This window comes from Enterococcus faecalis, assembly GCF_029024925.1.
Classification (GTDB): Bacteria; Bacillota; Bacilli; order Lactobacillales; family Enterococcaceae; genus Enterococcus; species Enterococcus faecalis.
Window position 1 is genome coordinate 115,343 of record NZ_CP118962.1, and the last position, 57,671, is coordinate 173,013.

The 57,671-nt window shown below is 39.7% G+C and carries 60 protein-coding genes and 2 pseudogenes (2 of these 62 running past the window's edge); 49 read left to right on the plus strand and 13 right to left on the minus strand.

Annotated elements, in window-relative coordinates:
* The 4 genes from argF to PYW42_RS00490 form a co-directional block, all read left to right on the plus strand.
* Positions 1–806, plus strand: partial view of an ornithine carbamoyltransferase gene (argF, locus tag PYW42_RS00475; RefSeq protein ID WP_160816531.1) — the 3' portion only. It extends 217 nt beyond the left edge of the window; only the last 806 of its 1,023 coding nucleotides appear in the window; its start codon lies off the left edge, out of view; it ends in the stop codon at positions 804–806.
* A 105-nt stretch (positions 807–911) separates the two neighbouring features.
* On the plus strand, positions 912–1,844 hold the full coding sequence (arcC, locus tag PYW42_RS00480) for a carbamate kinase (protein WP_002389539.1): 933 nt from the start codon (positions 912–914) through the stop codon (positions 1,842–1,844).
* 24 nt (positions 1,845–1,868) lie between these two features.
* Positions 1,869–2,561, plus strand: a complete 693-nt coding sequence (locus PYW42_RS00485; protein WP_002356133.1) for a Crp/Fnr family transcriptional regulator — start codon at positions 1,869–1,871, stop codon at positions 2,559–2,561.
* A gap of 47 nt (positions 2,562–2,608) precedes the next feature.
* Positions 2,609–4,060, plus strand: coding sequence for a YfcC family protein (locus PYW42_RS00490; RefSeq protein ID WP_002356134.1), 1,452 nt, complete (start codon positions 2,609–2,611; stop codon positions 4,058–4,060).
* A 90-nt stretch (positions 4,061–4,150) separates the two neighbouring features.
* On the opposite strand, the gene PYW42_RS00495 is transcribed toward PYW42_RS00490, so the two are convergent.
* Both PYW42_RS00495 and PYW42_RS00500 read right to left on the minus strand, forming a co-directional pair.
* Positions 4,151–4,831, minus strand: a complete 681-nt coding sequence (locus tag PYW42_RS00495; protein WP_002359260.1) for a type 1 glutamine amidotransferase domain-containing protein — start codon at positions 4,829–4,831, stop codon at positions 4,151–4,153.
* Positions 4,828–5,163 carry an ArsR/SmtB family transcription factor gene (locus tag PYW42_RS00500; protein ID WP_002356136.1) on the minus strand — a complete coding sequence of 112 codons (336 nt, stop codon included), beginning with the start codon at positions 5,161–5,163 and terminating at the stop codon, positions 4,828–4,830. The genes PYW42_RS00495 and PYW42_RS00500 overlap by 4 nt, the downstream gene beginning before the upstream one ends.
* Positions 5,164–5,342: 179 nt before the next feature.
* Here PYW42_RS00500 and PYW42_RS00505 point away from each other — a divergent pair, with 179 nt between their 5' ends.
* The 3 genes from PYW42_RS00505 to PYW42_RS00515 all read left to right on the plus strand — a co-directional run bounded on the left by PYW42_RS00505 (position 5,343) and on the right by PYW42_RS00515 (position 10,630).
* Positions 5,343–6,359 (plus strand): NADP-dependent oxidoreductase, encoded by a 1,017-nt coding sequence (locus tag PYW42_RS00505; RefSeq protein WP_002389536.1) that lies wholly within the window; start codon positions 5,343–5,345, stop codon positions 6,357–6,359.
* A gap of 210 nt (positions 6,360–6,569) precedes the next feature.
* Positions 6,570–9,077, plus strand: a complete 2,508-nt coding sequence (locus tag PYW42_RS00510) for an EndoS/ChiA family endoglycosidase (protein WP_002387476.1) — start codon at positions 6,570–6,572, stop codon at positions 9,075–9,077.
* A 284-nt stretch (positions 9,078–9,361) separates the two neighbouring features.
* Positions 9,362–10,630, plus strand: a complete 1,269-nt coding sequence (locus PYW42_RS00515) for a RidA family protein (protein ID WP_002389578.1) — start codon at positions 9,362–9,364, stop codon at positions 10,628–10,630.
* Positions 10,631–10,679: 49 nt separating this feature from the next.
* Here the strand turns inward: PYW42_RS00515 and PYW42_RS00520 are convergent, their stop codons facing one another.
* Together PYW42_RS00520 and PYW42_RS00525 are read right to left on the minus strand one after the other, a co-directional pair.
* Positions 10,680–11,123: a MepB family protein gene (locus PYW42_RS00520; RefSeq protein ID WP_002356140.1), complete on the minus strand. Its 444-nt coding sequence runs from the start codon at positions 11,121–11,123 to the stop codon at positions 10,680–10,682.
* Positions 11,120–12,532 (minus strand): aminotransferase-like domain-containing protein, encoded by a 1,413-nt coding sequence (locus tag PYW42_RS00525; RefSeq protein WP_002373794.1) that lies wholly within the window; start codon positions 12,530–12,532, stop codon positions 11,120–11,122. Before PYW42_RS00525 ends, PYW42_RS00520 begins: the two co-directional genes overlap by 4 nt.
* 97 nt (positions 12,533–12,629) lie before the next feature.
* On the opposite strand from PYW42_RS00525, the gene PYW42_RS00530 reads away from it, so the two are divergent.
* On the plus strand, positions 12,630–13,595 hold the full coding sequence (locus PYW42_RS00530; protein WP_002389554.1) for an ornithine cyclodeaminase family protein: 966 nt from the start codon (positions 12,630–12,632) through the stop codon (positions 13,593–13,595).
* A gap of 1 nt (position 13,596) precedes the next feature.
* Positions 13,597–14,385 carry a PhzF family phenazine biosynthesis protein gene (locus PYW42_RS00535; RefSeq protein ID WP_002389645.1) on the plus strand — a complete coding sequence of 263 codons (789 nt, stop codon included), beginning with the start codon at positions 13,597–13,599 and terminating at the stop codon, positions 14,383–14,385.
* A 47-nt stretch (positions 14,386–14,432) separates the two neighbouring features.
* Here the strand turns inward: PYW42_RS00535 and PYW42_RS00540 are convergent, their stop codons facing one another.
* From PYW42_RS00540 to coaA, 4 genes are all read right to left on the minus strand, one after another.
* Positions 14,433–14,978 carry an ATP:cob(I)alamin adenosyltransferase gene (locus PYW42_RS00540; RefSeq protein ID WP_002389596.1) on the minus strand — a complete coding sequence of 182 codons (546 nt, stop codon included), beginning with the start codon at positions 14,976–14,978 and terminating at the stop codon, positions 14,433–14,435.
* Positions 14,979–15,128: 150 nt separating this feature from the next.
* Positions 15,129–15,470: a hypothetical protein gene (locus PYW42_RS00545; RefSeq protein ID WP_002411442.1), complete on the minus strand. Its 342-nt coding sequence runs from the start codon at positions 15,468–15,470 to the stop codon at positions 15,129–15,131.
* 137 nt (positions 15,471–15,607) lie between these two features.
* Positions 15,608–17,170 carry a glutamine-hydrolyzing GMP synthase gene (guaA, locus tag PYW42_RS00550; RefSeq protein ID WP_002356158.1) on the minus strand — a complete coding sequence of 521 codons (1,563 nt, stop codon included), beginning with the start codon at positions 17,168–17,170 and terminating at the stop codon, positions 15,608–15,610.
* A gap of 311 nt (positions 17,171–17,481) precedes the next feature.
* Positions 17,482–18,405: a type I pantothenate kinase gene (gene coaA, locus PYW42_RS00555; protein WP_002356160.1), complete on the minus strand. Its 924-nt coding sequence runs from the start codon at positions 18,403–18,405 to the stop codon at positions 17,482–17,484.
* 154 nt (positions 18,406–18,559) lie between these two features.
* Between coaA and PYW42_RS00560 the strand changes: the two genes are divergently transcribed.
* Both PYW42_RS00560 and PYW42_RS00565 read left to right on the plus strand, forming a co-directional pair.
* Complete coding sequence (locus tag PYW42_RS00560; RefSeq protein WP_002356161.1) at positions 18,560–19,147, plus strand: SGNH/GDSL hydrolase family protein; 588 nt, start codon at positions 18,560–18,562, stop codon at positions 19,145–19,147.
* Positions 19,148–19,161: 14 nt separating this feature from the next.
* Entirely contained in the window at positions 19,162–19,770 is a 609-nt protein-coding gene (locus tag PYW42_RS00565) for a class I SAM-dependent methyltransferase (RefSeq protein WP_002356162.1), read from the plus strand.
* Positions 19,771–19,802: 32 nt separating this feature from the next.
* On the opposite strand, the gene add is transcribed toward PYW42_RS00565, so the two are convergent.
* Positions 19,803–20,834, minus strand: coding sequence for an adenosine deaminase (add, locus tag PYW42_RS00570; protein ID WP_002356163.1), 1,032 nt, complete (start codon positions 20,832–20,834; stop codon positions 19,803–19,805).
* A 141-nt stretch (positions 20,835–20,975) separates the two neighbouring features.
* Here add and PYW42_RS00575 point away from each other — a divergent pair, with 141 nt between their 5' ends.
* The 13 genes from PYW42_RS00575 to deoD all read left to right on the plus strand — a co-directional run bounded on the left by PYW42_RS00575 (position 20,976) and on the right by deoD (position 34,605).
* Positions 20,976–21,983 (plus strand): substrate-binding domain-containing protein, encoded by a 1,008-nt coding sequence (locus PYW42_RS00575; protein WP_002356164.1) that lies wholly within the window; start codon positions 20,976–20,978, stop codon positions 21,981–21,983.
* A gap of 140 nt (positions 21,984–22,123) precedes the next feature.
* Entirely contained in the window at positions 22,124–23,425 is a 1,302-nt protein-coding gene (locus PYW42_RS00580) for a pyrimidine-nucleoside phosphorylase (RefSeq protein WP_002356165.1), read from the plus strand.
* A gap of 27 nt (positions 23,426–23,452) precedes the next feature.
* Positions 23,453–24,115 (plus strand): deoxyribose-phosphate aldolase, encoded by a 663-nt coding sequence (gene deoC / locus PYW42_RS00585; RefSeq protein WP_002389618.1) that lies wholly within the window; start codon positions 23,453–23,455, stop codon positions 24,113–24,115.
* Positions 24,084–24,548: a cytidine deaminase gene (locus PYW42_RS00590; RefSeq protein WP_002387503.1), complete on the plus strand. Its 465-nt coding sequence runs from the start codon at positions 24,084–24,086 to the stop codon at positions 24,546–24,548. The genes deoC and PYW42_RS00590 overlap by 32 nt, the downstream gene beginning before the upstream one ends.
* Positions 24,549–24,643: 95 nt before the next feature.
* Positions 24,644–25,717, plus strand: coding sequence for a BMP family lipoprotein (locus PYW42_RS00595; RefSeq protein WP_002356168.1), 1,074 nt, complete (start codon positions 24,644–24,646; stop codon positions 25,715–25,717).
* A gap of 53 nt (positions 25,718–25,770) precedes the next feature.
* A complete protein-coding gene (locus PYW42_RS00600) occupies positions 25,771–26,856 on the plus strand; it encodes a BMP family lipoprotein (protein WP_002356169.1) in 1,086 nt (361 codons plus the stop codon).
* A 205-nt stretch (positions 26,857–27,061) separates the two neighbouring features.
* Complete coding sequence (locus PYW42_RS00605) at positions 27,062–28,630, plus strand: ABC transporter ATP-binding protein (RefSeq protein WP_002381361.1); 1,569 nt, start codon at positions 27,062–27,064, stop codon at positions 28,628–28,630.
* On the plus strand, positions 28,623–29,756 hold the full coding sequence (locus PYW42_RS00610; RefSeq protein ID WP_002356171.1) for an ABC transporter permease: 1,134 nt from the start codon (positions 28,623–28,625) through the stop codon (positions 29,754–29,756). Before PYW42_RS00605 ends, PYW42_RS00610 begins: the two co-directional genes overlap by 8 nt.
* Entirely contained in the window at positions 29,756–30,709 is a 954-nt protein-coding gene (locus PYW42_RS00615; RefSeq protein WP_002356172.1) for an ABC transporter permease, read from the plus strand. Before PYW42_RS00610 ends, PYW42_RS00615 begins: the two co-directional genes overlap by 1 nt.
* 274 nt (positions 30,710–30,983) lie before the next feature.
* Complete coding sequence (locus PYW42_RS00620; RefSeq protein ID WP_002359336.1) at positions 30,984–31,577, plus strand: TMEM175 family protein; 594 nt, start codon at positions 30,984–30,986, stop codon at positions 31,575–31,577.
* Between the two features lie 301 nt (positions 31,578–31,878).
* Positions 31,879–33,045: a phosphopentomutase gene (gene deoB, locus PYW42_RS00625; protein ID WP_002356179.1), complete on the plus strand. Its 1,167-nt coding sequence runs from the start codon at positions 31,879–31,881 to the stop codon at positions 33,043–33,045.
* Positions 33,046–33,061: 16 nt separating this feature from the next.
* A complete protein-coding gene (locus tag PYW42_RS00630) occupies positions 33,062–33,880 on the plus strand; it encodes a purine-nucleoside phosphorylase (protein WP_002356180.1) in 819 nt (272 codons plus the stop codon).
* 17 nt (positions 33,881–33,897) lie between these two features.
* Positions 33,898–34,605, plus strand: a complete 708-nt coding sequence (gene deoD, locus PYW42_RS00635) for a purine-nucleoside phosphorylase (protein ID WP_002359338.1) — start codon at positions 33,898–33,900, stop codon at positions 34,603–34,605.
* Positions 34,606–34,644: 39 nt separating this feature from the next.
* Here deoD and PYW42_RS00640 read toward each other — a convergent pair whose 3' ends face one another.
* Positions 34,645–35,583, minus strand: a complete 939-nt coding sequence (locus tag PYW42_RS00640) for an iron-hydroxamate ABC transporter substrate-binding protein (protein WP_002361532.1) — start codon at positions 35,581–35,583, stop codon at positions 34,645–34,647.
* Positions 35,584–35,813: 230 nt separating this feature from the next.
* Between PYW42_RS00640 and PYW42_RS00645 the strand changes: the two genes are divergently transcribed.
* The 4 genes from PYW42_RS00645 (at position 35,814) to PYW42_RS00660 (ending at position 39,944) form a co-directional block, all read left to right on the plus strand.
* The gene (locus tag PYW42_RS00645) at positions 35,814–36,620 is read left to right on the plus strand and encodes an ABC transporter ATP-binding protein (protein ID WP_002411438.1); all 807 of its coding nucleotides are present in this window, start codon (positions 35,814–35,816) and stop codon (positions 36,618–36,620) included.
* On the plus strand, positions 36,617–37,627 hold the full coding sequence (locus PYW42_RS00650; RefSeq protein ID WP_002363472.1) for a FecCD family ABC transporter permease: 1,011 nt from the start codon (positions 36,617–36,619) through the stop codon (positions 37,625–37,627). Before PYW42_RS00645 ends, PYW42_RS00650 begins: the two co-directional genes overlap by 4 nt.
* Positions 37,624–38,628: a FecCD family ABC transporter permease gene (locus PYW42_RS00655; protein WP_010816080.1), complete on the plus strand. Its 1,005-nt coding sequence runs from the start codon at positions 37,624–37,626 to the stop codon at positions 38,626–38,628. Before PYW42_RS00650 ends, PYW42_RS00655 begins: the two co-directional genes overlap by 4 nt.
* A gap of 113 nt (positions 38,629–38,741) precedes the next feature.
* Positions 38,742–39,944 carry an iron-containing alcohol dehydrogenase gene (locus PYW42_RS00660; RefSeq protein WP_002386357.1) on the plus strand — a complete coding sequence of 401 codons (1,203 nt, stop codon included), beginning with the start codon at positions 38,742–38,744 and terminating at the stop codon, positions 39,942–39,944.
* A 56-nt stretch (positions 39,945–40,000) separates the two neighbouring features.
* Here the strand turns inward: PYW42_RS00660 and gpmA are convergent, their stop codons facing one another.
* A complete protein-coding gene (gene gpmA / locus PYW42_RS00665) occupies positions 40,001–40,687 on the minus strand; it encodes a 2,3-diphosphoglycerate-dependent phosphoglycerate mutase (RefSeq protein WP_002359343.1) in 687 nt (228 codons plus the stop codon).
* Between the two features lie 210 nt (positions 40,688–40,897).
* Here gpmA and PYW42_RS00670 point away from each other — a divergent pair.
* Positions 40,898–42,300, plus strand: a pseudogene (locus tag PYW42_RS00670) (IS3 family transposase).
* A 79-nt stretch (positions 42,301–42,379) separates the two neighbouring features.
* Here PYW42_RS00670 and PYW42_RS00675 read toward each other — a convergent pair.
* Both PYW42_RS00675 and rpiA read right to left on the minus strand, forming a co-directional pair.
* On the minus strand, positions 42,380–42,955 hold the full coding sequence (locus tag PYW42_RS00675) for a recombinase family protein (RefSeq protein ID WP_002356188.1): 576 nt from the start codon (positions 42,953–42,955) through the stop codon (positions 42,380–42,382).
* A 41-nt stretch (positions 42,956–42,996) separates the two neighbouring features.
* Positions 42,997–43,677, minus strand: coding sequence for a ribose-5-phosphate isomerase RpiA (gene rpiA, locus PYW42_RS00680; protein ID WP_002364531.1), 681 nt, complete (start codon positions 43,675–43,677; stop codon positions 42,997–42,999).
* A gap of 344 nt (positions 43,678–44,021) precedes the next feature.
* On the opposite strand from rpiA, the gene rpsL reads away from it, so the two are divergent.
* The 20 genes and pseudogenes from rpsL to rplE all read left to right on the plus strand — a co-directional run.
* Complete coding sequence (gene rpsL / locus PYW42_RS00685) at positions 44,022–44,435, plus strand: 30S ribosomal protein S12 (protein WP_002356190.1); 414 nt, start codon at positions 44,022–44,024, stop codon at positions 44,433–44,435.
* A gap of 55 nt (positions 44,436–44,490) precedes the next feature.
* A complete protein-coding gene (gene rpsG, locus PYW42_RS00690) occupies positions 44,491–44,961 on the plus strand; it encodes a 30S ribosomal protein S7 (RefSeq protein ID WP_002356191.1) in 471 nt (156 codons plus the stop codon).
* 83 nt (positions 44,962–45,044) lie between these two features.
* On the plus strand, positions 45,045–47,126 hold the full coding sequence (fusA, locus tag PYW42_RS00695; RefSeq protein WP_002356192.1) for an elongation factor G: 2,082 nt from the start codon (positions 45,045–45,047) through the stop codon (positions 47,124–47,126).
* Between the two features lie 150 nt (positions 47,127–47,276).
* Positions 47,277–48,464, plus strand: a complete 1,188-nt coding sequence (gene tuf / locus PYW42_RS00700; RefSeq protein WP_002356194.1) for an elongation factor Tu — start codon at positions 47,277–47,279, stop codon at positions 48,462–48,464.
* A 181-nt stretch (positions 48,465–48,645) separates the two neighbouring features.
* Positions 48,646–49,469: pseudogene (gene thiD / locus PYW42_RS00705) on the plus strand (bifunctional hydroxymethylpyrimidine kinase/phosphomethylpyrimidine kinase).
* A gap of 270 nt (positions 49,470–49,739) precedes the next feature.
* Positions 49,740–50,906 (plus strand): SAM-dependent methyltransferase, encoded by a 1,167-nt coding sequence (locus tag PYW42_RS00710; RefSeq protein WP_002389616.1) that lies wholly within the window; start codon positions 49,740–49,742, stop codon positions 50,904–50,906.
* A 348-nt stretch (positions 50,907–51,254) separates the two neighbouring features.
* The gene (gene rpsJ, locus PYW42_RS00715; RefSeq protein WP_002389727.1) at positions 51,255–51,563 is read left to right on the plus strand and encodes a 30S ribosomal protein S10; all 309 of its coding nucleotides are present in this window, start codon (positions 51,255–51,257) and stop codon (positions 51,561–51,563) included.
* A gap of 21 nt (positions 51,564–51,584) precedes the next feature.
* The gene (gene rplC, locus PYW42_RS00720) at positions 51,585–52,214 is read left to right on the plus strand and encodes a 50S ribosomal protein L3 (RefSeq protein ID WP_002356199.1); all 630 of its coding nucleotides are present in this window, start codon (positions 51,585–51,587) and stop codon (positions 52,212–52,214) included.
* A gap of 25 nt (positions 52,215–52,239) precedes the next feature.
* Positions 52,240–52,863 (plus strand): 50S ribosomal protein L4, encoded by a 624-nt coding sequence (gene rplD / locus PYW42_RS00725; protein ID WP_002356200.1) that lies wholly within the window; start codon positions 52,240–52,242, stop codon positions 52,861–52,863.
* Entirely contained in the window at positions 52,863–53,153 is a 291-nt protein-coding gene (locus tag PYW42_RS00730) for a 50S ribosomal protein L23 (protein ID WP_002389538.1), read from the plus strand. The genes rplD and PYW42_RS00730 overlap by 1 nt, the downstream gene beginning before the upstream one ends.
* A gap of 39 nt (positions 53,154–53,192) precedes the next feature.
* Positions 53,193–54,023, plus strand: a complete 831-nt coding sequence (gene rplB / locus PYW42_RS00735; RefSeq protein ID WP_002356204.1) for a 50S ribosomal protein L2 — start codon at positions 53,193–53,195, stop codon at positions 54,021–54,023.
* A 42-nt stretch (positions 54,024–54,065) separates the two neighbouring features.
* A complete protein-coding gene (gene rpsS / locus PYW42_RS00740; RefSeq protein WP_002356205.1) occupies positions 54,066–54,344 on the plus strand; it encodes a 30S ribosomal protein S19 in 279 nt (92 codons plus the stop codon).
* Between the two features lie 21 nt (positions 54,345–54,365).
* On the plus strand, positions 54,366–54,713 hold the full coding sequence (gene rplV / locus PYW42_RS00745; RefSeq protein WP_002356206.1) for a 50S ribosomal protein L22: 348 nt from the start codon (positions 54,366–54,368) through the stop codon (positions 54,711–54,713).
* 66 nt (positions 54,714–54,779) lie between these two features.
* Positions 54,780–55,436, plus strand: a complete 657-nt coding sequence (gene rpsC / locus PYW42_RS00750) for a 30S ribosomal protein S3 (protein WP_002356207.1) — start codon at positions 54,780–54,782, stop codon at positions 55,434–55,436.
* A 2-nt stretch (positions 55,437–55,438) separates the two neighbouring features.
* Entirely contained in the window at positions 55,439–55,873 is a 435-nt protein-coding gene (gene rplP, locus PYW42_RS00755) for a 50S ribosomal protein L16 (RefSeq protein WP_002356208.1), read from the plus strand.
* Complete coding sequence (rpmC, locus tag PYW42_RS00760; protein WP_002383858.1) at positions 55,863–56,051, plus strand: 50S ribosomal protein L29; 189 nt, start codon at positions 55,863–55,865, stop codon at positions 56,049–56,051. The genes rplP and rpmC overlap by 11 nt, the downstream gene beginning before the upstream one ends.
* A 23-nt stretch (positions 56,052–56,074) precedes the next feature.
* Positions 56,075–56,341 (plus strand): 30S ribosomal protein S17, encoded by a 267-nt coding sequence (gene rpsQ / locus PYW42_RS00765; protein ID WP_002359348.1) that lies wholly within the window; start codon positions 56,075–56,077, stop codon positions 56,339–56,341.
* Between the two features lie 57 nt (positions 56,342–56,398).
* A complete protein-coding gene (gene rplN / locus PYW42_RS00770) occupies positions 56,399–56,767 on the plus strand; it encodes a 50S ribosomal protein L14 (protein ID WP_002356211.1) in 369 nt (122 codons plus the stop codon).
* Between the two features lie 35 nt (positions 56,768–56,802).
* Positions 56,803–57,114, plus strand: a complete 312-nt coding sequence (gene rplX, locus PYW42_RS00775) for a 50S ribosomal protein L24 (protein WP_002356212.1) — start codon at positions 56,803–56,805, stop codon at positions 57,112–57,114.
* Positions 57,115–57,139: 25 nt separating this feature from the next.
* Positions 57,140–57,671, plus strand: the 5' portion of a protein-coding gene (rplE, locus tag PYW42_RS00780) for a 50S ribosomal protein L5 (RefSeq protein ID WP_002356213.1). The gene runs 8 nt beyond the window's last position; 532 of the gene's 540 nt are visible here — the first part of the coding sequence; the start codon lies at positions 57,140–57,142; its stop codon lies off the right edge, out of view.

The window sequence follows — 57,671 nt, forward strand, 5'->3', positions numbered from 1 at the left end:
GGGCACATCCTGAGTATTTAGGCGCCAACGATATTCAATTAGGTAAAAAAGAATCTGTTGAAGATACAGCGATTGTTTTAGGTAGTATGTTTGACGGGATTGAGTTCCGTGGGTTTAGTCAAGAAGTAGTGGAAGATTTAGCGAAATATTCTGGTGTTCCTGTTTGGAATGGTTTAACGGATCAATGGCATCCAACACAAATGATTGCGGACTTTATGACAGTGAAAGAAAACTTTGGTCGTTTAGAAGGAATCACTTTAGTATATGTCGGCGATGGCCGTAACAACATGGCAAACAGCTTGTTAGTGACAGGTGCTATTTTAGGCGTAAATGTTCGCATTTGTGCACCAAAAGAATTGTTCCCTTCTGATGAAGTCGTTAATTACGCAAAAGAATTTGCGAAAGAATCTGGTGCAGAATTAATGATTACAGACGACGTTGCTAAAGGTGTTAAAGGAGCCAACGTGTTATATACAGACGTTTGGGTGTCCATGGGTGAAGAAGATAAATTTGAAGAACGTGTCAATCTGTTGAAACCTTATCAAATTAATATGGCTATGTTAGAAAAAACCGAAAACATGGATGGCGATTTAATCGTATTACACTGTTTGCCAGCCTTTCATGATACGAAAACACAATACGGAGAAATGGTTGCTGAAAAATTCGGCATTACTGAAATGGAAATCACGGATGAAGTCTTCCGCAGTAAATATGGTCGTCAATTTGAAGAAGCAGAAAACAGAATGCATTCTATTAAAGCGATCATGGCAGCTACTTTAGGCAACTTATTCATTCCTCGTGTGTAGGAAGCAACTGAAAAAACATTGAAAAAAGAATAGTCGTTTCGCCCTTTAAGAGATTCTTTTGAAGGGCGGCCTATTCTTTATTATGATAGGAAAGAAGGATTTGTAATGGGGAAAAAAATGGTCGTTGCACTAGGCGGAAATGCCATCCTTTCAAATGATGCTAGCGCACAAGCACAACAGCAAGCATTAGTTCAAACATCTGCCTATTTAGTTCATTTAATTAAACAAGGGCATCGGTTGATTGTTTCACATGGCAATGGTCCACAAGTCGGAAATCTATTATTGCAACAACAAGCAGCTGATTCTGAAAAAAATCCAGCGATGCCGCTAGATACGTGTGTTGCTATGACACAAGGAAGTATCGGCTACTGGTTGTCCAATGCGCTTAATCAAGAATTAAACAAAGCAGGAATCAAGAAACAAGTGGCTACTGTTTTAACACAGGTGGTCGTAGATCCAGCAGATGAGGCATTCAAAAATCCAACAAAACCGATCGGTCCATTTTTAAAAGAAGCTGAAGCCAAAGAAGCAATGCAAGCAGGTGCTATTTTTAAAGAAGATGCAGGACGTGGCTGGCGCAAAGTCGTTCCAAGTCCTAAGCCAATTGACATCCACGAGGCTGAGACTATTAATACCTTAATAAAAAATGATATAATTACCATTTCATGTGGTGGTGGTGGCATCCCTGTCGTAGGACAAGAATTAAAAGGTGTCGAAGCAGTAATCGATAAAGATTTTGCTTCTGAAAAACTAGCAGAATTAGTGGATGCGGATGCACTAGTTATTTTAACTGGCGTGGATTATGTGTGCATTAATTATGGCAAACCAGATGAAAAACAATTAACCAATGTCACTGTAGCAGAGTTGGAAGAATACAAACAAGCGGGTCATTTTGCACCAGGTAGTATGTTACCGAAAATTGAAGCCGCCATTCAGTTTGTAGAAAGCCAACCCAATAAACAAGCAATTATCACTTCTTTGGAAAACTTAGGAAGTATGAGCGGCGATGAAATCGTAGGAACGGTTGTGACAAAATAAAGTATAGTATTTAGGAGAATTAAGATGATGATAGAGAAAATAATCACTAAAAATAATCAAGATTTTCAATACTTTTCTGAATCAGAACTAACAGAATTGCGTAACGAGAGTTTCGTTCGCTCCTATAAAAAAGGCCAAGTCCTTTTTTATCCAGGTGATCCGAGAAATCATTTAATTTTATTGGTTTCAGGTGTCATTAAAATTGAAAAAAATGATCGCAGTGGTAATTTTTCCTATCTGCATTTTATGAAAAAGCAGGCTCTTTTTCCGAGAATCGGACTGTTTCAAGATGAGGTTCATTACGACTCCGCGATTGCCTATACGGATATTGAGGTTGTGTTTGTGCCAGTTAAACTGTTTGAGCGTTTTCTCCAAAATAATCCCCAGCAATTGATTCATTGGATTCAAGAACAATCGGTCCTTTTAAAAGAAAGTATGATCAAAATCCAAAAAGGAACAACCAATGATGCATGTGAACGGATTGTGACATCACTGGCGATGTTATTAAATGATTTAGGAGAACGAATTGACAACAGAGAACGCGTTGCAATTACTTGTCCAATTACCATTAATGACATTGCACGAATGAGTGGAACTACGCGGGAAACAGCAAGCAGTGTTATGAAAAAATTAGTCCAAATGAACCGTATTAGCTACAGTCATAAATTCTTAACTTTTCTAGATACGCCATTCTTTATTGATCGATTGAGTAATTAATCATAGAGAAGGGAGATACAGGAAAGTAGGTTCCTGTATAAAAGGATATGGCAGAAAAAAAGAAGAAAAACAAAAAACAGCTTTCGTCTTTTAGTATTTTATTTATTATTTTAATTGTTTTAGGTATCGTAACGGTCTTGCTAAATGGCCAGCCATTTACCCCAAGAGAAATTGATGGCAAAATGGTTGACCACGTGGTAGGGGCCAAATTATCGGATATTATCATGGCTCCATTCAATGGGTTTAAAGATGCCATTGAAATTAATATTTTTATTTTAGTACTCGGTGGCTTTTTAAATATTGTGACACAAACTGGGGCTCTTGAAGCAGGGATTCAATCAGTCGTTAAAAAGTTAAAAGGGAACGAATTGAAAATCATTCCGATTTTAATGATTTTATTTTCTATTGGTGGTTCGACTTATGGAATGGCAGAAGAAACAATTCCTTTTTATGGTTTATTGAGTGCCACCATGGTCGCCGCTGGTTTTGATACGTTTGTCGCAGTGGGTACTGTGCTATTGGGTGCAGGATCAGGTGTTATCGGTTCAACGGTTAACCCTTTCTCCACAGGGGTAGCGATGGATGCGTTGCGAGGTATTGGCATTCAGCCGAATACAGGAATTATTTTAATTGTCGGTGCTATTTTGTGGGCGGCCTCTACTAGCTATTCTATTTTCATTGTGATGCGTTATGCGAAAAAAGTGAAGGCTGACAAAGGTTCAACAATTTTATCTTTACAAGAACAAGAGGATATGGAAAAAACGTATGGACAAGCAGCGTCGAAAGAAATGCCATTTACGAATCGTCATAAAAAAATCTTAATGGTATTCGCTTTCTGTTTTGTCATTATGATTGTTTCCTTAATTCCATGGAACGACTTTGGAGTGACGATTTTCAAAGGCTGGACGTCTGTTTTAACAGGCAACAGTTTCGGTGACTGGTACTTTGGCGATTTAGCGATGTGGTTCTTCCTTTTAGGTATCATTGCTGCCTTGATTGGTCGCTTTACTGAAAAAGAAACCATTGAAGCATTTATCGACGGTGCCAAAGATATGTTATCCGTTGTTTTAATTATCGTAGTTGCTCGCGGGGCATCTGTTTTGATGTCTAAAACGTATTTAGATTCATTTATCCTTGATAAAGCGGCAGGCTTATTACAAGGACTCTCCCCAGTCTTATTTGTCATCGGTGCCTTTGTTTTATACTTAGGTTTATCTTTCCTAATTCCTTCAACTTCTGGTTTAGCGTACGTTTCTATTCCTGTAATGGGTGCGTTAGCTAAAAACATTGGTTTAAGTCCAGAAGTGATGGTTATGATTTTTGCTTCAGGTTGTGGCTTGATTAATTTGATCACGCCAACATCTGGTGTCGTAATGGGTGGTTTGGAAATTTCCAAAGTTCAATATGCCACTTGGACAAAATTCATGGCCAAACCAATGATTGTCTTAGGCTTAATTAACCTAATTATCTTAATTGGCGCGATGTTACTCTTTAGCTAATCAAAAATTTTTTATGTTAGGGCTTCGGCTTTCGGAAAAAAGAAGAAGCAATGAAACAACAGCGACTACCTAAAAGTAGTCGCTGTTGTTTCATTTTGATAGTTGTTGAATTAACAATCTTGCGACAGCGCGGACAGAAAAAGGATTTTGCCCAGTGATTATACGGCCATCTTGATACGCAAATTCTTTATAGGGACGCTTTTTCGCAAAAGTAGCACCATGTTCTTTGGCAATTGTTTCGTTTAAGAAAGGAACAACTGCTTTTTTCATGGCTAAAATTTCTTCTGCAGTAGTGAAGCCAGTAATGGTTTTATCTGCAATCAAATAATTTCCTGACGCATCTTTGACATTTAAAAGACCAGCAATTCCGTGACAAACAGAAGTTAGGTATTTGCCCTGTTCGTAAAGGCTACGAGTGATTGCTTGCAACTGAGGATTATCAGGAAAGTCCCACATAACGCCATGGCCTCCTGTAAAGTAAATTGCTGCGTATTCATCTGGCTCAATTTCTTCAAGAGAGAGGGAATGCGCTAACGCTCGTTCTTGAAAATCAGCACTTTCATAAACTGCCATAATGGATGAATCTACATATTTCATACTCCGGGGATCCAAAGGGACATAGCCTCCTTGGGGACTAACATAGTCAACTGAAAATCCTGCTTTGGTTACTTCTTCCACGAACTCCGTGGCTTCACCTAGCCAGAGGCCCGTTGGTTCTTCGGTGCCGTGATAACGGGAAACGTTTGTGAGGACCACGAGAATTTTTTTCATGCTTGCTTCCTCCCTGGCATAATCGACGTAATGTGGGTCAATAGTTGTTGGAGTTGCTCAATTTTGGTGGTATCGTGAGAAAGTGAGTAATAATTTTTAGTTCCTTCACTGCGACAATCAATTAATTTGGCTTGTTTCAAAATTTTTAAGTGGTGAGAAACAGCGGGACGTGAGAGTTGTGTCGCCTCTGTTAACTCAGTGACACGACGGCCAACACAGGCCTGGTCTTCTAACAGTGCAATAATAATTGCTTGGCGTTTTTCATCACCCAATGCGATTAAAAAATCACTAAGCGCAGTAAATTCTGTTTGAATTTCTTCTAATTCTTTCATATTTTTTCGCCTCTTTGGTTCGTATTTTTAAACGATTAAACCATTTTTCGTGTTTTTTGTCAATAAAATACGCTGAGGGCTGAAACTTGACGTGGATCCCATTTTTCGTTAAGATACTAATTGATTAAAGGTTTAAACTTTTAAACCAATAAAAGGGATAGAAAGAGAGGAAAGATTCAATGATGAAAGCCGCTTTAATTCATAAATACGGACAAAAAGAATTATCAATCGAGGAGGTGCCCTTACCCACCATTCATGACAATGATGTTTTGGTCAAAATTATCGCTGCCAGTATCAACCCGATTGATTTAAAAACAAAAGATGGCAAAGTAAAGATGCTTTTAAATTATCAAATGCCACTGATTTTAGGCAGTGATTTTGCTGGGATTGTTGTTTCTGTTGGAAAAAATGTTCAAAATTTTAGGATGGGCGATGCAGTTTACGGACGAGTACCCAAAAATCGCGTGGGAACTTTTGCTGAATATATTGCAGTGGATCAAGCGGCTGTAGCTATGAAGCCGAAAAATTTAACGTTTGAAGAAGCTGCGGCCATTCCGTTAGTCGGTTTGACAAGTTATCAAGCGCTACATGATATTATGAATGTACAGCCAGGCCAGAAAGTCCTGATTCAAGCAGGTTCAGGAGGGATTGGAACCATTGCGATTCAATTAGCAAAACTAGCGGGCGCTTACGTTGCCACCACAACGAGTAGTAAAAATAAAGAATGGGTTCAAGCGTTGGGAGCAGATGAAGTGATTGACTATCGGACACAAAATTTTGAAGAAGTTTTATCCGACTACGATTATGTGTTTGATACAATGGGGGGGACAATCTTAGAAAAAGCTTTTTCAGTGGTTAAACCTCAGGGAAAAGTTGTTACATTGTCAGGCATTCCCAACGAACGTTTTGCTAAAGAGTATGGCTTGCCGCTTTGGAAACAATGGGCCTTTAAAATAGCTACTCGCAAGATTCATCGATTGGAGCAAGCCACAGATGTTAGTTATCATTTTTTGTTTATGCGTCCAGATGGCGAGCAATTAGCTTTACTCACTGAGTTTATTGAACAGGGAAAATTACAGCCGATAATTGACCGAGTCGTTCCTTTTAGCCAAATTCAAGAAGCGGTGGACTATTCACTGACAGGACGAGCGCAAGGGAAAATTGTTGTGAAAATCGCCGATGTTGATCACGACTAAGTAAAGGAGACTTGCAAGAAAAACAGGCCTATTTTTCTTGCAAGTCTCAAAGTTTACCATTTAAACGCCGTCTAACAAAAGTGATTTTAGGCGGGAAAAGATTTTTATAGAAAATCCTCATTTTTCCAGTTTCTATTTTGCAAATTCGTTATTTTTTGTTATTCTATTGATGGTTGTGTATGCGCTTTCTTTTTAGGTGGATACACAAAAATGAACGGAGTGCAGAAAGGAATGGTGTTCAAAGTGGGGAACAATTTATCGACAAGAAAAGGAGAAAACAGAGAAACAATTGTCAGTTGGCTGGGTCTTTCGTTATTGGTTGGCTTGGCGTTTATCTTATTTAGTCTGTTTCATCAACCAATGATCAGCCAAGCCAATGAGCCGACCCAAGAGAAACATTTTATGGTTTATTATCGGGCTTGGCGTGACAAAACGATGCAAGGAGTTAATACAACATTGCCAGATGAAAATTGGCTAACGATGCACGATATTCCTTATGGTATTGACATTGTGAATGTCTTTAGTTATGTGCCAAAAGGACAAGAAGCACTTGCACAGCCATTTTATGATACGTTAAAAAATGAGTATGCGCCAGCACTGCATGCACGAGGTGTTCGTTTAGTTCGTGGGATTGATTACAGCGAGCTATTAAAAGTTCCTTACGCAGGAACAACGCCTACAGAAGCAGAATTTGATGCTTATGCGAAAGAGTTGTTAACCAAATTTGTCGATGATTTAGGAATTGATGGGTTAGATATTGACATGGAAACTCGTCCAAGTGAAAAAGATATTGTTCTATCTAATGGTGTCATTCGTGCATTATCAAAATACATTGGACCGAAGTCGGGAACGGATCGTCCATTTTTGTATGATACCAATGCAGAATATTTACCACCTTTACAAGATGTCAGTGACTGTTTCGATTTTCTCGCGTATCAACAGTATGGCAGCGATGACCAACGCACGCAACGAGCATTAAATAATTTAAGTCCGGTTCTCAATGGGGAACGATTTGTTCCAGGATTAACTTTCCCAGAAGAGCAAGATCGCAACCGCTGGTATGACACAAAAGAGCCGTATATGGAAAGTAACATGTATAAAGTAGCTCGTTATTCTTATGAAAATAATTTAGGGGGCATGTTCCTCTATGCCTTAGATCGCGATGGTCGCACCTATAATGAAGACGATTTAAATCAGATAAAACCTTCTAATTTACTTTGGACAAAAACGGCCATTGCAGAGAGTAAAGGCGTTTCTCTTGCAGAGATGAAAGCGGCTGCGCAACACTATTTAAAACGAATTAGCTACGCCAACACAGACCTTGAAGCACAAAATAAAGCCGCAGAAGCAGTGACACAAGCAACAACGCTTTATGATGTGAATAAAGCTATTTTAGGTGGCGATTATGGCCAAGGGATTTCAAATACCTATGATGCTGAATTAGAAAAAGGCCTGTTAGCCATTGACTTAACCACTTTATATCGTGCGTTGGATCAAGCAGTTACAGCCATTGAAAAGGCAGAAAGCTATACACCAGAAACGATTCAAGCACTACAAACAACAAAAGAGACAGTCGCAACAGAACTTGCGGGAAAAACGTATACAGCCGCGCAAGTGACTACTTGGCAAACGGAGGTCCAAACAGCTTTGGATAATTTAAAAGAGAAACAAACACAACCTTTAAAAAGTGTCTTCTCCATTGATGCGGGAAGAAAATATTTTTCCGTGGAGCAACTGGAAGAATTAGTGGCCAAAGCCAGTCAAAATGGGTACACAGATGTCCAATTAATTTTAGGAAATGATGGCTTACGGTTTATCTTGGATGATATGTCGGTCAATGTGAATGGTAAAAAATACAACCACAACCGGGTTTCAAAAGCAATCCAACGAGGCAACAACGCGTATTACAATGATCCTAATGGCAACGCGTTAACACAAAAAGAAATGGATCGGTTGTTGGCTTTTGCGAAAGCGCGCAACATCAACATCATTCCCGTGATTAACAGTCCAGGACATATGGATGCCTTGTTAGTGGCCATGGAAAAACTAGCGATTAAAAATCCCGCTTTTGATGGCTCAAAACGAACAGTAGATTTAGGGAACCAAAAGGCAGTGAATTTCACAAAGGCGATTATCAGTAAGTACGTGGCTTATTTTTCCGCGCATAGTGAAATTTTCAATTTTGGTGGCGATGAGTATGCAAATGATGTCGACACAGGCGGTTGGGCGAAACTGCAATCTTCTGGGCGCTACAAGGATTTTGTCGCTTATGCGAATGATTTAGCTAAAATAATTAAAGATGCGGGCATGCAGCCAATGAGCTTCAATGATGGCATTTATTACAACAGCGACGATTCTTTCGGTACATTTGACCCAGAGATTATTATTTCTTATTGGACAGCCGGTTGGAGTGGGTATGACGTAGCCAAACCTGAGTACTTTGTTCAAAAAGGACACAAAATTTTTAATACCAATGATGCGTGGTATTGGGTAGCTGGCAATGTTGATTCTGGCATTTATCAATATGATGATGCTTTAGCAAATATGTCGAAAAAAGCATTTACAGATGTGCCAGCAGGTAGCCCAAATCTTCCAATTATTGGAAGTATTCAATGTGTTTGGTATGATGACCCTCGTCGTGACTATGATTTTGAACGAATTTATACGCTAATGGATACGTTCTCGGAAAATTATCGTGAGTATATGGTGGTTAAATAAAACTAGTTAAAGCTAACGAGTTATCTATAAAGACTGGCACGAATCAAGCTTGATTCGTGCCAGTCTTCTTTAACTGAAGAAGATTTGTTTGCGGGCCAACAATCAATTTAGGAATGCCTTATTGAAATGTTCCTGTTCTTATTGTAGACTGAAAGAAGTGGTGGTGGAAAGCTATCACCATTAATAGAAAAGCAGGAAAATAAAAAGGATCTTGTTGGAAGTTTAATGCTTAAAAATGTAAGCGGAATCATTTTTGTTGGAATGCTAAAAAAGGGAGTAGAGTTATGAGTAATGAAAATATCGTCTTAGCAAGAAATACAGAGCGTGCACCAAAGCATCCTCTCGCAGCCCAAACAGTCGCATTTTCCCACTATAATCATTTGTCAGCACAGTTACCTATTGAGCCAACCTCTGGACAATTGGTAGAAGGTGGCATTCGGTCCCAAGCGACACAATGCTTGAAAAATATCCAAGCGGTTGTTGAAAGTATCAACCATGTGATGAGTGACATTGTCAGAATGACCATTTTTGTCAAAGATATGCGGGATGCTGCCGCAGTTGAGGAGGTCTATGTGGCCTTTTTTACCCATTATTATCCAGCTAAAACAGTGGTCGCCGTCACAGATTTGCCGTTAGGCGCTTCCGTTCAAATGGAGGCACTTGTTTCAAATGGGGAAGGAACTATCCCTAATGCGCCTCAAGCTGGGGATTTAATTAAATTAACAAATCAGACTATTCAGGCACCAATTGATGCTCTAGCCAGTCAAACGGTCGCGTTTTCTCACTATAACAATCTGTCTGCACAATTGCCTATAGATCCTCAAACGGGCAGAGTTGTGGCTGGCTGTGTTAAAACGCAAACAAAGCAATGTTTGAAAAACATAAAAGCCATTTTAACCAGTATTGATGTGCCTTTTGATGATATTGTGAAGATCAACATTTATTTAAAAGATTTATCTAAGCTGGAAGCTGTCAATCAAGTATATGCCGCTTTTTTCCCAGATTCAGGAATTGCGCGCACGGTCAATTATATGCCAGCACGAACAGTGATTGCTGTTGCTGATTTACCAATGGGCGCGGCGGTGCAAGTAGAAGCGGTGGTTTCTCATGGGGATGGTACGCCACCACAAGCGATTGAAGATCGACATGGATTAATTATTGAAGCAAATAATACAGAGCACGCACCGAAGTGTCCATTTTCGACACAAACTGTTGCTTTTTCTCATTACAACCATCTATCAGCTCAGCTACCATTGGACCCTAAAACAAATGCGTTAGTCGCTGGCGGAATCAAGGAACAAACGACGCAATGTTTAGAAAATATTAAAGCGATTATTGAAAGTGTGGATCACAGCTTAGCTGATCTGGTGAAAGTGAACATTTTTGTGAAAGAGATTGAAGAGCTGGCGGCAGTAGATGACGTCTACCAAACGTACTTCCCTGAAGGCACGCCTGCAAGAAGAGTGATTGGTGTGACGGATTTACCAAAAGGTGCTCAGATTCAAATCGAAGCGATTGCTGGGAACGCAGAAGGTACGCCACCAATTGGTTAAACAGTAGAAGAAACAAACGTCAGCTGGCTTCTGAAGCCAGCTGACGTTTTTAGTATTTAGATAAATCAGTAAAGTAAGCTAGTTGCCATTTTTGTGTTTTTTTGGCGGTTTGATTAAGGTTTTGGCACCAAGAAGGATAAAAACGGGCCGCCATTTTGCCTTTTTGTTGATTCGTTTTGAGAATTTTTTGTTGGATTAAACATTCTTTCGGCAGAAGAAAGAGACCTTGCTTTTCTTGATCAGCAATGACAATTGCTAACATTTCAGGGGCTTCCGTTGCATCAAAGGCTTCGTTCTGATTTTGTTGATTTTTTTCCCAGAAGGCTGCAAAATAGCCTTCTTTTTTCGGCGTTTTTTTGGCTAAACGACTGCGGATAAGTTGTTGCGATTCATTAACTTGACATAAAAAGCCTTCATATTCGGCATTTTGTTTTTCTTCGGAAAGCAGGGTGATCGCGCCCACTGCTTTTTCAAGTATTGGCAATGAATTCATAGGGAATGTCCTTTCTTTTCGTTTAATGTCGGTAAGAGTTCTTGGATAATGGTTAATCCTTTCGCCAATACCTCAAGCTGATTGGAGGCCAAGGAAATTCGTAAAAAAGCATCTGGCTGATTTTGCACAGTAAAGCGGCTCGAGTGAAAAAGACGTACCCCATTTTGGAGAAATTCTTGTTCAATTTGCGGCGCCGTTTTTTCGGTAGAAAGGGGAATAGTTCGGTAGTACGGCAAAGGATTGCTAGGTCTAGCTAACCCAAAAATGGTATCAAATAAGTCATTGGCTTGTTTTGTTAAAGCCAATTTTTCTATCACTAATTCTTCTGCAACTGGTGAGCGTAAGACTTGGGTGACAATTTCAGCATCAAAGCCAGAAGTTTTAACGTTAATGTTAAAAATCGCACGCTCTATTTCTTGGCGAAGAAGCGGAGGGAAAACAAGGTACGCAATGCGTAAGCCTGTACAGACAAACTTTGTCATCCCCGCTAAGTAAATCGTTTGTTGAGGTAAGAGTTCTTGAAACGTTGGTAAAACTGCTTGCTGTGCATAAGTTGTTAAAAAAGAATGAATGTCATCTTCAATTACCCATAAGTGTTCTTGCTGAATGATTTCAGCTAAAGTCATTCGGCGGGCGCTAGACATTTGGAAACCAATCGGGTTATTACATGCGGGCATTAAGAAAATACCGTGTATTTTTTTCTTTTTGCATTCTTGCAGTAAATGCTCTGGGTCCATCCCCTCGGAATCATAGCCAATCGGGACGATTTCTAAATGATAAAGCTGGGCGAGTTCAATAAAATTTGAATACGTGTATCGATCTACGGCAATCCGCTGACCTGGAGAAAAAGCGGCGGCTAACGTCACGGCCAGCCCATTCTGGACACCAGATACAATGGCAACTTCTTCGGCATTGGTCCGAACGCCTTGTGTCTGAAGCCATTCGGCAGCGGTTGCTCGTTGAAAGTGCGTACCTAAAGGATCGCGATAATTTAGCAAACTGTTAAGGGCCGCATTTTTACTAACGGATTCAATAAAAGGTAAAATCCGCTGATTACACATATCAAAGGAACTAACCAGCCCTAAATCAATTAGATGGTCCGCTACTTGGTTGGTAGAGATTGTAATTGAGTGAAACGCGTTGGGAGAAACGAAAGTGCCGCTACCGATGTTGGTATAAAGTAAGCCTTTTTCCATAGCGTGTTTATAGGCTTGACCAATCGTCGTGAAATTCAGATCCAAGTAATCAGCTAATTCTCTTTGCGAAGGCAATTTCACATTTTTTTGAAGTGCACCAGATAAGATATCCGCTTCTAATTGTTGAACCAATGATTGGTAATAAGGTCTTGTTAAACGTTCTTTAACAGGGCGCCATGACAACGCATAGTTCTCATAGGAATTAATCGGCATGAGGGGAACTTCCTTTCTATAAAATTGTATTCCATACAATTATAGCATTGAGTGTATTGTTTGTCTGGTTTATGATAGCGCAAAGGGAGGAATTCAGATGGACATTATTTCTTATGAGAGGGTTATTCAACAATTGTCGCTTTCCGAAGCAATTCAAGTGATGAAACGTTGCTTTGCAGAGTTGCAAAAAGGAAAAATTTCGCAAAGTGAGCGCCATGTAGAGGTTTTACCAGATGGGGAAAATCAGAATCTTTTTGCATTAATGCCTGCTTACTTAGGAAAAAATCGCTTTTTTGGGGCAAAAATCATTACAGCTTTTCCAGAAAATCCACAAAAAAATTTGGCCTCACATCTTGGTCAAATTTTATTGTTTGATAGTTCTACTGGAAGACCAGTCGCGATGATGGACGCCAATGCGATTACGTGGCTTCGCACGGCAGCTGTTTCTGCTTTGGCAACCGATTATTTAGCAGCTCCAAAGGCAAAAAGTATCGCTTTGATTGGTGCAGGTCAACAAGCTTCATCTCATCTCGCAGCGCTACAAAGCGTTCGGGCGATTGAAAAGGTTTTTATATATGACCGCACAACAGAACGCGCACGAAAATTAATCGCTAAGCAACAGCACAATTACCCCGAATGTACCTTTATTGGTTGTTCTTCTGTCCAAGAAGCCGTCCAGGAAGCGGAAATTATCTGTACACTAACTTCCAGTCAGGACGCATTTTTAGAAGAAAAAGACGTTTTGCCGAATGCCCATATCAATGCGATTGGCACATTCACGCCGACTTCCAGAGAATTAACAAGCGACCTTGTTAAAAACAGTCAAGTGTTTGTAGATGAGTACGCGGCTGCATTAAAAGAAAGCGGGGATCTTTTAATTCCGATTTCAGAAGGTGCCTTTTCAGCTGAAAAAATTGTAGGTTCTCTCGGCGAATTAGTCACTGGCAAAGTTAAACTAAAGGCGGAGCAGAAAGGCCGCACGATTTTTGATGCGGTTGGCTTAGCAGTTGAGGATTTGTGTTGCGCGGAATACATTTATCAAAAAATACAAGGAGAGAATTAAAATGAGTTATCCCTATTATATTGTCGATGCTTTTGCGGAGGAAGTTTTTAAAGGCAATCCCGCCGCTGTTTATGTTTTGGAAAAATGGTTGCCAGAAGCGGTGATGCAAAACATTGCGATTGAAAATAATTTGTCAGAGACTGCTTTTACGGTCAAGGAGGGACAAAGTTACGCCCTGCGCTGGTTTACGCCGGAACGAGAAATCGATCTCTGTGGACATGCTACATTAGCGACGGCTTTTGTGTTATTTAACTATTATTCCGTTGCGGAAGAAACACTCCATTTTACTAGTCAAAGTGGACCGCTCGCAGTGACCAAAAAAGAGGAATACTATTATCTAGATTTTCCTTATATCCTACCGGAAAGGATTCCAATTTTGCCAGAGTATGAAGCCGCTTTAGGCACGAAAATTTATGAAGCTTATTTGGGTCGCGATTTATTTTTTGTCTTAAAAGACGAAGAGACAGTGGCAAAAATCACACCAGATTTTTCTGCATTAAAAGCATTGGATTTAGGAGTAGGAGTCATTGTAACGGCATCAGGAGACTCGGTGGATTTTGTTTCACGAACTTTTTTCCCGAAACTAAGAATTAACGAAGATCCAGTTTGTGGTTCTGCGCACGCCAATTTAATTCCTTATTGGGGAAAACGGCTCAATCAAACGACCCTTTCGGCCTATCAAGTGTCCCCAAGAGGCGGCTTTTTAACTTGTGAAGTGAAAGAAGATCGAGTCATTATTGGTGGTACTGCTAAACTATTTGCAAAAGGGGAAGCGTACTTGCCTGTATAAAAGTACACCGACCGCTAGCAATTCATCGTTAGCGGTCGGTGTACTTTTTAAATAGAATAGTTGCGAGAAACAAAGGGGACTTCTTCACCATTTTCGAGCTGATTTAGATACAAAGCTAACATGAAAAAGTAACCTGAGAGTAAGTTGACTAAATCATACAGCTGCGGATCAATTTTTTTACCACCATAGTCCATGCGATAAAGTAAACGAACAATATCTTTGGCTTTGGCTCTTAAAATGTGTGCATAAGAGGAACAGATTGTGCCCATCGGTAAAACAAAAGGACGATTTTCTTCGTATGTCAGTTCATTCATAGCATTGACACGTTCCAAAAGCCAGGCTATTTCTTCCTCTGTGACTGTTAATTTTGTTCGGGTCGTTGGATTGACATGGTAGATTAACTCGCAAATTTTGGCTAGTTCTTCTGTTAGTGCAGGCTGTTCAGGGACGTCTAATTGTTGCACATATCCTCGTAGAAGACCTGTCATCGAGGCCAATTCATCAGTCATTAATTCAAAATCACATCGTAAATCTTCTGGTTTAGAAGATAGATACGGATACGCTTCATACGGACTGCGGTACATTTTTTCCATTCAATTTCCCTACTTTCTAAAAATAAAAAGCCCTCAAAAAGAATGCACGAAAGCCAATCTTTTTGAGCGCCGTTGCTCGACTGTTCACAGTACACCATTGTACTTGCTAAGGTAATCATAGCCAAGAGTGAAGGGAGAGTCAAGGGGGAATCAAGGTTGGAGAAAGAAAATGAAGCTAAGAATTACCAGAAGTAAACCAATCAATAAACTGACAAGACCAGAAAGTTGACCTAATCGTTGTTGGGTAGAAAAAGGCTGGTCGGTAACAGTGAGCAAACTTGAGAAAAAGTTCATTTTTTTCACGAGTATTAAATACGCAACAATAAGCAAAAGAATACCCGAAAAAAGGTACGAAAGGGGCTCAGAAATAACTTTTTGGGCACGAAGTAAAAAAATTCCTATGAAGAGGACAACAAAACCATACTTAAGAAAAGTTTCTTTTGACATGTTGAAATCGCTTCCTTTTGGTTGATGAATTTTATTAATAGCCACTATTCTTATGATTAAATTATAGGACTTTGAGGGCGGTGGAGCAAAGGAAAAATGGAGAATGGTGGGAGGAAAGTGTGACCAATAAAAAATCAACCCGCTAGAAAACCTATTTTATAGGTTTTCTAGCGGGTTGATTGTTATTCCCACTCCACAGTTGCAGGTGGTTTTGAAGTAATATCGTACACGATACGGTTTACATGTGCAACTTCGTTCACGATGCGCACAGAGATTTTTTGTAAAACATCCCAAGGGATACGGGCAAAGTCAGCGGTCATGCCGTCTATAGAAGTCACAGCACGGATACCGACTGTGTAATCGTAGGTACGGCCATCGCCCATAACACCTACTGAGCGGATGCCAGGTAAGACAGTAAAGTACTGCCAAATGTCACGATCTAAGCCAGCTGCTGCGATTTCTTCACGTAGGATAGCATCTGAATCACGAACGATTTGTAATTTATCTTCTGTAATTTCACCAAGCACACGAATACCTAATCCTGGTCCTGGGAATGGTTGGCGCCAAACGATTGCATCAGGCATGCCAAGTTCAGTTCCTAAGGCACGAACTTCGTCTTTGAATAATGTATTTAAAGGTTCAATTAATTCAAATTGCATGTCTTCAGGAAGACCACCAACGTTGTGATGTGATTTAATTGTTTGCGCAGTTTCTGTACCAGATTCGATGACGTCTGTGTAAAGAGTTCCTTGTGCTAGGAATGAAACGCCTTCTTCCCCAGCAAGTTTAGTTGCTTCGTCATCAAAAACATACACAAATTCGTTACCGATGATTTTACGTTTTTGTTCAGGGTCAGAAACGCCTGCTAATTTACTTAAGAAGCGTTCTTTCGCATCTACTTTAATAATGTTTAAGCCAAATTTACCGCCTAAACTTTCCATTACTTGTTCTGCTTCACCTTTACGTAATAATCCATGGTCAACGAAGATACAAGTCAATTGGTCGCCAATGGCTTTTTGTAAAAGCACGCCGACAACACTTGAGTCAACGCCACCTGATAAACCAAGTAAGACTTTTTTATCGCCTACTTGTTCACGGATTTTAGCGACTTCCATATCGATGAAGTTTTCCATGCTCCAGTCACCAGTACAGCCACACACATCAAAAGCAAAGTGACGTAATAAGTCGTTACCATATTCTGAATGACGAACTTCTGGGTGAAATTGTACGCCGTAGAATTTGCGGTTGGCATCTTCGATAGAAGCGATTGGACAATCATTGCTTGTCCCAACTTTTTCGAATCCAGGAGCGATTTCTGTTACTAAATCACCGTGGCTCATCCAAACGGTTTGTTTCGCAGGTGTTCCTTGGAATAATGTCGCATCACCAAGGATTTCTAATTCTGCTTTTCCGTATTCACGGTTTGCGGCAGGTTCTACTTTTCCGCCTAAGTTATGAGTCATTAATTGCATACCGTAGCAGATGCCAAGAATGGGAATTCCTAACTCATAAATTTCTGGATCAATGCTAAAAGCATCTTTGTCATACACGCTGTTTGGTCCACCTGAGAAGATGATTCCTTTAGGCGCGATTTTGCGAATTTCTTCTGCCGTAGTTCGGTGGCTTAATAACTCAGAGAATACGCCAAATTCACGAATACGACGAGTAATCAATTGGTTAAACTGACTACCAAAGTCTAAAACAATAATTTTTTCGACAGATGTCAAATCGGCAACGTTAGTCACGTCTATTACCCCTTATCCATTTAAATTTATCTAAAGAAAAGGCGGTTAAAAAGTGGTCAGCACCAAGAATTAAGAAAGGATTTTCAAAAATTGTTTTACGATTTTTAGAAAATTTTGGCTTAATTCCGCAGGGGCTACTTTTAAACAGCCGAGAATCAGGCGGTTAAAAAGTGGTTCACTTTTGTTCCGTACTCTTCTTTGTCTAGCTATACTTATTAAAACATTTTACTCCTTGAAAGTCATGCATTCTGCTGAAAATTTTCAAGGATATTTCTACAAAAGATACAGGATATTTCTTAGCTCGTCAACCCTTAATATTTACGTAGATAGATTTGGTCAATCAAATGATTTTCCGTTTTATGCAAAATAATGTCCGCACGTCCGCGCGTTGGCAAGATATATTCCTCCAAGTTCGGTAAGTTCACGGTTTTCCAAACATTCCGTGCCATGGCGAAAGCATCTTCTCGTTTGCCAATTGCATATTGGTAATAATAATTATTAGGATCTAAGAAAGCCGTATCTAATAAGGCCCCAAAACGTTCTAGGTACCATTTTTCAATTAAGGCTGGATCGGCATCCACAAAAATAGAAAAATCAAAAAAATCACTCACATAAATTTGTTGATTGGCGGGTAACTGTAATGTGTTAATGCCTTCAACAATCAAAATATCTGGTTGTTGAATCAACTCATATTCGCCTTCGATAACATCGTAGACACTGTGAGAATAGACGGGTGCTTTAATTTCGTCTTTGCCGCTTTTGACTTCGTTTAAGAAATTAATTAGCTTCTCCATGTCATAACTTTCAGGAAACCCTTTTCGGTCCATAATTCCCTGTTCTTCTAACACTTTATTGGGATACAAAAATCCATCCGTTGTAATGAGTTGAACGTTTCTTCGTTTAAACGTTCGGGCCAGAATTCTTTGCAAAAGACGAGCGGTGGTGCTTTTACCAACGGCGACACTGCCGGCAATTCCAATGATGAATGGTGGTACAGAGACATATTCATGTAGGAATAATCCTTTGCTAAGTGTTAGCGATTCAAATTCTTTCATGTACAAATGAATAAGATGCGTTAAGGGTACATAAATTTCTTGTACATCTTTTAGTGAAATTTGGTCGTTCACACTTTTAATGTTATCCAATTCTGCTTCGGTTAACGGTGCTTTGCCGTCATGATAAAACCCATGCCATTCTTCTCTGGAAATTGGGTAGTAATTCATTTTATCGTCCATTGTTCCTCCACCAAACCCTGTTCAATCTTTGTACATTTTACCATAATTTCACAAGGGAAACACAGGATTTTACAAAAGAATTCCCTTCTTCGCCAATTTATGATGAAAATGGTATCATGAAAAGAGAAAACTGTTAGAAAAGAGGGGAAAAGCCATGAGAAAAATTGTATTATTTGGTGATAGCATTACTGCTGGTTATTTAGACGAAGCCGTCTCACCTGTTCTTGTTGACTTAGTGAAACGGGATATTGCTGCGATGGGTCTAGAAGAAGTGGCTGTTATTAATGCTGGAATGCCTGGCGATACAACAGAGGATGGTTTAAAACGATTAAATAAAGAAGTACTAATTGAGAAACCTGATGAAGTGGTGATTTTCTTTGGCGCCAATGATGCGTCACTGGATCGAAATATAACAGTAGCCACGTTTAGAGAAAACCTTGAAACAATGATTCACGAAATTGGTTCAGAAAAGGTGATTTTAATTACGCCACCATATGCGGATAGTGGCAGACGTCCAGAACGTCCACAAACGCGTATCAAGGAATTGGTCAAGGTTGCACAAGAAGTCGGAGCGGCACATAACTTGCCAGTTATTGATTTGTATAAAGCGATGACTGTTTATCCTGGAACGGATGAATTTTTACAAGCGGATGGTTTGCATTTTTCACAAGTGGGCTATGAATTATTAGGTGCCTTGATTGTTCGAGAAATAAAAGGTAGACTAAAACCAAAACAAGCATAGATAGGAAGAACAAAATGGCGAATCATTATTATACAGAAAATCCAGAATTAGCACATGATTTAGAAAGCTGGTCTTTTCCATTACGTGGTCGGACCTTTCAGTTTACGACCGATAGCGGGGTCTTCTCAAGAGGAACAGTGGATTATGGTTCTCGTGTGTTGATTGATGCCTTTGAATGGGAAAATTTACCAGCAGGCCGTTTGTTAGATGTTGGTTGTGGCTATGGACCAATTGGGTTGTCCTTAGCAGCGGCGACTGGTCGACTGGTGGAAATGGTGGATGTCAACCAACGGGCGGTTGGGCTAGCTCAAATGAACGCCCAACGTAACCAAATTACTACTGTGGATATCCATTCCTCCAATGTGTATGAAACCTTAAACGAAACGACCTACGCGGCGATTGTTAGCAATCCGCCCATTCGTGCAGGCAAAAAAGTTGTCCATGGCATTTTAACAGGGGCTTTTCCGTTGTTGAAAGTTGGTGGCACACTAACGGTAGTTATTCAAAAGAAACAAGGTGCACCTAGTGCAGAAAAGAAAATGGCTGAAGTATTTGGCAATGTTGAAATTGTGACAAAAGACAAAGGCTATTATATTTTACGAAGTGTTAAAGAAGCAGAGTAAAAAAGAACCTCCACTTTAGTGGCGGTTCTTTTTTAGAATAGATACGCTTGATCAATTTTTTGGTTCAACAGTTTTTTTTCGTCTGGCGATAAAAAAGCACCTGCAAGCGCATTTTTAGTGAGTTGCTTCATTTCGTCATAACTTAATTGATACCAAGTGGCCAATTTCATGAATTCTTTCGTTAACGTAGTATCTGAAACAGTGCGATTATCGGTATTGATGCAGACGGCTAAGCCAGCCTCTATAAATTGTTGAAAAGGGTATTCAGCCAATGTTTTGACGGTGCCTGTTTGGAAGTTGCTAGTTGGACACATTTCTAAAAGAACCTTTTTTTCTTTTAAGAGCGCCAAGTATTCGGGTGTATCTTTCAAAGCAATACCGTGGCCAATCCGAGTAGCACCTAAAGTGACAGCATCAGCGACATTTTTGCCACAGCCGCATTCCCCAGCGTGGAGTGTTAATGGAATTGACAATTGGTTGGCTAAAGCTAATACGTCTTCAAATGTGTATGGAGGGAAATCGACTTCATTGCCAGCTAAATCAAAGCCGACAACGCCTGTCTCTCTGAAATCATGCGCTAAGTGAACGATTTTTTCTATGGCTTGTTGTTGATCATGCCGCATGCCGCATAACAGTGCATTGCTTTTTACACCAAAATCTTCTTCGCCTTGTTTTAAGCCAGTTAAAACAGCAGTCACGATTTCAGGTAACCGTAAGCCTTTTTCTGTATGTTGCGAAGGCGCAAAACGCACCTCTATGTATGCCACGCCATCTTCGGCAGCTTGGCTAATCACGTCATACGCCGCTGCTTGCAAAGCTTCAGCTGTTTGTAGACAGGTTAGCACGAAGTCGAACCGAGTTAAATAATCATTCAAATCGGTGCATTTTTCAGGGGCAACCACTAACTCTTTCAAGGCTTGTTCGTCTTGGGGTAATGGAATGTTTTGTTTTTCAGCAATGGTGCGTAAAGTGGTTGGTCGAATCGACCCATCTAAGTGACAGTGCAGCTCGATTTTTGGTAATTGACGGACACGGGATTCTTCCATGAAAAAAATAGCCTCCATTTTCTTTTGTTTTTTAATCTTTTTAGTCTATTTCTTTTGTCTTTTTTTTGTTAAAATGTAAAAGATTCGATAAGTATTTTGAAGACTGTAACACGTCTACAAATGTCTGTCAATGCAAAAGGAGACGTTGGGAGGGGCGCGATGAAACTAACGATTAAAGAAATTGCTGATATGGCTGGTGTTTCTGTCACAACCGTCTCACAAATTCTGAATAATAAAGGGAGTCGTTTCAGTGAAAAAACCCGCAACAAGGTGTTGGCGGTAGTCGCTGAAAATCATTACAAACCAGATTACTTTGCTTCGAATGTAATCAACCGTCATTCCAAAACCATTGGTATGATTGTGCCAGATGTGACGGATTTCTTTTTCTCAAAAGTGATTGAAGGTGTAGAAACATATTTAAATTCGTTAGGCTACATGATTTTGTTATGCAATTCAAAGCATGATTCCGAGCAAGCGATGCAATATGTTAGCGAGTTGATTCATCGGTCGGTGGATGGCATTATTTTTGCCACGCCGAATGTTTTGCCAGAAAATCATATTTTAAAAGACCGACGAGAACATCCGATTCCTGTCATTCTTGTCGATCGTGGGATTAATCCACGAGATAGTGGACGATTAATCGTTAAAGAGTACGAAGGTGCTTATCAAGCGGTCCATCATTTGATTCAACAAGGGCATCAGCATATTGGCATGTTGCGTGAAAGTGCCGGCTATTATCGTTTAACGGAACGAGTGACGGCGTATCAGCATGCGTTACAGGACAACAATTTACCTTTTCGTCCGCATTATGTTTGTGCTGGGGAATTGAACTTGCATGGCGGCTATGCTGCGGCGAAAGAAGTTTTGAAAAATGAAGAAATCACAGCAATTTTTTGTGGCAATGATGAAATGGCGATGGGAGCTTATCAAGCCATTGAAGAAGCAGGTAAGAAAATTCCTGACGATATTTCGGTGGTTGGTTTTGATGGCTTGGAAATTTCCGAATATTTGGTGCCGAGTTTAACAACCGTCTATCAGCCGAGTTTTGATATTGGCTATTATGCAGCAAAATTTTTGGTGGAAGCTATTGCAGATCCAACAGGGAAAGTTCCAAATAAAGTTTTTGATGCGACGTTTATTGCTAGAAAAAGCACAAAACCGATTTAAAAAACAGCTTAGAAACAGAACGTTCGTGTTGTTTTCGTTTTCACAAGAAAAAAATAATAGTAAACTGGTTTACTAAATGGTTTAAAGCTGAACGATTTTGTTGTATAATACATTATCGGGAAATCGGAGGGAACGAATTCATGAGAATGGTAGACATTATTGAAAAGAAACGTGACGGGCATCAACTAACAAGCGAAGAAATTCAATTTATTATCAACGGATACACAGATGGTTCAATTCCAGATTATCAGGTAAGTGCCTTTTTAATGGCTGTTTTTTACCAAGATATGACAGACGAAGAAATTACACAAATGACGTTAGCAATGGTCCATTCAGGCGAAATTGTGGATCTTTCTTCTATAGAAGGAATCAAAGTCGACAAGCATTCTACAGGTGGCGTAGGCGACACTACGACGCTTATTTTAGCGCCATTAGTTGCTAGTGTCGGGGTCAATGTAGCAAAAATGTCTGGTCGTGGCTTAGGCTACACGGGCGGTACGTTGGATAAATTAGAAGCGATTCCTGGTTTTAAAGTTGAATTGACAGAAGAACGTTTTATTCAATTGGTGAACGATACAAAAGTGGCAGTGATTGGTCAGTCAGGTGATCTAGCACCAGCAGACAAAAAACTTTATGCGTTACGTGATGTGACCGCCACTGTTGACTCAATTCCATTAATTGCAAGTTCCATTATGAGTAAAAAAATTGCCGCAGGGGCAGATGCGATTGTCTTAGACGTGACTACTGGTGAAGGGGCCTTTATGAAAGACCTAGCAAGTGCTCGTCGATTAGCGGAAACAATGGTTCGCATTGGAAAACTGGCAAATCGCCAAACGATGGCAGTAATTTCAGACATGTCACAACCTTTAGGGGAGGCCATCGGAAACAGTTTAGAAATCGTTGAAGCAATCGAGACCTTGCAAGGAAATGGACCAGAAGATTTAGTGGAGATGTGCTATGTCTTAGGAAGTCAGATGGTCGTTTTAGCTAAAAAAGCCGAGACGTTAGACGAAGCACGGGCTTTATTGGAAGAAGCATTAACAAGCGGTCGAGCGCTCGCGAAATTTAAAGAAATGATTGAAAATCAAGGCGGCGACAGTTCCGTTGTTGACCAGCCAGAAAAATTATTAACCGCAACTTATCAATTTGATTTACCTGCCAAAGAAACAGGCGTGGTACAAAAAATCGTTGCCAATGAAATTGGCGTTGCCGCAATGTTGCTGGGCGCTGGTCGGGCTACGAAAGAAGATACGATTGATTTTGCAGTTGGCTTGAAACTTCACAAAAAAGTAGGGAGCCCAGTTGAAAAAGGCGAATCATTATTAACCATTTATGCCAATCGTGAAGACGTGACAGAAGTCGAACAATTGCTTTATAAAAACATTGAAATTGGACCAACTGGCGAAGAGCCTATTTTGATTCACGATATCATTACGGAATAAAACAAAAAGAAAAGAGGAATTCTCATCATGGAATTAAACCGCATGATTGACCACACTATTTTGAAACCAGAAGCGACAGAAGCTGCTGTCCAAAAAATTATTGACGAAGCTAAGGAGTACAACTTTTTCTCTGTATGTATCAATCCTTGTTGGGTCGCTTTTGCTAGCGAGCAATTAGCAGATACCGACGTCGCTGTGTGTACCGTTATTGGCTTTCCTTTGGGGGCAAATACACCAGAAGTTAAAGCATACGAAGCAGCTGATGCAATTAAAAATGGTGCGAATGAAGTGGATATGGTGATTAATATTGGTGCATTAAAATCACAACAATACGATTACGTACGTCAAGACATTCAAGGCGTAGTAGATGCAGCCAAAGGAAAAGCGTTAGTCAAAGTGATTATTGAAACAGCATTATTAACAGACGAAGAAAAAGTTAAAGCTTGTGAATTAGCCAAAGAAGCAGGTGCCGATTTCGTTAAAACATCTACTGGCTTCTCAACAGGCGGCGCTAAAGTAGCAGACATTCGTTTAATGCGTGAGACAGTTGGTCCTGACATGGGCGTTAAGGCTTCTGGTTGCGTGCATAATGCAGAAGAAGCGTTAGCAATGATTGAAGCTGGGGCAACACGCATCGGTGCAAGTACGGGTGTAGCAATTGTTTCTGGCGCAACTGGCGAAGGGTATTAATTCGTATTTCAAATTAAACGAAGGTGTGGCGAAAAAGATGACAGTAAAACAAGAATGGCTTGATTGTGCCGTAGAAGCATTGGCACACGCCTATGTACCGTATTCTAACTTTCCTGTGGGCGCTTGCTTAGTGACTGCAGACGGGAAAATGTATCAAGGAGTCAACATTGAAAATGCCTCCTTTGGTTTAACAAATTGTGCAGAAAGAACGGCGATTTTTAAAGCCATTTCAGAAGATGAACGGACCTTCCAACATTTAGTTGTAGCAGGTAATACAGAGGCACCCATTTCTCCATGTGGCGCTTGTCGTCAAGTAATGGCTGAATTCTTTGATCCACAAATGCCGGTCACGCTAGTTGGTAAAGATGGCGCGACTAAAACAATGACAGTTGAGGCATTATTGCCCTATTCATTTACAGATAAAGATTTTTAAAAAAAGGACATAAGGTTTCGTTGGGCTCAAAGTAGATTTCAATAGCATAAATGCGAATGAAATAATAGATAAAATAGTAGGGGGCTTTTCGGAAAGTGAAACAAGCAAAATTTTTAGGTCTAGGATTGGCAGCAGTTGCCTTAACCATTGGGTTAGCTGCATGTGGCGGCAATAGCAAAAAGAATGCCAACACAAAAGGTGATCCACAACATAGTGTCGTAATGGTCACAGATACAGCCGGCATTGATGACAAATCTTTTAACCAATCTGCGTGGGAAGGAATGCAAGAGTGGGGCAAAGAGCACAAACTTCCAGAAGGACCTCAAGGGTATGCGTATATTCAATCAAATGAAGCATCTGATTATACATCAAACATTGACCAAGCCATTTCAAGTCAATTTAAAACGATTTTTGGCATTGGGTATTTACTAAAAAATGCAGTAGTAGATGCAGCGGACGCCAACCCAGAAACGAATTTCGTTCTAATCGATGATACAGTTAATGGGAAAAACAACGTCGCTTCTGCAACATTTAGAGATAATGAATCTGCGTATTTAGCAGGTGTGGCAGCAGCTAACACTACGAAAACCAACAAAGTAGGATTTATCGGCGGGGTTGAAGGACCTGTTATTGGCCGTTTCCAAGCTGGTTTTGAAAAAGGTGTAGCAGACGCTGGCAAAAAATTAGGAAAAGATATTCAAATTACGTCTACTTATGCAGGGACATTTGCAGACGCTTCAAAAGGACGGGCCTTAGCTTCTTCTATGTATCAAGCAGGTGCCGACATTATTTATCACGCAGCGGCGACTACAGGACAAGGAATCTTCCAAGAAGCTAAAGCGCTAAATGAAACAGGTTCAAAAGATAAAGTTTGGGTGATTGGTGTTGACCGTGACCAAAACGAAGACGGTAAATATACAACCAAAGATGGCAAGGATGATAACTTAACGTTAGCTTCAACCATTAAAGGTGTAAATATTGCTGTGAAAAAAATCTCTGATCTTGCATTAGAAGATAAATTCCCTGGCGGCGAACATTTAACTTATGGATTGAAAGATGGCGGTGTTGATTTAACAACAGAAGCCCTAAGCGATCAAGCCAAAACGGCAGTTAAAGAAGCCAAAGAACAAATCATCTCTGGTGACGTAAAAGTCCCAGACCAACCTTAGAAACAACTTAGTTGTTTAAATACATTAAACTATTTTTAGGAGGCTTTACAGAAATGAAAAAAGCAAAATTATTCGGTTTTAGTTTGATTGCATTAGGTTTATCAGTTTCACTTGCAGCATGTGGTGGTGGCAAAGGAAAAACCGCTGAAAGCGGCGGTGGCAAAGGGGATGCAGCGCATAGTGCTGTAATCATTACAGATACAGGCGGCGTGGATGACAAGTCGTTCAACCAATCTTCTTGGGAAGGATTGCAAGCTTGGGGTAAAGAACATGATTTACCAGAAGGTTCAAAAGGGTATGCATATATTCAATCGAATGATGCAGCTGACTATACAACAAATATTGACCAAGCGGTATCAAGTAAATTCAACACAATCTTTGGTATTGGCTACTTGCTAAAAGATGCAATTTCTTCTGCAGCAGATGCCAACCCTGATACAAACTTTGTTTTAATCGATGATCAAATCGATGGCAAAAAGAATGTCGTTTCTGCAACATTTAGAGATAATGAAGCAGCTTACTTAGCCGGTGTTGCTGCTGCAAACGAAACAAAAACGAACAAAGTCGGTTTTGTTGGTGGTGAAGAAGGGGTCGTAATTGACCGTTTCCAAGCTGGTTTTGAAAAAGGTGTGGCTGATGCTGCGAAAGAATTAGGTAAAGAAATTACTGTTGATACAAAATATGCGGCTTCATTTGCTGATCCTGCCAAAGGGAAAGCTTTAGCTGCTGCAATGTACCAAAACGGCGTTGATATCATCTTCCATGCTTCTGGTGCGACTGGACAAGGGGTCTTCCAAGAAGCAAAAGACTTGAATGAATCAGGTTCTGGCGACAAAGTTTGGGTAATCGGTGTTGACCGTGATCAAGATGCTGATGGCAAGTACAAAACAAAAGACGGCAAAGAAGACAACTTCACGTTAACTTCAACACTTAAAGGTGTCGGCACAGCGGTTCAAGATATTGCCAACCGTGCGTTAGAAGACAAATTCCCTGGTGGCGAACATTTAGTTTATGGATTAAAAGATGGTGGCGTTGACTTAACAGACGGCTATTTAAACGACAAAACAAAAGAAGCTGTTAAAACAGCAAAAGATAAAGTGATCTCAGGTGACGTAAAAGTCCCAGAAAAACCAGAATAATTTAAGCTCCTAAATGAAAAAAGAAGGGCTCATTATTGTTCCTTCTAAAAATAAAGTGGTCCTTGGCAGCGACGGCTGCCAAGGAAACCCTTTATGATGTTTGGATTTTTAACTAAATAGTTGAGGTTCTTCAACTACTTAGTTAAGGGTCAAAATTACCCTCTAAAGTATTGCCAATATAATTTTGTTAGGAAGTGAATAGACCTTGTCTCAAGAAGAAAACGTAATTGAGATGCGTAAAATCACCAAAGAATTTGGGACGTTCAAAGCCAACGACCAAATTGATTTACAAGTAAAACCTGGTGAAATCCACGCACTGCTAGGTGAAAATGGTGCAGGCAAGTCGACCTTGATGAATATCTTATCAGGGCTATTGGAACCGACCTCAGGTGAGATTTATATGAATGGCGAAAAAGTCAACATTACAAGTCCTACTGCAGCCAATCGTTTAGGAATCGGAATGGTCCATCAGCATTTTATGTTAGTTGAAGCCTTTACTGTGACTGAAAATATTATCTTAGGTAGTGAACCTACCCATGGCGGTATTTTAGACCGGAAAAAAGCGAAAAAAGAGATTGAAGAAGTGTCTAAGCAATACGGGTTGGATGTAAATCCCAATGCCTATATTCGCGATATTTCTGTGGGTATGCAACAACGGGTTGAAATTTTAAAGACCTTATATCGTGGTGCGAACGTTTTAATTTTTGACGAACCAACCGCAGTATTAACGCCACAAGAAATTGATGAATTAATGATTATTTTGAAAGAACTAACCGATGAAGGCAAATCGATCATTTTAATTACACATAAGTTAGATGAAATTAAAAAAGTGGCGGACCGTTGTACGGTCATTCGCCGGGGGCAAAGTATTGGCACCGTCAATGTGAAAGACGTTTCTTCGCAACAGTTAGCCGATATGATGGTGGGCCGTTCTGTTTCTTTCAAAACAGAGAAAAAACCAGCGCAACCGAAAGAAACAATTTTATCAATTAAAGATTTAGTAGTGAAAGAAAGCCGCGGCTTAGATGCAGTGAAAAATCTTAGCTTAGATGTCCGAGCAGGGGAAGTTGTTGGGATTGCGGGGATTGATGGCAATGGACAAACAGAATTAATCCAAGCCTTAGCAGGATTAACCAAAGTCGAAAACGGGTCCATTCATTTGAATGAAAAAGAGATTACTAATCGCAAACCTCGGGAAATTACGGAAATGGGTGTCGCCCACGTTCCTGAAGACCGACATAAATATGGCTTGGTATTAGAGATGACATTGGCTGAAAATATTGGCCTACAAACGTATTACCAAAAACCATACAGTTCAACAGGTATTTTAAACTATCGAATGATTAACAAACATGCCCGTGAATTAATTGAAGAATATGATGTACGGACTCCTAATGAATTAGTACCAGCTCGGGCGCTTTCAGGTGGGAATCAGCAAAAAGCGATTATTGCCCGAGAAGTTGACCGCGATCCAGATTTGTTGATTGTTTCTCAACCAACACGCGGTTTAGATGTCGGAGCTATTGAATACATTCATCGTCGACTAATTGAACAAAGAGATAAAAATAAAGCTGTTTTATTAGTAAGTTTTGAATTAGACGAAATTTTAAACGTTTCTGATCGTATCGCTGTTATTCATGCGGGGGAAATCGTCGGAATTGTTGATCCGAAAGAAACGACAGAAAATGAATTGGGCTTGTTAATGGCTGGCTACTCATTGGAAGAAGCCCGTGCTGAGTTATCAAAAGTAGAGGCAGGTGAAACTGTTGAATAATCGTTCTGAAAAAATAAGAAATATTTTAGTCCCTGTGTTATCTGTTATTATGGGTTTCCTCTTAGGGGCAATTATTATGGTTATCTTTGGCTATGACCCAGTGGCTGGGTATCAAGCGATGTTTGAAACAGCTTTCCAAGGAAAGAAAAGTATTGGTGAGATTTTTGTCACCGCAGCACCGTTGATTTTTACCGCTTTAGGATTCTCGGTGGCAAATTCGGCTGGATTCTTTAATATCGGGCTTTCTGGACAAGCCTTATGTGGTTGGGTGGCTAGTATTTGGGTCGCTTTATCCATGCCTGATGCACCCCGGATGATTGCGTTGCCGGTGGCGATTATTGTTGGCGCAGTTGCAGGAGCTTTAGCAGCAGCCATTCCAGGTTTCTTGCGTGCCTATTTTGGGACGAGTGAAGTTATTGTTACGATTATGTTGAATTATATTTTATTATACACAGGAAATCATATTGCTAATAATGTCATGAAACCAAGTATTATGGCGAATAAAGGGATCACCAAAATGATTGGTGCGAATGCATCATTACGCTCACCGTTTTTAACAAGTATCAGTGATGGCTCTCGTTTGAACATTGGCATTTTCTTGGCCTTCATTTTCCTTATTCTTGTGTGGTTCTTGATGAAAAAAACAACGCTTGGTTTTGAAATTCGGTCGGTGGGGTTAAACCCATTTGCTTCTGAATATGCTGGAATGAGCAGCAAGCGAACGATTATTTTATCCATGATGATTTCAGGAACGCTAGCTGGCTTAGGTGGTGCGGTCCAAGGATTGGGAACTTTCCAAAACTTCTTTATTCAAAACACATCGTTGAGCATTGGGTTCGATGGTATGGCCGTGTCTCTATTAGGAGCAGGTAGCTCAATCGGGATTTTACTTTCCGCATTACTGTTCGGAATGTTAAAACTTGGTGGACAAGGAATGCCGTTGATAGCTGGTGTACCAACCGAATTAGTTGATGTTGTTATTGCAGCAATTATTTTCTTTGTGGGAATTAGTTATTTAATTCGTTTCTTGTTAGCAAAAGCGTCTGGTAGTAAAAAAGAAGTAGCGATTGTAGAAACAATTGAAGCGGCGCCAGACAAAAACAATCAAGAGGGGGGAGACATCTAATGGATTTAGCAACAATTTCCTCAATCATCACGCAAACATTAGTGTATGCAACTCCGCTCATCTTGACAGCATTAGGCGGAACGTTCTCAGAACGAAGTGGTGTGGTTAACGTTGGTTTGGAAGGTATTATGGTAATGGGCGCTTTCAGTTCGGTCGTTTTTAACTTGACGTTTGCTGATACATTTGGCGCGGCGACACCATGGATTGCTTGTTTAGTAGGAGGCGTTGTCGGGATTGTCTTTTCTCTCTTACATGCCGTTGCAACTATTAACTTACGAGCAGATCATATTATCAGTGGTACTGTCATTAACTTGATGGCACCGGCGCTAGGGGTTTTCCTAGTAAAAGTTATTTATCAAAAAGGACAAACAGATATGATTACACAATCATTTGGTTATTTTTCTTTCCCAGGATTGTCAAAAATTCCAGTGATTGGTGAACTATTCTTTGCAAAAACCTCTTTGCCAGCTTTCGTAGCAATTTTGATTGCGATTTTAGCTTGGTTTGTCATTTATAAAACACGTTTTGGCTTACGGTTACGTTCTGTGGGGGAACATCCACAAGCGGCAGATACATTGGGAATTAATGTCTACTTAATGCGTTATTCTGGCGTCTTGCTATCCGGCTTCTTAGGCGGTATGGGCGGAGCTGTCTTTGCTCAAAGTATTGCGGGTCGTTTTGGGATTACCACAATTGCAGGACAAGGGTTTATTTCAATGGCCGCAATGATCTTTGGTAAATGGAATCCACTTGGGGCAATGGGCGCAGCCTTATTCTTTGGCTTTGCACAAAACTTAAGTATTGCTGGGGAAAACCTACCAATTATTTCAGAAATTCCAAAAGTTTATCTACAAGCAGCACCATACGTATTGACCATTTTAGTCCTAGTTGTGTTCTTCGGAAAATCATCGGGACCAAAAGCGAACGGGAAAAATTACGTCAAAACGAAATAAGAAAAGAAATGGGCCCTCCGTCAAAGCGACGGGGGCCATTTCTTTTCTTAGGATAATCAGTTGAACACAAGCGGCATTAGGCACTGCTTCACTGCAAAAAAGCGAGTTGATAAAGGAGACTTAACTTTTTTCCTTTGGCTGTTTTTTACAATTCGAAGGAAGTGTCGAAATTTTGAAAAAAACCAACAGGTCTAGCAGCTTTTTTTTCAAAAATCGTTGGTTTTTCTGCTATACTTTTGTTTGTAGTAAGAATAGGAAAAGTGGAGGACGTTCAATGAATAAAACACGTGTAGAAGCATTTAGTGATGCAGTCATTGCCATCATCATGACCATCATGATTTTAGAAATTAAGACTCCTCAAGTGGGTGTTTTGGCAGGTTTGATAGAAAATATCCCCTATTTTTTATCGTTTATTGTCAGTTTTATTTTTATCTGTATCGCTTGGTACAATCATCATTACATAATGTCCGTAACTCATTGGTTTTCTAAAAAAGCGTTTTGGGCAAATAATTTTTGGTTATTCTCCATGGCCTTCATTCCGGTAGCAACTGCTTGGGTGAGTGAATTTTGGTGGATGCGGGCACCCGTTTATTTTTATCTTGTTGTGTATACGGTTTGGGATTTTGCTTACTTCTTGCTAACAAGGATCATTTATGAAGACAATGCAGTGAAAGATCCACAAGGTGCAGCTAAGTTAAGAAAATCGAAATCTTATAGTAAGGCAACAAAAATCATTCATCTTTGTCTTTTCGCAATCGGATATATCGGCATTTATTTTTATCCGCCCATTGGCATTGGTGTGATTTTATCAGAAGCGGTTATCTGGTATTTAAATGTGCCAAAAGAGGGAGACCGCTTGGAGTGTTAAAAGTTTCGATTGGATAAAGAGTCGTGTTCTTTTTAAGGAGCAGGCTATTCGAAAAAAACAATAAAAAAGTTTCCTAATTACGGTGGGAGACTTTTTTTCTTTCAGTTTTTAAGCCCTGCTAAAATCGAAGGAATCAGTGAAAATTTTAATGCTCTTTCAGGCAATAATAGCGGATTCATGGTATAATTGAAGAGCTGAGAATAAATAGATTATTCTGTTTGATTCTCGAGACTATTTAAAAGGCTAGCGTAAAATAATTGTCATTCTTGACGTATTTACGACCTTAGAGGAGGAAGCAAGTGTGTTTAAACGTGTTCATTTAATCGTACTAGATTCAGTCGGTATTGGTGAAGCACCAGATGCTGAAAAATTTGGAGATGTCGGCAGTGATACACTGGGTCATATTGCCAAAGAAGCGGGACTAACCATTCCTCATTTAGAAAAACTTGGATTGGGAACTATTGCTCCTTTAACAGGTGTCAAAGCAGTGGCAGACCACGATGGCTATGCCACCAAATTAGAAGAAATTTCTGTTGGAAAAGATACTATGACCGGTCACTGGGAAATTATGGGCTTGAACATCAAAAAACCTTTTCGGGTATTCCCAAACGGATTTCCTGAAGAATTGCTGAAACAAATTGAAGATTTTTCTGGGCGAAAAGTTGTTTGTAACAAACCATATAGCGGGACAGCAGTCATTGATGATTATGGCGAACATCAAATGAAAACTGGGGATCTAATCGTTTATACTTCAGCAGACCCTGTTTTACAAATTGCGGCGCATGAAGACATTATTCCATTAGAAGAATTGTATAAAATTTGTCAATATGTTCGTGACATTACGAAAGACGAACCTTATATGATTGGTCGGATTATCGCTCGCCCGTATGTTGGTGAACCAGGTAATTTCACTCGAACCAGTAACCGTCATGACTATGCTCTAGATCCTTTTGGCCATACTGTTTTAGATTCGTTGAAAGAAAACGGCAATGATGTGATCGCTGTTGGGAAAATTAACGACATCTTTAATGGACAAGGAATTACTGAAGCTATCCGCACGAAGAGCAATATGGATGGGGTGGATCAATTATTAACGGTCATGAACAAAGATTTCACAGGTTTAAGTTTTACTAACTTAGTGGATTTCGATGCGCTGTATGGCCACCGTCGTGATGTGAAGGGCTATGCAAAAGCCATCGAAGATTTTGATGGTCGTTTGCCAGAGATTATGGCAGCTATGGCCGAAGATGATTTGCTTTTAATTACAGCAGATCACGGGAATGACCCAACTTTCCCAGGAACAGACCATACACGTGAATATGTGCCTTTATTGGCTTATAGTAAAAAAATGACAAAACAAGGCAGCTTGCCACAAGGATTTTATTCAGATATTTCAGCAACGATTGCTGAAAACTTTGAAGTTCCTGCAACGGAAAACGGTCAAAGCTTTTTAAATCAATTACAATAATTCGAGGAGGCAACACATGACAACGTTAACGAACCATTTAAACGAAACAACTGAGTTTTTGAAAGAAAAAGGGGTGCAACAAGCAGACTTCGGTCTAATCTTAGGTTCTGGGTTAGGTGAATTAGCTAATGAAATAACCGATGCGATTGCTATTCCTTTCTCTGAAATTCCCCATTTTTCTGTTTCAACAGTCGTTGGACATGCTGGACAATTAGTTTACGGAACGCTTTCTGGAAAAAAAGTTTTGGCGATGCAAGGACGTTTTCATTATTATGAAGGACATTCGATGCAAACGGTCACTTATCCCGTTCGTGTGATGGCTGCTTTAGGCATTCATTCAATGATTGTAACCAACGCAGCTGGTGGCGTAAATGAAACATATACACCGGGGAATTTGATGTTAATCAATGACCACATTAATTTTACAGGCGATAATCCGTTAATTGGTGAAAATGATGAAGAAATCGGGCCGCGTTTTCCAGATATGAGTCATGCTTACACGCAAGAATATCGGGAAGTGGCAAAAAAAGTGGCTGCGGAACAAAATATTGATTTAAAAGAAGGCGTGTATATGGGCTTTTCTGGCCCGACATATGAAACGCCTGCAGAAATTCGGATGTCACGGACGATGGGTGCGGATGCAGTTGGCATGTCAACTGTTTCGGAGGTCATTGTAGCTGTGCATAGTGGCATGAAAGTACTAGGCATCTCTTGTATTACGAATTTAGCAGCTGGTATGCAAAGTAGTTTAAATCATGCAGAAGTAGTTGAAACAACTGAACGCGTTAAAGGACAATTCAAAGAGTTAGTGAAAGCAACACTAGCAGCTTTATAAAAAAGGAGTAAACCAGAATGAGTGTGCATATCGAAGCAAAACCAGGTGAAATTGCCGATAAAATTTTACTACCAGGGGATCCCCTCCGAGCAAAATATATTGCGGAAACTTTTTTGGAGAATCCTGTCTGCTATAATCAAGTTCGTGGGATGTTAGGTTACACAGGAACATATAAGGGACAGCGTGTTTCGGTCCAAGGAACAGGGATGGGGATGCCTTCAGCAGGTATTTATGCCCATGAGTTAATTAACTCTTATGATGTGAAGAAGTTGATTCGTGTTGGTACGTGTGGTTCTATTTCAGAAAAAGTCAACGTTCGTGAATTAGTTATCGCACAAGCAGCAGCGACGCCTTCTTCCGCGATTCGCAATGATTTTCCTAAATATGATTTTCCACAAATTGCGAGCTTCGACCTTTTACTCAAATCTTACGAAATTGCTAAAGCAAAAGGCTTTACTACCCATGTTGGTAACGTATTGTCAGATGATGTTTTTTACAAAGATAGCTTAGATGATGTCTTTCGTTTAGGTCGATACGGGGTATTAGCGATTGAAATGGAAGCGGCAATGTTATATTATTTAGCAGCAAAATTTGATGTAGAAGCATTGGCGATTATGACGGTGAGTGATAGCTTGGTGACAGGCGAAGAAACAACGGCAGAAGAACGCCAAACGACGTTTAATGAAATGATTGAAGTTGGTTTAGAAACGGCAATTGCTAATTAAAAAAATGCTTGGATGATTATTTTCATCCAAGCATTTTTTTTAATTTAAGAGCGCTTTTTTTACATCTTCAACAATTTGAGTATTCGCAATAGGTCCGTTGTATAACCAACTACTTTTTTTATCATAGGTATGAACTTGGTTATTTTTCACAGCAGGTAAGTTCTTCCAAATTGCTTCTTGGAAAAGAGGTGCTGATTCATCGCTGTTTACAAGGAAAATGTGGTCTGCGTCAAGCTCAGCTAATTTTTCTAAAGAAACTTGATTCCAATCCGCAGTAGCGTTTTTAGAAATTTCTTCCACTAATTTTGGAACTTGGAGGCCTAAGTCCTGATAGAGCACGGTTCCGCTTGAGCGATTATCGCTAACCATAAAGACTTGGTTGTTGGTTACCCATAAGACTGCCGCAGATTTGCCAGCATCTTTTTTGCCAAGGTCTTCTTGGACGCCTTTGGTTAAGGTATCATAATCTTCTAACACTTTTTTCGCTTGTTCTTTTTTATCTAAAACAGTGGCAATATCTTCCAATTGATCACGCCAAGTGACATTTTCGCCGTTTTTGACTACATAAGTTGGCGCAATTTTACTGTATTCTTTGTATTTACCGCCTTCAACTAGAGCAGATGAACTGATTAATAATAAGTCAGGTTCAAATTTTAGAACCGCTTCATATGGCAAGTCATAGGAAATAGTGGGGACATCTTTCAATTCTTTCGCTAAATAATCTTGAATGCTACCTTGTCCAACTGTCCATTGTGCCACTGGTTTTTCTCCTAATGCAACTAGATAATCTTCTAAATAACTCGCAATAATCCGTTTGGGTTTCGCGGGGACGGTTACTTTATTGCCTAAGGTATCTGTTACTTCATGTGTTTTGTCAGCGTTGTTGGCTTCTTTATTCGTATTACCACAAGCTGCGAGTAAGAATGAACCAAGAAGAAGGGTTGTACCAATTAGGACCGTCTTTTTTAAAAGTTTCATTGTGTAACTCCTTTATTTTTAGTTGATAACGATTCTCATTATCAGTTAAAAACGACCGTTTGTCAATCATCGCTTGCTTTTTTGAGCAAATAAGTTGCATTTTTTAGATAATTCGTTTTTTTGATTGGAAGAAACATTGCTTTTTAAGGAAGGGTCTTTTATAATCAAGGAACAATGAGTGAGAACGATTCTCAATAAATGTAAAATAACGACAGAAAAATTAAAGAGGAATGGTTATGAATTATTTAGAGGCAGAGGACTTAACTACAGGATATGGTCGTCAAGTGATTAGTGAAGCGCTGAACTGTTCATTTGAAGCGGGAACTATTACAAGTATTATTGGACCAAATGGTTGTGGCAAATCGACCTTGTTAAAAACACTTGCGCGTATTTTGCTAGCTGAGAAAGGCAAGGTGTTCATTAAGAACCAAGAACTTCAACATTTTTCTTCAAAAGAAGTGGCGCAAGAACTAGCGATCTTATCACAAACGCCAGAAAATACAATCGATTTATCTGTTTTTGACCTCGTCTCTTTCGGGCGATATCCTTATCAATCGGGCTGGAAAAGCGTCACCGCAGAAGATCAAGAGTACATACAATGGGCATTAGAATTAACAGGCTTAACTGAGTTAGCTAGAGAGTCTGTGGCAATTTTATCAGGTGGACAACGGCAACGGGTTTGGATTGCTATGGCGCTAGTGCAGGATACAGATATTTTAATTTTAGATGAACCGACCACCTATTTGGATCCAGCGCATCAGCTAGAAATTTTAAATGTGTTAAAACGAATTAATCAAGAACATCAGAAAACCATCGTGATGACGATTCATGATATTAATTTAGCTTCTCGTTTTTCTGATCGCGTGATTGCGATGAAAGAGGGAAAGATTATCAATGAGGGAACACCGCAAGAAGTGATTACTGTTACTGGCTTAGCAGATGTTTTCGCTATTCAAGCAGAAATTAGTTATCATAGTCAGACACAGCGGCCACTAGTACTTTCTTATGAGTTGATGGAAATGGAGCTGGATGGATGAAAGGCATAAGCGGATTTTATAGACACCAATGGCAAGTGTTACTTGTCTGTCTTTTTTTGCTAATTGGGACAATGCTTCTGTCATTGATGTTTGGTGCGACGTCGGTTTCGATTCAAACGATTATTGAATCATTTAGGCACTTCGATGCGACCAATCAAGCGCATCAAGTCATCCAAACGGTTCGGTTGCCGCGGATTTTAGGGGCCGCTTTTGTGGGAGCAAGTTTAGCGGTGAGTGGGGCGTTAGCGCAAGGGATTACACAAAACCCATTGGCAGATTCTGGCTTGCTGGGTATCAATGCTGGAGCTGGCTTGGGCTTAGCGCTTGTTTTTGCTTTCCTCCCTCAGGCAAGTTATTGGTGGCTTTTAGTTGTTTCTTTTCTTGGTGCCGGCGTGAGTGTGGCACTGATTTATTATCTTTCTAATCATTCAATTCGAGGAGCAAGCCCCATGCGTCTGACCTTGGTGGGGGCTGGTATTAGTGCCCTTTTTTTATCATTTAGTCAATTCTTAGCCATTCAGTTCAATTTGAGTCAAGAGTTAACGTTTTGGTTTCTTGGCGGTGTCAGCGTTATTTCTTGGGCACAATTAAAAATAGTCGTTCCTATCTTTCTGGGCGCATTTGCATTAGCAATTCTGATTAGTCCGTCGGTGACTATTTTACGGTTTGGCGATGATGCAACAATTGGTTTGGGGCGAAATCCGCAGCGTATTCGGTTGTTTGCCAGTATAACGATTTTGCTTTTATCAGGATTGTCTGTGGCGCTGGTTGGCTCGGTCAGTTTTGTTGGTTTGGTGGTGCCTCATGTGATGCGAACAGTTTCTGGAGAAAATTACCGTCGCTTGATTCCGTTCTCAGCGTTAGGCGGTACGCTCCTCGTTTTGGTGGCAGATTTAATCGCTCGAATGGTGAATCCGCCTTTTGAAACACCATTTGGGATTATCACGGCCTTAATTGGCATCCCATTCTTTCTTTATTTATTTCGTAAAGGAGGGCAACTAGGATGACACAGAAAAAAGTGTCTCGTTGGGTGGCTATCTTAATAGTTGGGATTATCCTAACTGCTTGTATCAGTTTAACGCAAGGGGAATTATCTGTTTCCGTCATGGATTTAAAAGCCCTTCTTTTGGGACAGGGAAGTCAGGCCAAACAACTGTTAGTTTGGGATTTTCGGTTACCACGGATTGTGCTTGCGGTCCTAGCGGGCGCAGCTTTAGGCTTAAGCGGCGCTATTCTTCAAGGGATTACTCGGAATCCGTTAGCAGATACTGGGATTTTAGGCATTAATGCGGGTGCGGGTTTGGCAGTGATTTTGTTTATTAGTTTTGTTGAGACGACAAGTATCACAACGTTTGCACTTCCGCTCGTGGCCTTAGTTGGCGGCTTGCTAGCGGCTGTTGGGATTTTGGTAATCGCGTATCATCATCGTTTAGGATTGACGCCAGTTCGAATGGTCTTAGCGGGTGTCATTTTGAGTACGGGTATTTCAGCACTCACCTTATTAATTACATCAAAAATTGACACTGAAAAGTACCGTTTTGTTACAGTGTGGCAAGCAGGCAGTATCTGGGGCAGTAATTGGTTCTTTGTGGGCGCTTTGTTGCCTTGGCTAGTCATTGGGTTCTTTTTTGCGATGAAGCGTCATCGTCTGTTGGATATTTTACAATTGGGGGACGAAACAGCTATTTCTGTAGGTATTGCTGTGAAAAAAGAACGAATCGTTTCGTTGCTGTTAGCGGTGATGTTGGCGGCATCAGCGATTTCCGTTACAGGGGGAATTAATTTTTTAGGTTTACTTGCGCCACATATTGCTCGCAAATGTGGTTTTACGCAACAAAAACAGGTATTGCCATTGGCGGCGTTGTTTGGGAGTTTACTTTTATTGGTTAGTGATACGATTGGTCGGCTATTGCCTGGCAATGGAGAAATGCCTGCAGGGATTATTGTTGCGATCATCGGTGCGCCTTATTTTCTTTATTTGTTAATCAAAACAAGCGATTCGTTATAAAAAAGAATCAAAAGCTGGGTCAATCGGTCGTTGTGAAAGCAACTGTCATTTGCTCGGCTTTTTTATTGGCGGATTTTTGAAAAAATAGTATGATAAATGCGTAAGAGGATTGAATGGAGGATGAAAGAATGGAAAACTTTAATTTTTATGTACCAACAGACATCCGTTTTGGGAAAGATCGTTTAGACGAATTACCTGCTGTGTTAGATCAATTTGGCAAAAATGTCTTACTTGTTTATGGTGGCGGTAGTATCAAACGTAATGGCTTGTACCAACAAATTACTGATTTGGCCCAAAAAAACGGGCATACATTGATTGAGTTGAGCGGTGTCGAACCAAACCCGCGCATTGAAACCGTTAGAAAAGGAATTGAGTTGTGTAAAGAAAACCAAGTCGATGTTATTTTAGCAGTTGGCGGTGGTTCGACCATTGATTGTTCCAAAGCAATTGCTGCGGGCTTTTATTCGGAAGAAGATATCTGGACAGTTATTGCAGCCAGAAAAGGGTATACTGGTCCTGCTTTACCAATAGTGACCATCTTGACTTTAGCAGCAACAGGTAGTGAAATGAACGCAGGTGCTGTCATTTCTAACTTAGAAACCAATCAAAAATTAGGCTTTGGTGGTCCGAATATGATTCCAAAAGTTTCGTTCTTGGATCCAACGAATACTTTTACGGTTCCTCAAAATCAAACAGCAGCTGGCTCAGCGGATATTTTCAGTCATTTGATTGAAAACTATTTTAGTATTTCGACAGGCACGGACGTCCAAGATTTTGTGTCAGAAGGCTTAATGCGAACGGTTATCAAAAATTGTCCTATTGCTTTAGAAAATCCAGAAGATTATGATGCACGTGCTAATTTAATGTGGGCAAGTAGTTTAGCCTTAAATGGTTTAACAGGGCGCGGCAAACAAGGTGTTTGGTCTTGTCACCCAATGGAACATGAATTAAGTGCGTTTTATGACATTACGCATGGGATTGGCTTAGCAATTTTAACGCCTCGTTGGATGAATTACGTTTTGTCTGAACAAACCGTAGGCAAGTTTGCACAGTTTGCTCGAAATGTTTGGGGAATAGTCGAACAAGAAGAGGAAGTAGCAGCGAAAAAAGGTATTCAAGCATTATATGATTACTTTGTGGCTTGTGGCATTCCAATGACATTACCAGAAGTTGGTATCGAAGCAGATAAATTTGAAGAAATGGCACAACAAGCTGTGGCCCATAGTGCAATTGCCGAAAAGGCTTATGTACCATTGGATGTAGCGGACATAGTAGCGATTTATAAAGATTGTTTAACCGAAAGTCAATTTATTTAATCCATAAAAAAGCGGTTTGCCTTGGCAAACCGCTTTTGTTAATAAGAAACAAGTTCTTATAAGTAGTATTTTTCTTTCACAGTTAAATCATCGTTTAATTCATAAACTAATGGTTTACCTGTTGGGATTTCAAGATCCATAATATCTTCATCAGAAATGCCTTCGATGTGTTTAGCTAAAGCACGTAATGAATTACCATGAGCCGCTACTAAGACAGTTTTGTTGTCTTTTAAAGCTGGCGCAATTTCATCTTGCCAGAATGGTAATGCACGTTCCAAAGTAACTTTCAAGTTTTCGCCACCAGGAATATCGCGTTGGTCTAACATTGCATAACGACGGTCGTTTGCTGCAGAACCTTCATCTGTTGCTTCCATTAATGGAGGAAGAGTATCGTAAGAACGACGCCAGATGTGGACTTGTTCGTCTCCGTATTTTTCAGCAGTTTCTTTTTTGTTTAGTCCTTGTAATTTACCATAGTGACGTTCGTTTAAGCGCCAAGATTTGATTTGAGGTACCCATAATTGATCTGAGTATTCTAGTAAATAGTTACAAGTTTTGATGGCACGAGTTAAAACAGAAGTATAAGCAACGTCGAATTCGATGCCTGCTTCTTTAATTTTACGGCCGCCTTCTTTTGCTTCTTCAACACCTTCAGGTGCTAAATCTACGTCAGCCCATCCAGTAAATTGGTTTAAGGCATTCCATTCGCTAAGTCCATGACGAGAAAAAACTAATTTTGGCATGTATAAGCTCTCCTTTGAGTTTAGTTTTCTGAAAATAAGATTTCCACGTTTATTGTACACCGTTTTGCGCAAGATTTCCAATGGAAAATAGTAAAAAAACGTGAAAGTTGCTGAAAAATTAGAGTGAAATCGAATCAAAAAAGAAGCCCCATCTGTGAGCCGACCCCCAAAAGTTAGACCTAGAAATCTAACTTTTGGAGGTTTTTTTGTATGGCAAAATACAGTTTTGAATTTAAACTTAAACTTGTTCATGACTACTTATCTGGTCAAGGAGGTCTAAGGTTTCTCGCAAAGAAGTATGGGTTTAAAGATAGTTCTCAAATAAGCAAATGGATAAATGCCTATAAAGAACTTGGTGAAGAAGGCCTACTTCGCAGTCGAAAAAATAAGAATTACTCTGTTCAATTTAAGCTAGATGCGATAGAGTTATATTTAACAACAGAGTTGTCCTATCAAGAAGTAGCTAATCTTCTAAAAATGAACAATCCATCATTGATTGCGAATTGGCTTAGAACGTATCAGAAGTTTGGTATAGAGGGACTCTCTAAACAGAAAGGACGTCCACCTACCATGTCTAAAAAGAAACGAAATGAACCCCAACCACTACCAAGTGAACGATCTCAAGTAGAGAAACTAGAAAAAGAAAATAGAATGTTAAAAATTGAGAATGCCTATTTAAAAGAATTGAGGAGACTGCGTTTAGAGGACGAACAAAAAATGAACGAATCGCACGAATCATTCACAGTCTCCGAAGACGCTTTCGATTAAAAGATATTTTGGAAACCCTAAGGTTTCCAAAATCTACTTACATGTACTGGCAAAAACGCCTCGACAGAACAGCTTCAACACAAATCATTGAAGAAGAAATTCAAGCGATTCGTAAAAAACATCAACATTATGGCTATAGAAGGATAACCCAAGAATTGAAACGACGTGGATTTCAAGTGAATAAAAAGAAAGTCCAGCGATTAATACAAAAGTTAAAGTTACAAGTCAAAGCTTTTACTAAGAAATCCAGAAAATATAATTCCTATAAAGGAATCGTTGGTAAAATCGCTAAAAATTTGATTCGTCGCCGATTTAAAACCTCTGTTCCTCATCAAAAAATTACAACTGATACAACTGAATTTAAGTACTTTGAAGCAGATAACGCAGGCATCTTTCGTCAGAAAAAACTATACTTAGATCCATTTATGGATATGTATAATAGTGAAATTCTAAGCTATAGCCTTTCTACTCAACCAAATGGTAAAACAGTTATGAAAGGTCTGAAAGAAGCAATTTCTCAAACAAATGATTGTCCCTATCGGCGCACCTTTCACTCTGATCAAGGCTGGGCTTATCAAATGAATGTCTATATACAAACATTAAAGGACAACAATATCTTTCAAAGTATGTCTCGAAAAGGAACCTGTTTAGATAATTCTCCTATGGAGAATTTCTTCAGTATCCTAAAACAAGAAGTGTACTATGGAAAAATCTATCAAAGTCAAAATGAATTGATAGAAGCAATTGAGAACTACATTTATTATTACAATCATCACCGAATCAAAGAAAAACTTAACTGGAAAAGCCCAGTAGAATTTCGACAATTCAATCAAAAAACTGCATAAAAAATAGAGTGGAAAAATCCACTCTATAAAAAGTCTAACTTTTTGGGGTCGCTACATCTGAAGGACTTCTTTTTTATTCTTAGGAATACAGCCGCTCGACATCTGTCTCAGGTAAATTGATGTACTTATAACAAGTGCCCACCGAAACGCCGCATTTATTAGAAATAAATTGGATTGTTTCTTTGTTTTCATAATATAATGCACGGATTTTGCGGACGGTGCGTCCATCGATTTTTGGACGTCCACCTACTTTTCCGTTTTCACGAGCTTTGTGGAGCCCGACGAGTGTTCGTTCTTTAATTAGTGCACATTCCATCGCAGATAAGCTCTCCATTAATTGGAAATAGGCTTCACCTGTTGGAAGGTGAGTATCAATTCCTTCTGAAATGCTGACAAAATCAACTTGTTTTTCCTTTAACATTTTCATAAAGTCTGTTAATTGGCGGGTTGTTTTACCTAAATGGTGCAATTTACAAACAATAAGTGTATCCCCAGCAGAAAGAAGTTTTTCGACTTCGTCTAAGACACTGATCTCCGCTTGAGGATCAAATGTCTCTTGGAAAATATCATCACAACCAAACGATTGGAGAGTGGTTAGTTGATTTTTTAAATCGTCTTCAATAATAGTTGTGCGTGCATAACCAATTCGTTTCATATATTATCCTTCCTATATAAATAATCTTTTTTCACACATTCTTAACGTGCGGGAACATGTAAGGTTTTCGGTCCATCTTCATAACCGACGATTACCATAGAAACCATATTTAAAAATAAGCCGTGTTCAACGACGCCAACCAAGTTGTCTAAATAAGAACCTAAAGCTTCTGGATCTGTAATTTTTTCTAAATGCAAATCGATGATATGGTGGCCTCCATCTGTTATTAATGTTTCGCCAGCAGCGTTTAGACGAAGTGCTGGGTGATAGCCTTTTTCTTTAAATAAATGCACTAGTTGGCAGCTGCCATAAGGGACAACCTCAACAGGAAGTGGGAAAGCCCCTAAATCGTCCACCATTTTTGATTTATCCACAATCCAAATACATTTCTTTGAATAAGTGGCCACAATTTTTTCAAAAAGTAAGGCAGCGCCACCGCCTTTGATTCCTTGAAAATCAGCGCTGATTTCATCGGCGCCATCAATCGTAAGATCCACATACGGAACCTCATCAATACTTTTTAAAGGAATGCCCAAGGCCAAGGCTTGTTTCTCTGTTTCTTTTGAAGTAGTAACCCCTACGATTGACAATCCTTCTTCTTTTACGCGACGACCAATTTCGTCTACCATAAATTTTGCTGTTGAGCCAGTACCCAAACCGACAATCATGCCGTCTTCTACATATTTTGCAGCTTCGATTCCTACCATTTGTTTCAGATTCATCGCTGTTTTCCGCCCCCTTCAATAGTCAAAGATATTGTACCGTTATTTAACTAAAAAAGATAGAAAGTTTTTGAAAAAGTCATAAAAATTTTTAAAGGAAAAGTACGTTTAAATAGAAGGAAAAGCTTTTTTTCGAAAGGCGAAAGAAGAGGGTTGACAGCTGATACTTATCGTGGTATCCTAACAAAGGTGCTTTATCTACAGGTTCCTTATAGGGACGTGCTGACTGTCTATCAAAGCATATTTGATAAAGAGTGCAGAGATTGCATTATTTTTTATCGCGAAAAAAGAACCACCTGGATGTGTGGAACTAGAAGCGAAGTAAGGAAGGAGGAGAACAAGGAATGCCTACAATTAACCAATTAGTACGTAAACCTCGTAAATCTAAAGTAGAAAAATCTGATTCACCAGCCTTAAACAAAGGATATAACAGTTTTAAGAAAACTCAAACAAACGTTAACTCTCCGCAAAAACGTGGAGTTTGTACACGTGTGGGTACGATGACACCTAAAAAACCGAACTCAGCTTTACGTAAATATGCCCGTGTTCGTTTGTCAAACTTAATCGAAGTTACAGCTTATATCCCAGGTATCGGTCACAACTTACAAGAACACAGCGTGGTATTATTACGTGGTGGACGTGTAAAAGACTTACCAGGGGTACGTTACCATATCGTTCGTGGTGCGCTTGATACTGCCGGTGTTAACGACCGTAAACAAAGCCGCTCTAAATACGGTACAAAACGTCCTAAAGCTTAATTATAATAAGACAATAACAACTTGAAAAATCATATTTCGGAAGGAGGAGTTACGGATGCCTCGTAAAGGTCCTGTTGCAAAACGTGATGTTTTACCAGATCCAATTTATAACTCAAAATTAGTAACTCGCTTAATCAACCGTGTAATGGTTGACGGTAAACGCGGGATTGCTGCTAACATTATCTATAATTCATTTGATATCATCAAAGAATCTACAGGTAACGATCCATTGGAAGTTTTTGAACAAGCAATGAAAAACGTTATGCCTGTTCTTGAAGTTAAAGCACGTCGTGTTGGGGGTTCTAACTACCAAGTACCAGTTGAAGTTCGTCCAGAACGTCGTACAACTTTAGGTTTACGTTGGGTAGTTAACTACGCACGTCTACGTGGTGAACACACAATGGAAGAACGTCTAGCGAAAGAAATCATGGATGCTGCTAACAACACTGGCGCTTCTGTTAAAAAACGCGAAGACACACACAAAATGGCAGACGCAAACCGCGCATTTGCTCATTATCGTTGGTAAGATCCTCTCTGTCTGTCGCGTAAAGTGGCAGCAGAAAGTCAATTTACAATCGATTTAAATAAAGAGAGGAGTAAACATACAAAATGGCAAGAGAATTTTCACTTGAAAAAACTCGTAACATTGGTATCATGGCCCACGTTGATGCTGGTAAAACAACAACAACTGAGCGTATCTTGTACTACACTGGTAAAATCCATAAAATCGGTGAAACCCATGAAGGTGCTTCACAAATGGACTGGATGGAACAAGAACAAGAACGTGGTATCACGATTACATCCGCTGCGACAACTGCACAGTGGAAAGGCTACCGTGTAAATATCATCGATACTCCAGGACACGTGGACTTCACAATTGAAGTACAACGTTCTCTACGCGTATTAGATGGTGCGGTAACAGTTCTTGACTCTCAATCAGGTGTAGAACCTCAAACAGAAACTGTTTGGCGTCAAGCGACTGAATATAAAGTTCCTCGTATTGTATTCTGTAACAAAATGGATAAAATCGGTGCGGACTTCTTCTATTCAGTAGAATCATTACATGATCGTTTACAAGCAAACGCTCATCCAATTCAAATTCCAATCGGAGCTGAAGAAGACTTCACTGGAATCATTGACTTGATTAAAATGAAAGCTGAAATCTACACAAATGATTTGGGAACAGATATTCAAGAAACTGATATTCCTGAAGATTATTTAGAAAAAGCGCAAGAATGGCGCGAAAAATTAGTTGAAGCTGTTGCTGAAACTGACGAAGACTTAATGATGAAATATCTTGAAGGTGAAGAAATCACTGAAGAAGAATTAGTCGCTGGTATCCGTCAAGCAACAATCAACGTTGAGTTCTTCCCTGTATTAGCTGGTTCAGCATTCAAGAATAAAGGGGTTCAATTAATGTTGGACGCTGTTCTTGATTACTTACCATCTCCATTAGATATCGATGCTATCAAAGGGATCGATACTAAAACAGACGAAGAAACAACTCGTCCAGCTGATGACGAAGCACCTTTCGCTTCATTAGCATTTAAAGTTATGACTGACCCATTCGTAGGTCGTTTAACTTTCTTCCGTGTTTATTCTGGTGTCCTTGAAAGTGGTTCATACGTATTGAACGCTTCAAAAGGCAAAAAAGAACGTATCGGTCGTATCCTACAAATGCACGCCAACACTCGTCAAGAAATTGACAAAGTGTACTCTGGTGATATCGCTGCTGCTGTTGGTCTAAAAGACACAACAACTGGTGATACATTATGTGCATTAGATGCACCAGTTATTCTTGAATCTATTGAATTCCCTGACCCAGTTATCCAAGTCGCTGTTGAACCTAAATCAAAAGCTGACCAAGATAAAATGGGCGTGGCTCTACAAAAACTTGCTGAAGAAGATCCATCATTCCGCGTTGAAACAAACGTTGAAACTGGTGAAACAGTTATCTCTGGTATGGGTGAATTGCACTTAGACGTTTTAGTAGACCGTATGAAACGTGAATTCAAAGTTGAAGCTAACGTAGGTGCTCCTCAAGTATCTTACCGCGAAACATTCCGTGCTGCGACTAAAGCAGAAGGTAAATTCGTTCGTCAGTCTGGTGGTAAAGGACAATACGGTCACGTATGGGTTGAATTTACACCAAATGAAGAAGGTAAAGGCTTCGAGTTTGAAAACGCAATTGTCGGTGGTGTGGTTCCTCGTGAATACATCCCAGCAGTTGAAAAAGGGTTAGAAGACTCTATGAACAACGGTGTTCTTGCTGGTTATCCATTAGTTGATATCAAAGCAAAACTTTACGATGGTTCATACCACGATGTCGATTCAAATGAAACGGCCTTCCGTGTAGCTGCTTCTATGGCATTGAAAGCTGCGGCTAAAAATGCAAACCCAGTTATTTTAGAACCAATGATGAAAGTTACAATTACTGTTCCTGAAGATTACTTAGGTGATATCATGGGACACGTAACAAGTCGTCGTGGACGTGTTGAAGGTATGGAAGCACACGGTAACTCTCAAATCGTTAATGCGATGGTACCTTTAGCTGAAATGTTTGGTTATGCTACAACATTACGTTCAGCAACACAAGGACGCGGTACATTTATGATGGTATTTGACCACTATGAAGACGTACCTAAGTCTGTTCAAGAAGAAATCATCAAGAAAAACGGCGGCAACGCATAATTTTCCTTGAGAATAAAAGGTTTGTTTTTAGAACTATCCTTTTTTCAAGATTTCGTGTAAAATAGCTTATGATGATCAGACGATTTTTAGTAACGTCTATCACATATAAAACAAACAATAAAATTTATATTTTTAGGAGGAACATTCAAAATGGCAAAAGAAAAATTTGACCGTTCTAAATCCCATGTTAACATTGGTACTATCGGACACGTTGACCATGGTAAAACTACATTAACAGCTGCAATTGCTACTGTATTATCAAAACACGGTGGCGGGGAAGCACAAAGCTACGATTCTATCGATAACGCTCCAGAAGAAAAAGAACGTGGAATCACAATCAACACTTCTCATATCGAATATGAAACTGAAACTCGTCACTATGCACACGTTGACTGCCCAGGACACGCGGACTACGTTAAAAACATGATCACTGGTGCTGCTCAAATGGACGGAGCTATCTTAGTAGTTTCTGCTGCTGATGGTCCTATGCCTCAAACACGTGAACATATCTTATTATCACGTAACGTTGGTGTACCATACATCGTTGTATTCTTAAACAAAATGGATATGGTTGATGACGAAGAATTATTAGAATTAGTAGAAATGGAAGTTCGTGACTTATTATCAGAATACGATTTCCCAGGCGATGATGTTCCAGTTATCGCAGGTTCTGCTTTGAAAGCTTTAGAAGGCGACGAGTCTTATGAAGAAAAAATCTTAGAATTAATGGCTGCAGTTGACGAATATATCCCAACTCCAGAACGTGATACTGACAAACCATTCATGATGCCAGTCGAAGACGTATTCTCAATCACTGGACGTGGTACTGTTGCTACAGGCCGTGTTGAACGTGGTGAAGTTCGCGTTGGTGACGAAGTTGAAATCGTTGGTATTAAAGACGAAACATCTAAAACAACTGTTACAGGTGTTGAAATGTTCCGTAAATTATTAGACTACGCTGAAGCAGGCGACAACATCGGTGCTTTATTACGTGGTGTTGCACGTGAAGATATCGAACGTGGACAAGTATTAGCTAAACCAGCTACAATCACTCCACACACAAAATTCAAAGCTGAAGTATACGTATTATCAAAAGAAGAAGGCGGACGTCACACTCCATTCTTCACTAACTATCGTCCTCAATTCTACTTCCGTACAACAGACGTTACTGGTGTTGTAGAATTGCCAGAAGGTACTGAAATGGTAATGCCTGGTGATAACGTTGCTATGGACGTTGAATTAATTCACCCAATCGCTATCGAAGACGGAACTCGTTTCTCTATTCGTGAAGGCGGACGTACTGTAGGTTCAGGCGTTGTTACTGAAATCGTTAAATAATTAACTTTTTAACTATAGCTTTAACCAGCGTGAAAAACTGGGGTATTCGGACGTAAGACCAGAGAATTTATTCTCTGGTCTTTTTTTTGTTTAGAAATTGGCTGGCTAAAAAATAAGCCAATTGGCTGTTTTAGCAGACTTGTTTCTTCCGTATACTTGGAGAAAAAGGTTAGGTGATTTAATGGAAAAAGTATTGACGATTGCAGGCTCCGATTCAACTGGAGGGGCAGGGATTCAAGCAGATTTAAAAACATTTGAAGAGTATGGAGTTTTTGGATTTTCAAGTTTAACCTCGATTGTGACGATGGATCCTACGACAGGTTGGTCACATGAAGTAACTGAATTGCCAGAAACGCTCTTAGAAAAACAATTGATTTCGGTTTTTGCAGGCGGTCCAGTAGCGGCTTTGAAAACAGGGATGATGGGTAATGAACAAAATATTAAAATGGCTAGTAAGTACATTAAACAAGAAAAAATTCAAAAAGTCGTGATTGACCCAGTCATTGCTTGTAAGGGAACGGCACAAATTCTGCAACCCAAAAGTGTGGAAGGCCTAAAAACGATTTACTGCCATTAGCATTAGTTGCCACGCCTAATTTAATTGAAGCGGGCATCTTATCTGGTTTAGGCGAAATTTCTTCCGTGGCGGAGATGGAAGAAGCGGCAAAACGAATTGTACAAATGGGAGCCAAGCATGTCGTGGTTAAAGGGGGACATCGCTTAGCTGGTGAAAAAGCACTGGACTTATTTTACGATGGTCACACCGCGCATCTTTTGGAAAATGAATTATATCCAACTGATTATAATCATGGTGCAGGTTGTACTTTTTCAGCGGCAATCACAGCTGGCTTGGCGAAAGGTTATTCGGTGTTAGAAGCAGTAACTTTAGCGAAAAAATTTGTAGCAGCGGCGATTAAACACGGTATTCAAGTTAATCCTTATGTGGGGCACGTGTGGCATGGCGCTTACACTCATGCGGAACAACGGATGCGTAAGAAAGCATAATATTTAGAACTAGAGGAGTCTGTCAAGGACTGGCTCTAGTTTTTTTGTGATAAAGAATAACAATAGTAGGTATTACGTTAAAAGAATGTTCAAATTTTTAAAAGAGGAGTAGAATAGAACTGTAATTGCAAAAAAGAAGCGGAACATAGAAGGGGTGATAACTTTTCTGTGCTTCAGTTTAGAACGGACTGTGGTGTTTGTTTTGACGAACTACCGGAAAGCGACTTCTTTTTGTTTTGGCTTCAAATGGTATTTAATGGAGGGAATGCAATGTTAGAAAAAGAAACGTACAGTCAACTGTTTAAATGGTCTTTTTCAAAAAAGACACAAGTCACATACTGGGATGGTACCGTCAAAGAGTATGGGCAAGGGTCGGGGGATCCGGTTTTTAAAATTGTATTCAATGAAAAAATTCCTGTGAAGGATTTACTGAATAACGCTTCGTTAACTTTAGGGGAAGCCTACATGGATCGCAAAATTGAAATCGAAGGCGATATCCAAGCGCTGATTTATGATGTGTATAACCAAAAGGATAGCTTTTTACACAATGCTAAATTTATTAAATGGCTTCCTAAAGAAAGTCATTCAAAAAAACGTTCGCAAGAGGATATTCACAGCCATTACGATCTAGGAAATGATTTTTACAAAAAATGGCTTGACCAAACAATGACGTATTCATGTGCTTATTTTAAAACGCCTGAAGATACATTAGAACAAGCGCAAGTGAATAAAGTTCATCATATTTTAGATAAATTGTTTATCAAAGAGGGCGACACTTTACTGGATATTGGCTGCGGCTGGGGCACGTTAATTTTAACTGCGGTGAAAGAATATGGAGCCAAAGCAACTGGGATTACATTAAGTGAAGAGCAATTTCATCATATTCGCCATATTATAGAAAAAGAAGGTCTACAAGATCGAATGACTGTCAAATTGATGGATTATCGTGATTTAAAAGGAGAGTCTTTTGACCATATTACGAGTGTTGGGATGTTTGAACATGTCGGTGCGGAAAATCTACATGAATATTTTGATGTCGTTCAGCGAAATTTAGCGCCTAAAGGTACGGCGTTGATTCATGGGATCAGTCGCCAACAAGGTGGGGCTAAAAATGCTTGGATTAATCGTTATATTTTCCCAGGTGGCTATATTCCTGGTGTCACTGAGCTAGTCGGCCATATGACAGAAAACGACTTGCAAGTGATTGACTTGGAAAGTTTGCGCAGAGATTATCAATTGACGTTGGAACATTGGACAAAAAACTTCCATAATATAGAAACAGAAATTGTTGACGAAAAAGGCGAGCGCTTCTATCGAATGTGGGACTTATATTTGCAAGCATGTGCAGCCTCATTCCAAGCAAGCAATATTGATGTTATTCAATATTTATTGGTTCATCCAGATAACAATGATATTCCAATGCGCCGGATTGGTTAATAGAATAAAAAAGAAAGAATTTGAGATTCTGGTAAAAAAAGAATCTCAAATTCTTTTTTTATAAAAATAGAATGAAAAGAATTGAAAAACAAAACAAATGCTTTTCAAAACAAGAAAAAATTCTTTTAAAAAAACGCAGAAAATCCTTGCTAACACTATCCTTTCATAGTATAATCAAAAAGGTGCTGTTTACAGGAGTGTAAAAAGCATTGGTAGATCAACGATTTGATTTGCCGGCTGTGAAGCGAGAGGTTGCGACACGCTCGGACGCTTTGCCATGAACGAGCATGCCGGATAAATTTTCGTGGAGCTATGTCTACTTTTAAAATAGGCGAAGGAGGGAACAAGATGGCAAAACAAAAAATTCGTATCCGTTTAAAAGCGTATGAACACCGTATTTTAGATCAATCAGCGGATAAAATTGTGGAAACAGCAAAAAGAACTGGAGCTGACGTATCAGGTCCGATTCCATTACCAACAGAACGCTCACTTTACACAGTTATTCGTGCGACTCATAAATACAAAGATTCTCGCGAACAATTCGAAATGCGTACTCACAAACGTCTAATTGACATTGTGAACCCAACACCAAAAACAGTTGACGCTCTAATGAAGCTTGACTTACCGTCTGGTGTTAATATTGAAATCAAACTATAAAATTAAGATGGAGGTGTACTCATGACCAAAGGAATCTTAGGGAAAAAAGTGGGAATGACACAAATCTTTACTGAGTCTGGTGAATTAATTCCAGTAACAGTAGTTGAAGCTACGCCAAACGTAGTTTTACAAGTAAAAACTGTTGAAACTGACGGATACGAAGCTATCCAAGTTGGTTACCAAGACAAACGTGAAGTTTTATCAAACAAACCTGCGAAAGGTCATGTTGCAAAAGCAAACACGGCTCCTAAGCGCTTCATTAAAGAATTCAAGAATGTTGAGCTAGGAGAATATGAAGTAGGTAAAGAAATCAAAGTAGATGTTTTCCAAGCAGGAGACGTTGTTGATGTTACAGGTACTACGAAAGGTAAAGGATTCCAAGGGGCAATCAAACGTCACGGCCAAAGCCGCGGACCTATGTCTCATGGTTCTCGTTATCACCGTCGTCCTGGGTCAATGGGTCCAGTAGCGCCTAACCGTGTATTTAAAAATAAACGACTAGCCGGCCGTATGGGTGGCGACCGCGTAACAATTCAAAACCTTGAAGTTGTTAAAGTGGACGTAGAAAGAAATGTTATCTTAATCAAAGGAAACATTCCTGGAGCGAAAAAATCTTTAATCACAATCAAATCAGCTGTGAAAGCTAAATAAGTGTAGGGAAAGGAGGAACTAAGGAATGCCGAATGTAGCATTATTCAAACAAGATGGAACTCAAAACGGTGAAATCACTTTAAATGAAGAAATCTTCGGAATCGAACCTAATGAAAGTGTTGTCTATGATGCAATCATCATGCAACGTGCTTCATTAAGACAAGGAACACACGCAGTTAAAAATCGTAGCGCTGTTCGTGGCGGTGGCCGCAAACCATGGCGTCAAAAAGGAACTGGTCGTGCTCGTCAAGGTTCAATCCGTTCACCACAATGGCGTGGAGGTGGCGTAGTCTTTGGACCAACACCGCGTTCATACAGCTACAAACTTCCTAAAAAAGTTCGTCGCTTAGCAATGAAATCTGTATTATCAGATAAAGTTGCTGAAAATAACTTGGTAGCAGTAGAAGGTTTAAGCTTCGATGCACCAAAAACAAAAGAATTCAAACAAGTTCTTGCTAACTTGTCTATCGATACTAAAGTATTAGTTGTTTTAGAAAATGGTAACGACTTTGCAGCTTTATCAGCTCGTAACTTACCAAACGTTTCTGTAGTAACTTCTGATAACGTTAGTGTGTTAGATGTTGTGTCAGCTAACAAAGTCTTGGCAACACAAACAGCTCTTACTCAAATTGAGGAGGTGCTTGCATAATGGAATTACTAGACGTAATCAAACGCCCAGTGATCACTGAAAAATCCATGTTAGCTATGGACGAAAAGAAATATACTTTCGAAGTGGACACTCGCGCAAACAAAACTTTAGTAAAACAAGCTGTTGAATCAGCATTCGATGTTAAAGTAGCAAACGTAAACATCTTAAACGTGCGTCCAAAATTCAAACGCATGGGTAAATATGTAGGTTATACAAAAAAACGTCGCAAAGCGATCGTTACATTAACTGAAGATTCAAAAGAAATTCAATTATTCGAAGCTGCTGAATAAGCAGTCCTGAACAATATCAACGTAGGAGGGAAATAAGACGTGGCGATTAAAAAGTACAAACCTACCACAAATGGCCGTCGTAACATGACAAGTTCTGATTTCGCTGAAATCACAACTTCAACACCAGAAAAATCATTGTTACAGCCATTAAAAAACAATGCCGGTCGTAACAACAACGGTCGCATTACGGTTCGTCACCAAGGTGGCGGTCACAAACGTCAATACCGTGTGATTGACTTCAAACGTAATAAAGATAACGTCGCAGCGGTTGTTAAAACGATCGAGTACGATCCAAACCGTTCTGCTAACATCGCGTTAGTTCATTACGAAGACGGGGTTAAGGCATACATCTTAGCACCAAAAGGATTAGAAGTAGGCATGCGCCTAGTATCTGGTCCAGAAGCAGATATTAAAGTAGGTAACGCATTACCATTGGAAAACATTCCAGTTGGTACAGTTATCCACAACATTGAAATGAAACCTGGTAAAGGTGGACAATTAATTCGTTCAGCTGGAACAAGCGCGCAAGTACTTGGTAAAGAAGGCAAATACGTATTAATCCGCTTAAACTCTGGCGAAGTTCGTATGATCTTAGCAACTTGCCGTGCAACAATCGGTTCAGTTGGTAACGAACAACACGAATTAATCAACATTGGTAAAGCTGGCCGCTCTCGTTGGATGCGTAAACGCCCAACTGTTCGTGGTAGCGTAATGAACCCTAACGATCACCCACACGGTGGTGGTGAAGGTAAAACACCAATTGGACGTAAAGCGCCAGTATCTCCATGGGGTCAACCAGCAATTGGATACAAAACACGTAATAAAAAAGCTAAATCAGACAAACTTATCGTTCGTCGTCGTACTAAATAATTTTTTTGACCATGTGTCGTACATTTTGAGAGGAGGTTCACCATGGGTCGTAGTTTAAAAAAAGGACCTTTCGTCGATGATCATTTGATGAAAAAGGTCGAAGCACAACAAGGTGCCGAAAAGAAAAAAGTAATTAAAACTTGGTCTCGCCGCTCTACAATTTTTCCATCATTCGTAGGTTTCACAATCGCTGTATATGATGGACGGAAACATGTCCCTGTTTACATTCAAGAAGACATGGTAGGACATAAATTAGGTGAATTTGCACCAACTAGAACTTATCGTGGCCACGTTGCTGACGATAAAAAAACTAAACGCTAATTTTGAGGGGAGGATATGCAAATGTCAGAACAAATTACATCAGCTAAAGCAACTGCAAAAACAGTTCGCACTTCACCTCGTAAAGCACGTTTAGTAATCGATCTTATCAGAGGGAAAAGCGTTGCGGATGCAATTTCAATCTTGAAATTCACACCGAACAAGTCTGCTGGAATCATTGAAAAAGTTTTAATGTCAGCAGTTGCTAACGCAGAAAACAACTTTGACTTAGACGTTGAAAGCTTAGTCGTATCTGAAGCATTTGTTAACGAAGGACCAACAATGAAACGTTTCCGTCCTCGTGCAAAAGGTTCAGCTTCACCAATCAACAAACGTACTAGTCACATCACAGTAGTTGTAACAGAGAAATAAGTCTCATGAAATAGGCTGTTTTCTTTATGAAAACAGAGCTTAAACATTTAAGAGGAGGGACAATCAGTGGGTCAAAAAGTACATCCAATTGGAATGCGTGTAGGCATCATCCGCGACTGGGATGCGAAATGGTATGCTGAAAAAGAGTATGCTGAATTCTTACACGAAGATTTAAGAATCCGTAAATTTATCGCAACAAAACTTGCTGATGCTGCTGTATCTACAATTGAAATCGAACGCGCTGCAAACCGTGTTAACATTTCAATTCACACAGCTAAACCAGGTATGGTTATCGGTAAAGGCGGATCTGAAGTCGAAAACCTAAGAAAAGAATTAAACAAATTAACTGGCAAACGAGTTCACATCAACATCGTTGAAATCAAAAAACCAGATTTAGATGCAAAATTAGTAGGCGAAGGAATTGCACGTCAATTAGAAAACCGTGTTGCTTTCCGTCGTGCTCAAAAACAAGCTATCCAACGCGCAATGCGTGCTGGTGCTAAAGGAATCAAAACTCAAGTATCAGGTCGTCTAAACGGTGCGGATATCGCTCGTTCAGAAGGATACTCTGAAGGAACTGTACCACTTCACACATTACGTGCGGACATTGATTACGCATGGGAAGAAGCGGACACTACTTACGGAAAACTAGGAGTTAAAGTGTGGATCTATCGTGGAGAAATTCTTCCAACGAAAAAAAACACTGAGAAAGGAGGGAAATAATCATGTTAGTACCTAAACGTGTAAAACACCGTCGTGAATTCCGCGGAAAAATGCGCGGTGAAGCTAAAGGCGGAAAAGAAGTAGCATTTGGTGAATGGGGTTTACAAGCAACTGAATCTCACTGGATTACTAACCGTCAAATCGAAGCAGCCCGTATTGCAATGACTCGTTACATGAAACGTGGCGGGAAAGTATGGATTAAAATTTTCCCTCACAAGTCTTACACAAGTAAAGCTATCGGCGTACGTATGGGTAAAGGTAAAGGGGCACCAGAAGGCTGGGTATCACCAGTTAAACGTGGTAAAATCATGTTTGAAATCGCAGGCGTTCCTGAAGAAGTAGCTCGTGAAGCTCTTCGTCTTGCATCTCACAAATTGCCGGTAAAAACTAAGATCGTAAAACGTGAGGAAATGGGTGGTGAATCGAATGAAGGTTAAAGAAATCAGAGAATTAACCACTGCCGAAATGCTAGATAAAGAAAAACAATTAAAAGAAGAATTGTTCAACTTAAGATTCCAATTAGCAACAGGTCAATTAGAAAACACTGCACGTATTAAAGAAGTACGTCAATCGATTGCACGCATCAAAACAGTATTGCGTGAACAAGCTAACTAATAGTGGAAGGAGGCCAAACGCGTATGACTGAAGAAAGAAATCAACGTAAAGTTTACCAAGGTCGCGTGGTATCAGACAAAATGGATAAAACAATCACAGTTGTCGTTGAAACAAAGAAAAACCACCCTATCTATGGCAAACGTATGAAATATTCTAAAAAATATAAAGCGCATGATGAAAACAACACAGCGAAAGTTGGAGACATCGTAAAAATCATGGAAACTCGTCCATTATCAGCTACAAAACGTTTCCGTTTACTAGAGGTAGTCGAAGAAGCAGTTATTATCTAATAAAACGAGAATTTCCTAATAGATTGAAGCACAAAATCTGAAAGGGGGATACACATCGTGATCCAACAAGAAAGTCGTTTAAGAGTCGCTGACAATTCTGGCGCACGTGAAATTTTAACGATCAAAGTCCTAGGCGGATCTGGTCGTAAAACTGCTAACATCGGTGACGTTATTGTTGCTACTGTCAAACAAGCAACGCCAGGTGGGGTTGTTAAAAAAGGTGAAGTAGTTAAAGCCGTTATCGTTCGTACAAAATCTGGCGCTCGTCGTGCTGACGGTTCTTACATCAAATTTGATGAAAATGCTGCGGTAATTATCCGTGACGATAAAAGCCCACGCGGAACACGTATCTTCGGACCAGTTGCACGTGAATTACGTGAAAACAACTTCATGAAGATCGTTTCTCTAGCACCAGAAGTATTATAATCTCGAGCCCACGTTAAAGGAGGTGCGAAACAGTAATGTTTGTTAAAAAAGGCGATAAAGTAAAAGTTATCACTGGTAAAGATAAAAACAAAGAAGGCGTTGTCTTAGCAGCGTTTCCTAAACAAGATAAAGTTATCGTTGAAGGTGTCAACGTCGTTAAAAAACACCAAAAACCAAACCAAGCAGCCCCACAAGGTGGAATCCTTGAAGTGGAAGCGCCAATTCATGTTTCTAATGTAATGGTGATTGATCCTTCAAACGGAGAAGCTACTAAAGTTGCGTTTAAAGAAGTCGACGGCAAAAAAGTCCGCGTTTCTAAAAAAACAGGTGAAGTTTTAGATAAATAAAAATTGCGGAAGGAGGGCTTACTGAATGAACCGCCTGAAAGAAAAATATATTAAAGAAGTAACACCATCATTGGTGGAAAAATTTAATTACAGCTCAGTTATGCAAACACCTAAAGTTGATAAAATCGTTATCAACATGGGTGTGGGTGATGCAGTATCAAATGCTAAAAACTTAGACAAAGCTGTTGAAGAATTAGCATTAATCACTGGTCAAAAACCACTTATCACAAAAGCTAAAAAATCTATCGCTGGATTCCGTTTACGTGAAGGAATGCCAATCGGTGCGAAAGTAACGCTACGCGGCGAAAGAATGTACGAATTTTTAGATAAATTAGTAACAGTTTCTTTACCTCGTGTACGTGACTTCCACGGTGTCAGCAAAAAAGCTTTCGATGGTCGTGGTAACTATACTTTAGGTATTAAAGAACAATTAATCTTCCCAGAAGTTGATTATGATTTAGTAGATAAAGTACGCGGTATGGACATCGTAATTGTTACAACAGCGAACACTGACGAAGAGTCTCGCGAATTGTTGGCACAATTAGGTATGCCATTCC

Coding starts and splice junctions, on each gene's coding strand:
- rplD (WP_002356200.1), top strand. CDS start 52,240: ATGCCGAATGTAGCATTATTCAAACAAGATGGAACTCAAAACGGTGAA.
- fusA (WP_002356192.1), top strand. CDS start 45,045: ATGGCAAGAGAATTTTCACTTGAAAAAACTCGTAACATTGGTATCATG.
- PYW42_RS00620 (WP_002359336.1), top strand. CDS start 30,984: ATGAATAAAACACGTGTAGAAGCATTTAGTGATGCAGTCATTGCCATC.
- PYW42_RS00600 (WP_002356169.1), top strand. CDS start 25,771: ATGAAAAAAGCAAAATTATTCGGTTTTAGTTTGATTGCATTAGGTTTA.
- rpsQ (WP_002359348.1), top strand. CDS start 56,075: ATGACTGAAGAAAGAAATCAACGTAAAGTTTACCAAGGTCGCGTGGTA.
- PYW42_RS00490 (WP_002356134.1), top strand. CDS start 2,609: ATGGCAGAAAAAAAGAAGAAAAACAAAAAACAGCTTTCGTCTTTTAGT.
- PYW42_RS00565 (WP_002356162.1), top strand. CDS start 19,162: ATGGCGAATCATTATTATACAGAAAATCCAGAATTAGCACATGATTTA.
- PYW42_RS00645 (WP_002411438.1), top strand. CDS start 35,814: ATGGTTATGAATTATTTAGAGGCAGAGGACTTAACTACAGGATATGGT.
- coaA (WP_002356160.1), bottom strand. CDS start 18,405: ATGGACGATAAAATGAATTACTACCCAATTTCCAGAGAAGAATGGCAT.
- PYW42_RS00515 (WP_002389578.1), top strand. CDS start 9,362: ATGAGTAATGAAAATATCGTCTTAGCAAGAAATACAGAGCGTGCACCA.
- rpmC (WP_002383858.1), top strand. CDS start 55,863: ATGAAGGTTAAAGAAATCAGAGAATTAACCACTGCCGAAATGCTAGAT.
- PYW42_RS00500 (WP_002356136.1), bottom strand. CDS start 5,163: ATGAAAGAATTAGAAGAAATTCAAACAGAATTTACTGCGCTTAGTGAT.
- PYW42_RS00505 (WP_002389536.1), top strand. CDS start 5,343: ATGATGAAAGCCGCTTTAATTCATAAATACGGACAAAAAGAATTATCA.
- PYW42_RS00520 (WP_002356140.1), bottom strand. CDS start 11,123: ATGAATTCATTGCCAATACTTGAAAAAGCAGTGGGCGCGATCACCCTG.
- PYW42_RS00710 (WP_002389616.1), top strand. CDS start 49,740: ATGTTAGAAAAAGAAACGTACAGTCAACTGTTTAAATGGTCTTTTTCA.
- PYW42_RS00580 (WP_002356165.1), top strand. CDS start 22,124: ATGAGAATGGTAGACATTATTGAAAAGAAACGTGACGGGCATCAACTA.
- PYW42_RS00615 (WP_002356172.1), top strand. CDS start 29,756: ATGGATTTAGCAACAATTTCCTCAATCATCACGCAAACATTAGTGTAT.
- rpsJ (WP_002389727.1), top strand. CDS start 51,255: ATGGCAAAACAAAAAATTCGTATCCGTTTAAAAGCGTATGAACACCGT.
- PYW42_RS00675 (WP_002356188.1), bottom strand. CDS start 42,955: ATGAAACGAATTGGTTATGCACGCACAACTATTATTGAAGACGATTTA.
- rpsL (WP_002356190.1), top strand. CDS start 44,022: ATGCCTACAATTAACCAATTAGTACGTAAACCTCGTAAATCTAAAGTA.
- tuf (WP_002356194.1), top strand. CDS start 47,277: ATGGCAAAAGAAAAATTTGACCGTTCTAAATCCCATGTTAACATTGGT.
- PYW42_RS00640 (WP_002361532.1), bottom strand. CDS start 35,583: ATGAAACTTTTAAAAAAGACGGTCCTAATTGGTACAACCCTTCTTCTT.
- gpmA (WP_002359343.1), bottom strand. CDS start 40,687: ATGCCAAAATTAGTTTTTTCTCGTCATGGACTTAGCGAATGGAATGCC.
- rplC (WP_002356199.1), top strand. CDS start 51,585: ATGACCAAAGGAATCTTAGGGAAAAAAGTGGGAATGACACAAATCTTT.
- PYW42_RS00530 (WP_002389554.1), top strand. CDS start 12,630: ATGGACATTATTTCTTATGAGAGGGTTATTCAACAATTGTCGCTTTCC.
- rpiA (WP_002364531.1), bottom strand. CDS start 43,677: ATGAATCTGAAACAAATGGTAGGAATCGAAGCTGCAAAATATGTAGAA.
- PYW42_RS00525 (WP_002373794.1), bottom strand. CDS start 12,532: ATGCCGATTAATTCCTATGAGAACTATGCGTTGTCATGGCGCCCTGTT.
- PYW42_RS00535 (WP_002389645.1), top strand. CDS start 13,597: ATGAGTTATCCCTATTATATTGTCGATGCTTTTGCGGAGGAAGTTTTT.
- rplP (WP_002356208.1), top strand. CDS start 55,439: ATGTTAGTACCTAAACGTGTAAAACACCGTCGTGAATTCCGCGGAAAA.
- PYW42_RS00540 (WP_002389596.1), bottom strand. CDS start 14,978: ATGGAAAAAATGTACCGCAGTCCGTATGAAGCGTATCCGTATCTATCT.
- rpsS (WP_002356205.1), top strand. CDS start 54,066: ATGGGTCGTAGTTTAAAAAAAGGACCTTTCGTCGATGATCATTTGATG.
- PYW42_RS00510 (WP_002387476.1), top strand. CDS start 6,570: ATGAACGGAGTGCAGAAAGGAATGGTGTTCAAAGTGGGGAACAATTTA.
- rplX (WP_002356212.1), top strand. CDS start 56,803: ATGTTTGTTAAAAAAGGCGATAAAGTAAAAGTTATCACTGGTAAAGAT.
- deoC (WP_002389618.1), top strand. CDS start 23,453: ATGGAATTAAACCGCATGATTGACCACACTATTTTGAAACCAGAAGCG.
- rpsG (WP_002356191.1), top strand. CDS start 44,491: ATGCCTCGTAAAGGTCCTGTTGCAAAACGTGATGTTTTACCAGATCCA.
- PYW42_RS00730 (WP_002389538.1), top strand. CDS start 52,863: ATGGAATTACTAGACGTAATCAAACGCCCAGTGATCACTGAAAAATCC.
- PYW42_RS00630 (WP_002356180.1), top strand. CDS start 33,062: ATGACAACGTTAACGAACCATTTAAACGAAACAACTGAGTTTTTGAAA.
- PYW42_RS00485 (WP_002356133.1), top strand. CDS start 1,869: ATGATGATAGAGAAAATAATCACTAAAAATAATCAAGATTTTCAATAC.
- PYW42_RS00655 (WP_010816080.1), top strand. CDS start 37,624: ATGACACAGAAAAAAGTGTCTCGTTGGGTGGCTATCTTAATAGTTGGG.
- arcC (WP_002389539.1), top strand. CDS start 912: ATGGGGAAAAAAATGGTCGTTGCACTAGGCGGAAATGCCATCCTTTCA.
- deoD (WP_002359338.1), top strand. CDS start 33,898: ATGAGTGTGCATATCGAAGCAAAACCAGGTGAAATTGCCGATAAAATT.
- PYW42_RS00660 (WP_002386357.1), top strand. CDS start 38,742: ATGGAGGATGAAAGAATGGAAAACTTTAATTTTTATGTACCAACAGAC.
- rplV (WP_002356206.1), top strand. CDS start 54,366: ATGTCAGAACAAATTACATCAGCTAAAGCAACTGCAAAAACAGTTCGC.
- PYW42_RS00575 (WP_002356164.1), top strand. CDS start 20,976: ATGAAACTAACGATTAAAGAAATTGCTGATATGGCTGGTGTTTCTGTC.
- PYW42_RS00495 (WP_002359260.1), bottom strand. CDS start 4,831: ATGAAAAAAATTCTCGTGGTCCTCACAAACGTTTCCCGTTATCACGGC.
- PYW42_RS00560 (WP_002356161.1), top strand. CDS start 18,560: ATGAGAAAAATTGTATTATTTGGTGATAGCATTACTGCTGGTTATTTA.
- add (WP_002356163.1), bottom strand. CDS start 20,834: ATGGAGGCTATTTTTTTCATGGAAGAATCCCGTGTCCGTCAATTACCA.
- PYW42_RS00650 (WP_002363472.1), top strand. CDS start 36,617: ATGAAAGGCATAAGCGGATTTTATAGACACCAATGGCAAGTGTTACTT.